This is a genomic window from Microcoleus sp. BR0-C5, from assembly GCF_036705045.1.
GTDB lineage: Bacteria > Cyanobacteriota > Cyanobacteriia > Cyanobacteriales > Microcoleaceae > Microcoleus.
In genome coordinates this window covers 3,946-52,058 of the sequence record NZ_JAUBTR010000039.1, presented here as the reverse complement: position 1 = coordinate 52,058, position 48,113 = coordinate 3,946, and the positions used below count along the sequence as shown (strand labels likewise).

At 45.5% G+C, this 48,113-nt stretch carries 36 protein-coding genes, 1 other RNA gene and 3 pseudogenes; 23 read left to right on the top strand and 17 right to left on the bottom strand.

What is annotated here, in order from left to right:
- Nucleotides 1–630 precede the first annotated feature (630 nt).
- Together QUB08_RS19100 and QUB08_RS19095 are read left to right on the top strand one after the other, a co-directional pair.
- A complete protein-coding gene (locus QUB08_RS19100; RefSeq protein WP_333226181.1) occupies nt 631–1,377 on the top strand; it encodes a dienelactone hydrolase family protein in 747 nt (248 codons plus the stop codon).
- A gap of 99 nt (nt 1,378–1,476) precedes the next feature.
- On the top strand, nt 1,477–2,376 hold the full coding sequence (locus QUB08_RS19095) for a S1 RNA-binding domain-containing protein (protein ID WP_333063140.1): 900 nt from the start codon (nt 1,477–1,479) through the stop codon (nt 2,374–2,376).
- Between the two features lie 491 nt (nt 2,377–2,867).
- Here QUB08_RS19095 and QUB08_RS19090 read toward each other — a convergent pair whose 3' ends face one another.
- Complete coding sequence (locus QUB08_RS19090) at nt 2,868–4,898, bottom strand: polysaccharide biosynthesis tyrosine autokinase (protein ID WP_333226180.1); 2,031 nt, start codon at nt 4,896–4,898, stop codon at nt 2,868–2,870.
- A 222-nt stretch (nt 4,899–5,120) separates the two neighbouring features.
- Nucleotides 5,121–6,551, bottom strand: a complete 1,431-nt coding sequence (locus QUB08_RS19085) for an SLBB domain-containing protein (protein ID WP_333226179.1) — start codon at nt 6,549–6,551, stop codon at nt 5,121–5,123.
- Nucleotides 6,552–6,585: 34 nt separating this feature from the next.
- Here QUB08_RS19085 and QUB08_RS19080 point away from each other — a divergent pair, with 34 nt between their 5' ends.
- A complete protein-coding gene (locus QUB08_RS19080; RefSeq protein WP_333226178.1) occupies nt 6,586–7,944 on the top strand; it encodes an O-antigen ligase family protein in 1,359 nt (452 codons plus the stop codon).
- A 117-nt stretch (nt 7,945–8,061) separates the two neighbouring features.
- Here QUB08_RS19080 and QUB08_RS19075 read toward each other — a convergent pair whose 3' ends face one another.
- Both QUB08_RS19075 and purD read right to left on the bottom strand, forming a co-directional pair.
- Nucleotides 8,062–10,227, bottom strand: coding sequence for an ATP-binding protein (locus QUB08_RS19075; protein ID WP_333226177.1), 2,166 nt, complete (start codon nt 10,225–10,227; stop codon nt 8,062–8,064).
- 170 nt (nt 10,228–10,397) lie between these two features.
- Nucleotides 10,398–11,678 carry a phosphoribosylamine--glycine ligase gene (gene purD / locus QUB08_RS19070; RefSeq protein WP_333226176.1) on the bottom strand — a complete coding sequence of 427 codons (1,281 nt, stop codon included), beginning with the start codon at nt 11,676–11,678 and terminating at the stop codon, nt 10,398–10,400.
- A 338-nt stretch (nt 11,679–12,016) separates the two neighbouring features.
- Here purD and QUB08_RS19065 point away from each other — a divergent pair, with 338 nt between their 5' ends.
- Together QUB08_RS19065 and ssrS are read left to right on the top strand one after the other, a co-directional pair.
- Complete coding sequence (locus QUB08_RS19065) at nt 12,017–13,279, top strand: 5-(carboxyamino)imidazole ribonucleotide synthase (protein WP_333226175.1); 1,263 nt, start codon at nt 12,017–12,019, stop codon at nt 13,277–13,279.
- A gap of 50 nt (nt 13,280–13,329) precedes the next feature.
- A non-coding RNA gene (gene ssrS / locus QUB08_RS19060) (6S RNA) lies at nt 13,330–13,517 on the top strand.
- 190 nt (nt 13,518–13,707) lie between these two features.
- On the opposite strand, the pseudogene QUB08_RS19055 reads toward ssrS, so the two are convergent.
- Nucleotides 13,708–13,821 (bottom strand): annotated as a pseudogene (locus QUB08_RS19055) (IS1 family transposase); the annotation flags it as partial.
- 71 nt (nt 13,822–13,892) lie between these two features.
- Between QUB08_RS19055 and QUB08_RS19050 the strand changes: the two are divergent.
- Nucleotides 13,893–14,613, top strand: a pseudogene (locus QUB08_RS19050) (IS1 family transposase).
- A 206-nt stretch (nt 14,614–14,819) separates the two neighbouring features.
- On the top strand, nt 14,820–15,275 hold the full coding sequence (locus tag QUB08_RS19045; RefSeq protein WP_333226174.1) for an HD domain-containing protein: 456 nt from the start codon (nt 14,820–14,822) through the stop codon (nt 15,273–15,275).
- Between the two features lie 105 nt (nt 15,276–15,380).
- On the opposite strand, the gene fabG is transcribed toward QUB08_RS19045, so the two are convergent.
- Nucleotides 15,381–16,145, bottom strand: coding sequence for a 3-oxoacyl-[acyl-carrier-protein] reductase (gene fabG / locus QUB08_RS19040; RefSeq protein ID WP_333226173.1), 765 nt, complete (start codon nt 16,143–16,145; stop codon nt 15,381–15,383).
- A gap of 73 nt (nt 16,146–16,218) precedes the next feature.
- Between fabG and trxA the strand changes: the two genes are divergently transcribed.
- Both trxA and QUB08_RS19030 read left to right on the top strand, forming a co-directional pair.
- Complete coding sequence (gene trxA, locus QUB08_RS19035; protein WP_333226172.1) at nt 16,219–16,536, top strand: thioredoxin; 318 nt, start codon at nt 16,219–16,221, stop codon at nt 16,534–16,536.
- Between the two features lie 159 nt (nt 16,537–16,695).
- Nucleotides 16,696–17,274, top strand: coding sequence for a hypothetical protein (locus QUB08_RS19030; protein ID WP_333226171.1), 579 nt, complete (start codon nt 16,696–16,698; stop codon nt 17,272–17,274).
- A gap of 73 nt (nt 17,275–17,347) precedes the next feature.
- Here the strand turns inward: QUB08_RS19030 and prmA are convergent, their stop codons facing one another.
- Together prmA and serA are read right to left on the bottom strand one after the other, a co-directional pair.
- Nucleotides 17,348–18,238, bottom strand: coding sequence for a 50S ribosomal protein L11 methyltransferase (prmA, locus tag QUB08_RS19025; protein ID WP_333226170.1), 891 nt, complete (start codon nt 18,236–18,238; stop codon nt 17,348–17,350).
- A 184-nt stretch (nt 18,239–18,422) separates the two neighbouring features.
- Nucleotides 18,423–20,006: a phosphoglycerate dehydrogenase gene (gene serA / locus QUB08_RS19020; RefSeq protein WP_333226169.1), complete on the bottom strand. Its 1,584-nt coding sequence runs from the start codon at nt 20,004–20,006 to the stop codon at nt 18,423–18,425.
- 290 nt (nt 20,007–20,296) lie between these two features.
- Here serA and QUB08_RS19015 point away from each other — a divergent pair, with 290 nt between their 5' ends.
- The 5 genes and pseudogenes from QUB08_RS19015 (at nt 20,297) to QUB08_RS18995 (ending at nt 26,447) form a co-directional block, all read left to right on the top strand.
- On the top strand, nt 20,297–20,803 hold the full coding sequence (locus tag QUB08_RS19015) for a hypothetical protein (RefSeq protein ID WP_333226168.1): 507 nt from the start codon (nt 20,297–20,299) through the stop codon (nt 20,801–20,803).
- 63 nt (nt 20,804–20,866) lie between these two features.
- Nucleotides 20,867–21,001, top strand: a pseudogene (locus QUB08_RS19010) (Uma2 family endonuclease); the annotation flags it as partial.
- A 213-nt stretch (nt 21,002–21,214) separates the two neighbouring features.
- The gene (locus QUB08_RS19005; protein WP_333226167.1) at nt 21,215–24,493 is read left to right on the top strand and encodes a DEAD/DEAH box helicase; all 3,279 of its coding nucleotides are present in this window, start codon (nt 21,215–21,217) and stop codon (nt 24,491–24,493) included.
- A gap of 96 nt (nt 24,494–24,589) precedes the next feature.
- Entirely contained in the window at nt 24,590–25,420 is an 831-nt protein-coding gene (locus tag QUB08_RS19000) for an SWIM zinc finger family protein (protein ID WP_333226166.1), read from the top strand.
- A gap of 247 nt (nt 25,421–25,667) precedes the next feature.
- Nucleotides 25,668–26,447, top strand: coding sequence for a photosystem II S4 domain protein (locus tag QUB08_RS18995; protein WP_333226165.1), 780 nt, complete (start codon nt 25,668–25,670; stop codon nt 26,445–26,447).
- Nucleotides 26,448–26,719: 272 nt separating this feature from the next.
- Here QUB08_RS18995 and QUB08_RS18990 read toward each other — a convergent pair whose 3' ends face one another.
- Nucleotides 26,720–27,499, bottom strand: coding sequence for an SDR family oxidoreductase (locus QUB08_RS18990; RefSeq protein ID WP_333226164.1), 780 nt, complete (start codon nt 27,497–27,499; stop codon nt 26,720–26,722).
- 97 nt (nt 27,500–27,596) lie between these two features.
- Here QUB08_RS18990 and QUB08_RS18985 point away from each other — a divergent pair, with 97 nt between their 5' ends.
- A complete protein-coding gene (locus QUB08_RS18985; RefSeq protein WP_333226163.1) occupies nt 27,597–28,937 on the top strand; it encodes a hypothetical protein in 1,341 nt (446 codons plus the stop codon).
- 130 nt (nt 28,938–29,067) lie between these two features.
- On the opposite strand, the gene QUB08_RS18980 is transcribed toward QUB08_RS18985, so the two are convergent.
- The 3 genes from QUB08_RS18980 to QUB08_RS18970 form a co-directional block, all read right to left on the bottom strand.
- Nucleotides 29,068–29,304: a 2Fe-2S iron-sulfur cluster-binding protein gene (locus QUB08_RS18980; RefSeq protein WP_006634188.1), complete on the bottom strand. Its 237-nt coding sequence runs from the start codon at nt 29,302–29,304 to the stop codon at nt 29,068–29,070.
- A 75-nt stretch (nt 29,305–29,379) separates the two neighbouring features.
- Nucleotides 29,380–30,846, bottom strand: a complete 1,467-nt coding sequence (gene cobQ, locus QUB08_RS18975; protein ID WP_333226162.1) for a cobyric acid synthase CobQ — start codon at nt 30,844–30,846, stop codon at nt 29,380–29,382.
- A 150-nt stretch (nt 30,847–30,996) separates the two neighbouring features.
- Entirely contained in the window at nt 30,997–32,616 is a 1,620-nt protein-coding gene (locus QUB08_RS18970; protein WP_333226161.1) for a Ycf66 family protein, read from the bottom strand.
- A gap of 371 nt (nt 32,617–32,987) precedes the next feature.
- On the opposite strand from QUB08_RS18970, the gene QUB08_RS18965 reads away from it, so the two are divergent.
- Nucleotides 32,988–33,170: a hypothetical protein gene (locus QUB08_RS18965; protein ID WP_333155111.1), complete on the top strand. Its 183-nt coding sequence runs from the start codon at nt 32,988–32,990 to the stop codon at nt 33,168–33,170.
- A gap of 541 nt (nt 33,171–33,711) precedes the next feature.
- Nucleotides 33,712–34,149: a DUF6918 family protein gene (locus tag QUB08_RS18960; RefSeq protein ID WP_333226160.1), complete on the top strand. Its 438-nt coding sequence runs from the start codon at nt 33,712–33,714 to the stop codon at nt 34,147–34,149.
- A 141-nt stretch (nt 34,150–34,290) separates the two neighbouring features.
- Here QUB08_RS18960 and QUB08_RS18955 read toward each other — a convergent pair whose 3' ends face one another.
- The 3 genes from QUB08_RS18955 to QUB08_RS18945 all read right to left on the bottom strand — a co-directional run bounded on the left by QUB08_RS18955 (nt 34,291) and on the right by QUB08_RS18945 (nt 38,837).
- The gene (locus QUB08_RS18955) at nt 34,291–35,772 is read right to left on the bottom strand and encodes a HoxN/HupN/NixA family nickel/cobalt transporter (protein ID WP_333226159.1); all 1,482 of its coding nucleotides are present in this window, start codon (nt 35,770–35,772) and stop codon (nt 34,291–34,293) included.
- A gap of 245 nt (nt 35,773–36,017) precedes the next feature.
- Nucleotides 36,018–37,424, bottom strand: coding sequence for a tetratricopeptide repeat protein (locus QUB08_RS18950; protein ID WP_333226158.1), 1,407 nt, complete (start codon nt 37,422–37,424; stop codon nt 36,018–36,020).
- 198 nt (nt 37,425–37,622) lie between these two features.
- The gene (locus QUB08_RS18945; protein ID WP_333226157.1) at nt 37,623–38,837 is read right to left on the bottom strand and encodes a DUF4331 domain-containing protein; all 1,215 of its coding nucleotides are present in this window, start codon (nt 38,835–38,837) and stop codon (nt 37,623–37,625) included.
- 620 nt (nt 38,838–39,457) lie between these two features.
- Here QUB08_RS18945 and QUB08_RS18940 point away from each other — a divergent pair.
- The 4 genes from QUB08_RS18940 to QUB08_RS18925 all read left to right on the top strand — a co-directional run bounded on the left by QUB08_RS18940 (nt 39,458) and on the right by QUB08_RS18925 (nt 42,643).
- Nucleotides 39,458–40,024, top strand: coding sequence for a sigma-70 family RNA polymerase sigma factor (locus QUB08_RS18940; RefSeq protein ID WP_333226156.1), 567 nt, complete (start codon nt 39,458–39,460; stop codon nt 40,022–40,024).
- A gap of 150 nt (nt 40,025–40,174) precedes the next feature.
- Nucleotides 40,175–40,789 carry a cupin domain-containing protein gene (locus tag QUB08_RS18935; protein ID WP_333226155.1) on the top strand — a complete coding sequence of 205 codons (615 nt, stop codon included), beginning with the start codon at nt 40,175–40,177 and terminating at the stop codon, nt 40,787–40,789.
- A 227-nt stretch (nt 40,790–41,016) separates the two neighbouring features.
- The gene (locus QUB08_RS18930; RefSeq protein ID WP_333226154.1) at nt 41,017–41,460 is read left to right on the top strand and encodes a DUF732 domain-containing protein; all 444 of its coding nucleotides are present in this window, start codon (nt 41,017–41,019) and stop codon (nt 41,458–41,460) included.
- Nucleotides 41,461–41,824: 364 nt separating this feature from the next.
- The gene (locus QUB08_RS18925; RefSeq protein ID WP_333226153.1) at nt 41,825–42,643 is read left to right on the top strand and encodes a hypothetical protein; all 819 of its coding nucleotides are present in this window, start codon (nt 41,825–41,827) and stop codon (nt 42,641–42,643) included.
- A 92-nt stretch (nt 42,644–42,735) separates the two neighbouring features.
- On the opposite strand, the gene QUB08_RS18920 is transcribed toward QUB08_RS18925, so the two are convergent.
- Together QUB08_RS18920 and QUB08_RS18915 are read right to left on the bottom strand one after the other, a co-directional pair.
- Complete coding sequence (locus QUB08_RS18920; RefSeq protein ID WP_333226152.1) at nt 42,736–43,323, bottom strand: acireductone dioxygenase; 588 nt, start codon at nt 43,321–43,323, stop codon at nt 42,736–42,738.
- Nucleotides 43,324–43,544: 221 nt separating this feature from the next.
- Nucleotides 43,545–44,753 carry a NupC/NupG family nucleoside CNT transporter gene (locus QUB08_RS18915; RefSeq protein ID WP_333226151.1) on the bottom strand — a complete coding sequence of 403 codons (1,209 nt, stop codon included), beginning with the start codon at nt 44,751–44,753 and terminating at the stop codon, nt 43,545–43,547.
- 245 nt (nt 44,754–44,998) lie between these two features.
- On the opposite strand from QUB08_RS18915, the gene der reads away from it, so the two are divergent.
- Nucleotides 44,999–46,360 carry a ribosome biogenesis GTPase Der gene (gene der / locus QUB08_RS18910; protein ID WP_333226150.1) on the top strand — a complete coding sequence of 454 codons (1,362 nt, stop codon included), beginning with the start codon at nt 44,999–45,001 and terminating at the stop codon, nt 46,358–46,360.
- Nucleotides 46,361–46,751: 391 nt separating this feature from the next.
- The gene (locus tag QUB08_RS18905) at nt 46,752–47,747 is read left to right on the top strand and encodes an energy-coupling factor transporter transmembrane protein EcfT (RefSeq protein ID WP_333226149.1); all 996 of its coding nucleotides are present in this window, start codon (nt 46,752–46,754) and stop codon (nt 47,745–47,747) included.
- Nucleotides 47,748–48,113: the final 366 nt, after the last annotated feature.

The window sequence follows — 48,113 nt, the reverse complement described above, 5'->3', positions numbered from 1 at the left end:
GATCGTAACTTACCATACTCAGTCTCACTCAATTCAGCACACTCTTACGTATCGTCAAGTCAGAATCTCAATCCTAAAGATCGTAACTTACCATACTCAGTCTCACTCAATTGAGCACACTCAAACACACTATACTACATCCACTGCCCTAAAGGGAAGCTCAAGGAAAAACCAACAACCTAGGGCAATATAGCCCTAAAAGAATACTTAAAATTACCAAAAAAACACAAGGATTCCGCCCAGCAAAAAACAAATGGATTTAAAAACCACTCCGATATCTTTAAAAAAAAAACTTAGCTCATGTTTAATCGCTAATCGAGTTATACACTTATCTAAAAAATTTTACTAAAAAGCCAGATAAAATGTTCCAAAATCTAGGTTTATCAAAATCCATGTTTGAGCAAATCACAGATTAAAATTTAATTTTGCTGAAATGTGATTTTAATTGCTAGGAGTTATCCATCCCGACTTATTCAGCCAAAGCTAAACCTTCAATAAATAGCAAATTCTTACCTACCATATTTGCGGTATTTATGCTTCTATTTTGCAAAAAATATTATTGGCTACTTGCCGAAAAATTCCCCAAATTAACTTAAAATTAGTAGAGTGGCATTTACCTTAAAACTACCTATGACAAAAGCCGAAATTAGCACCAAAAATATCACAGTTCCTAATGGAGATTTGCAAATAGCTGCATACCTAGCCCAGCCAGTCTCCCCAGGACAATTTCCCGCAGTTATCGTAATTCAAGAAATCTTTGGCGTCAACTCGCACATCCGCGAAGTTACTGAAAGAATAGCAAAAGAAGGATATGTGGCGATCGCCCCAGCCATTTACCAGCGTCAAGCCCCCGGCTTTGAAACAGGCTACACCCTCGAAGCCATCCAAATCGGCAGAGAATACAAAGAAAAAACTACAGCTTCCGAACTTCTCGGCGATATCCAAGCCACCATCGATTACCTCAAAACTCTACCCTCTGTCAAACCAGAAGGTTTTGGCTGCATCGGTTTCTGCTTTGGAGGACACGTCGCCTACCTCGCCGCTACTTTGCCCGAAATCAAGGCTACAGCGTCGTTCTACGGCGCCGGTATCGCCACTCTAACCCCCGGCGGCGGAAGCCCCACGATCGCCCGCACAGCAGACATTAAAGGCACTCTCTACGCCTTTTTTGGCACTCAAGACGCCAGCATTCCCTTAGAACAAGTTGACCAAATCGCCGCAGAATTACAAAAACACAGTATTTCTCACCAAATTTTCCGCTACAATGCCGATCACGGCTTCTTCTGCGACCACCGCGGCAGTTACGACGCTACCGCAGCAGCCGACTCGTGGGTGCAGGTGAAGCAGCTATTTCATCAGCAACTTCAACCAGCCTAGAGAGTGGGAGATGGGGAGATAGGGAGATGGGGAGAGTGGGAAAATTTTTTCTACTGACGACTGCCAACTAAATTACTGACAACTGACAACTAAACTGACATGAATTCCAAATCTACAGGTTCTCAAAGCGCAAAAGCATCCTTTTCAATGGATGATTTTGCTAAAGCCCTCGAACAGCACAATTATGAGTTCCAGAAGGGACAAGTAGTGCGCGGCAAAGTGTTCGAGTACGACTCAAACGGCGCGTATGTTGATATCGGCGGCAAGTCTTCGGCTTTTTTGCCGATCGAAGAGGCTGCTTTGAGAACAGTAACGGATTTGTCGGAAGTGGTTCCGCTGGACGAGGAACGGGACTTTTTGATTATCCGCGAACAAGATGCAGATGGCCAAGTTACCTTGTCTCTGCGGCAGTTACAAATTCAGCAAGCTTGGGAAGATTTAATTGAATTGCAGGAAACCGGTAAAGTTCTTCAGGTGCGGGTTTCTGGGGCGAATAAGGGCGGCGTGACTGTAGATGTTCAGGGAATGCGCGGTTTTATTCCCCGATCGCACTTAGTGGAACGCGATAACCTAGAATCGCTGATCGGTCAATCTTTGAGCGTTAATTTTTTGGAGGTCGATCGCGAACGGGAAAAACTCGTACTTTCCCAGCGGATGGCCACTCAATCGAATGCCTTCAAGGATTTGCAAATTGGTCAGTTGGTCGAAGGAAAAGTCAGCAGCATCAAGCCTTTTGGCGTGTTTGTGGACTTGGAAGGAGTTAGCGGTTTGCTGCACATCAAGCAAGTTAGCCAAAAATATATTGATAACCTTGGAAAGGTGTTTGCTCCCGGTCAACCCCTGAAAGCGATCGTGGTTGACCTCGATGAAAGTCGCGGCCGAATTTCACTTTCTACTCGAGTACTAGAAAATTACCCAGGGGAAATGGTGGATAAAATGGCGGATGTTATGGATACGGCAGAAGAGCGATCGGAACGTGCTAGAAAGACTCTTTCTTAAGTCTTGATCTAATTACAACCCCGACTTCTTTAATAAGTCGGGGTTGTAAGAGTGCGATCGTTTTACGTTTAATTAAGTTGATTTACTTATTTGGGATTTTACATCGACTTCTTATACCAGTTTCCCAAAAAAATCCCACTCTAGCAATCCTCCCATCATTTGTAAAATTCTTACTCCCTCCCCGAACCCGCTCTGAGGGTTGGGGTGGGGTAAAAAATTTACGACTCCTCCAAGGATTGCTATATAGGCTAACTCCAAACCCCTATCCAGTAAGTTAATACTTATCGCCAACTAAAAATCAAAAATCAAAAATTGTCTTACTTCTTCCTTTGACTATCTATAGCGGTTCTCAAAAAAGTGAGGTATGCCCTATGCCCACGGAGGCCTATGCCCTATGCCCACGGAGGCCTATGCTCTATGCCCACGGAGGCCTATGCCCATGAGTACCTCATATGAGAGTTCAAAAGGCTATAACTCCCTTTTAGCGTTCCTTATTTAACCCCATTAGCTACTACTCCCAATACTTTAAAATCGGCTACATTTAGTTGATCTAAAGCTTTGTTGACCAGACCGCGATCGGTTTTTTCTATTTTCACTATCAGCACTGTACCATCAGTTTGAGAGGCTAGTAAATGACCGTCTGCTAAACCAATTAAAGGTGGCGTATCGTAAATTACTAAATCAAATAAGGCTAGGAATTGTTCCATTAAATAGTGCATCTTTCTCGAAGAAAGTAATTTAATTGGATCAGAGGGAATAGTACCTGCAGTGAGGACAAAAAGATTGTCATCGTCGGGTAATCGCTGAATAGCCTCATTTAAGCTTAAATCCGAACTTAAAACATTACTTAAACCTTTCATGTTTGATAAGCCAATGTATGTGTGCAGTTGAGGCACACGCATATTAGCATCCACTAATAATACTCGTTTACCAACAGCAGAAGCAGTTTTAGCTAAATAAAGTGCTACAGTGGACTTACCCTCACCTTTAATAGTCGAAGTGATGGTTAAAGAACTTATTGGGTGTTCCGCATTTAATAATTGAATATTTGTGTATAAGTAGTGAAATGCCTCTACCACAGGAAAATCTTTGTAATTTGAAACTATTATTCGTTTTAAGCTTGCACTGTTAGTATTTGAACTTACGCTAGTGAATTTAGCGGGAACACTTTCACCTCTACGAGATTTAATTTTCATCGCTTTGGCGATCGGAATGACTCCCAAAAGAGGGCGTTTAGTTGCTGATTTAATTTCTTCGGGAGTATGGAAAACAGTATTTAAAACTTCTACTAGGAAACCTATAGCAATGCCTAGTAAAGTGCTAATAACGAGCGCGATTGCTAAGTGGCGACGGGTTGGTTTTTCTGTTACTGGGTAAAGATCACCATTTTCGTTTGTGATTAACTGTGGTTTAGATATAATTTGCCAAGAGCCATCAATTTGACCAGCATCTAGTTGTAAAGCTTTTTGTTTTTCTAGGAATAGTTTGAGAGTATCTTTAGCTAGTTCTAGTTTTAATTGTAGGTCATCGTAGCGACGTTGAGCTTGGGGCATTTGAGTGATTTTTGCTTGCAGTAAATTTTGGCTATTAGTTATCAATCGCTCGCGAGCTTCCAACTGTTTTAGTTGTGATTGCATCTGCAAGAGGACAGTATCAGCTTCTTTTTTGATTAAATCACGCAAACTTTGCTGCTTTTCCCGCAAAGATTGAATGGGAAGGCTATTTTCATAAAATTGAGTAGAGCTTAAAGCTAATTGCGACTCTATTTCATTTACTTTGCTAATTAAATTTTCATAGGATTTGGGGCTAATATCAACAATCCAACGATTATCGCCCGTTAACGCTCTTTTTTTGTAGCTTTCATATTGAAGCCTACTTTCTGCCAGTTGTCCTTGCACTTCTAAGCGACGATTAGTTAAATTATCGAGCTGATCTGATAGGCTGCGGCTGCGTAGTTCGGGTTGATTAAAGTTATACTGAAGCCTTAACATTTGTAATTCTTGTTGCAATTTATCGACTCTCTGCTGGAGTGGTGGCATTTGTCGGTCAATAAAATCACTACTTTGTTTGCTAACTTTTAAACGCTCTTGGTCCATATATTCTAGGTAATATTTTGCAGTTTCATCCAGCACATATTGGATGCGCTTGGGATCTCGATCGCGGTAGCTAATATCTACGAGCTTAGTACCCCCCTGCTTCCCATCTCGCAAGAAAGTAACACGTTGGATCGTCAAGCGGTTGTTGAGATTTTTATAGTCAAACTTGGGATATTTTTTCTGCAACTTATTAACTAATGGTAGTAACACTTCGGGGCTTTTTAAAACCCGCGATAAACTTTGATAATCCACCGAGGAACCTTCTTCCGCTGAGGATTTAATTTTGTTTAAGTCTGTGATGCCTAAACTGTTATTTTGAGCTTGAACCAAGAGCTTTGATAGGCGATTGTCAGCCGTAATGGGTTCTGCTAAAACTGTAAATTTTCCTTCATACTCGGTAATAGATTTTTGGGAAGCCTTGAGCACGAAACTACCGCTTAAAGTAGCTATGCTGGCAGCTACTATGCCCATCACCAGAAGGCGACGTTTGACGACAGCTAGTACCCAATTCATATCAAGAACTTGGTCATCCTCTGCTGGGGTACTAGCTAGGTAATTAGCGGAGGGAGCAGACAAATATTGACCATTAAGGTCATTCTTGAGGGAAGACAACTGTTTTTTATCCATAGCAAAAATGTTATTTAATTCCTAATTTCCGAATAGTCTGAGTAGCTCTATGAGTCGGGTGGGAACGAGAATTCCACCAATAATATTATTAACTGGTGAGAGAACAGTGTTAATGTTGTCTACCAAGATAGCATTCCTCGATCGTGCCACTATAATTATGTCATTATCTTGAATCAGTGGATTGCTTTGAGCGTCGATTCCTTGATTCAAATTAATGGGTACTTCCGATCGGGATATAGTGCCATTAGGATTCAGCCTGATCAGTTCCACATATCTAGAGTTAGCGCGATTTTGTCTGAAACCCCCCGCACTCATAATGGCTTGATTTAAGGTAGTATTAGGAGGTAATTTGAGTCCACCCGGAGTATTGACTTCTCCGATAACGCTCACTTGCACAGTCGCCGGAGCAAAGCTAGCAGTAGCTAGAACAGAAACTTCTCCGGGGTCGATCGCCGTCGCTGTCGGGACAAAGATGATATCCCCTTCTTGTAGTATAGTATCTTGAGAGGTATCTTGTTCTTGCAAATATTGCCAGAGGTTAATAGTTCTAATTTGTTGTTGGCCACTTCTAGTATAACGTTGGAGTTGGATTTGCCGAATATCAGCGATTGATGTGATTCCACCAGCTAGTTGTAGAGCTCGAATGATGGTCGGTTGTCCGCTGGTTCTTTCACCATTTCGGGTATCACCACCAATGGCTACATATCTACCCGGACGCTTCACCTCTCCGAATACTGAGACATTACGGGGTTGCTCTGCTGGTATAGAAAAATTAGATTCACTAAGTTGATTTGTTTCTGCTAAATTAATAGTTTCTTGAGGGGGAACCAAGATTTGATCTCCATCTCGCAACGTGATATCTTGGCTGCTCTGACCAGTTTGTAAATAATCCCACAGATTATAAGTGATAGTTATTTCTTTGTTAGCCGTGAGCCGACGCCGCACAATTACTCGTCGAATATCAGCGCTAGCTCGAACACCCCCAGCTTTTTCTAAAGCTTGAGGAAGCGTGGGAAACTGAACTGATGGTGTATTTCCACCTCCATTAGCTAGGGGCAATGAGTAGGATCCGGGACGACTTATTTCACCAGACAACCAAATATTGAGCGGGCGGGCAGCTTGTAAGCTGATGGTAACTAAAGGTCTTTTTACGACCCGGCCATAAGCTCTAGTGATAACTTGGGCTGCCTGGTCTAAAGTTAATCCTTGAAGGGAAATACTACCAATAACCGGGATTTGAATAGCTCCCCCAGCGGGAATTTGATACACCCCACTAAGCTGAGGCAGATCGTAGATATCAATTCTAATATTGTCTCCACCACCTAGATAGTAGTCAGTATTAATGCTTATTGTGGGGGCTGGGGACTGAGCGAGGTTGGTTTGAGGGTAGGAGAGAGTGAGTACCAGCGCCAGTAGTGGCACTTGTAAGGCAGGAACGGTAAGCCATTTCATAGGTAGTAACAAATTTGATGATAGAGGTAAAGCCATGAAAGAGATTTTAAGAGTGCCGATGTTTGCGTTGATGCTTTTTTGTTTAGCGGTTGTCCTCTGTGTGACTATTTATATTTTAGTCGCACGTCATCCCAAATTGGGTCTCACATTAGAAAAGATTTTTGTGGGGATACTTTTTTTTACCATCACTGGTGGTTCGGGGCTCATAGCGATGCCCTTTACCAAACTCCATCCTAAAGTTTTATACAATTTAGAAAGTACACCCCCAACGATTATTGGTCAAATTGCCATTTATGGGACCATGATATTAATATTATTTCCCCGATTAACTAAAACTACTAAAAAAGCAGTTTATGTAGTAATTAAATGGATAGCAGGAGACATTTTTTTAGGTTTGTTTTTGTTGATTATGACTTTGTCTGGCTTGTGGTCAGAAACTCCTGAAATTACTTTTCGGGCTATTTTTGCTATGTGGGGAGTAACACTGGTTTCTATTTATGTAGGGAAAGTGTATAGTTGGTTAGAAATTTATGGATTATTGAGATGGCTAACAGGTTTATTAGCTTTATGGGGAGTTGTGAAACCAAGTCCAGCACTGGACGGTTGTTGGACAGGAGTTTTTGGCCATAAAAACCCTTTTTCTTTTCAAATGGCTAATACAGCTTCTTTATGGATTTTATATGCTGTTAAAGAGCGTAAATATCGATATTTATCATTATTTATAACTTTAATAGCGTTAGTAGGATTGCAAAAAGGTTGTAGTGGTGCTAGTCGGATTTTGACAATAGTATTAATCAGTTTGTGGAGTTATTTAGCACTATTAAAAAAATTACCTGTTAAATGGGCTTTTCTCTGCTTTATCTTATTTTTGGTGGGGAGTATAGGTATAAGTATTTTGGTGTTAAATAATTTAGAGGCTATTATTGTGGATGGTTTGAACAAAGATATGACTTTAACGGGTAGAACCGATTTTTGGCCTTTAATTATTGATCGAGTTAATCAAAATCATCCCCTATTTGGTTATGGAATGGCAGGATTTTGGCAGCCTTGGCGTGGCTTGGAAAACCCAGCCTACGGAATTATGGTAGTTAAATCGGGTTTTGTGCCACCCCACTCTCACAATGGTTTTCTTGATATACTTTGCGAACTGGGTTGGGCAGGATTATTGTTGTTTATTGGGTCATTTTTTAATAATATATTTAGAGGTATAAAGTACCTAGTTAAAGAAAGTTTTCCAGAGTCAGGTTTGCCTTTGTATTTATTAACATTTATGCTAATGACCAATTTGACAGAGGGGGGACTATTGGGGGTTGGTACTTATTGGTGTTGGTATGTAGTTTTATCGGTAAAATTGAGCTTAGATAGGACAGCTAAGGATAATCCACAGGGATGATGTCAGCGTTTTGTCAGGCCTATTAGGAGAATCTTTAAACAGAATAGGCATATCCCCGACTTCTTAAAGAAGTCGGGGCTTTAACACCGATCGCATTTTACGTTTAATTAAGTGGGATCACTGAATATGACTCGCAATTGTTTCACTCTCCACCGTTGCTTCCACTGGCCAAGAATTTTCTATCTCTACTGTTTGTTTCGGCTGATAAACTGCCAAGTCGAACCAGAAAGTCGTACCCACATTAACTTCGCTAACTAAATTAATTTTAGTGTGGTGCTTGTCAATAATGTTTCTGACAATAGAAAGACCTAATCCCGTTCCTTCTAAAGTGTGTACTCGGTTTTCTACCCGGAAAAAGCGATCGAAGATTGCTTGTTGGTCTTCAGGATCTATGCCAATTCCAGTATCAGAAATTTCGATCCGCACTACCGGAAAATGTTTGGCATCCGGTGACAAGTTTTGCTTCCCGGATTGACCGTCTTTGTGGGTGGGCGCCTCCGACTCTAGCAAATACGCTCGAATTGCCACCTTGCCGCCGGACTGAGTAAATTTTAAGGCATTTCCTACTAAATTTGCAAATACTTGCAGTAACAAATCGTAATGACCTAAAGCAGGGGGCAAATAGGGGTCAACTTCTTGCTCTAATTCAATGCCTTTATCCTTAGCATTTAACTGATAAGTCCGCAGGGTTTGTTCCACAGCTTGCGGGAGGTCAACAGCTTCCAAGTGATAAACTCGGCAGGATTCCAGTCGCGACAAGTCTAACACGTCGTTAACTAAACGAGTTAGTCGATCGGTTTCTCGATTGGCAATTTCTAGGAATTCCCGGCGCTCACTTTCTAGAAGGTCTTCTCCGTACTCGTGGAGAGTCTCGATAAAAGATTTGATATTAAATAAAGGTGTTCTCAATTCGTGAGAAACATTGCTGATAAAATTGCTTTTAGCCTCATTGAGTTCTACTTCGCGAGTAATGTCCTGCACTGTCATTGCAATGCCTTTGAGACTTTCCCGGTAATTTCCAGAACCTTGATGCTTGGAGGTTTGCTCGTAGAAAGTACACTCTACAGCTACCGGGCGTTGTGGTTCGGTACAGGTATCTTCCTCATGGCGGATACAGCTTCTGCACAGCGGTTCGGCACCGGGCGCTTTGTGCAGAATGACTGTAGTTAAAACAATCCGAATTGTACGGTTAACTGGTTCGCTCATCGAGATGCGAAATTCGCCGCCTTCGCGATCGCCTGCAGCTATTTCCTGCAAAGGTCTAGCCAAGTCCTGCTGCACTTCCGAAGGCAAAATGTTCAGAACATTTACTCCGAGCGCATTTTTGCCTTCCCATCCAAAAATCCGCATCCCCGTCGGATTAACTAAAATCACCTGCAAATTTGCGTCTAATAAAAGCGCGCCATCAGCAATCGTTGATACCAAAGTTTCTAACTTAGCTTTTTCCGCTGTCAGCTCTTCAATATTTTGTTCTTCATAACTTTCGAGTTTCTGGGCCATTTCATTAAAACTGCCGATCAACTCACCCAATTCTCCCCCTAAAGGCAGGTCAACTCGCTGCTTAAAATTCCCGCTGGCAATGTTTTTGACCCCGAAAACTAATTGTTTGATCGGCTGAGTAATTGTCAGGGCATTAAATACAGCTCCCAAAATTACCATCACCCAAATAGTGACAAATACTGCTAAAGTGACATCCCTTGTCAGATTTGAAGAGATAACTGCTGCGGGATTTGGGTTAATGCCGATCGCCAAAACTCCCAAATATTTGTCTTCATGAATTAACGGCACAAATACATCGGTAACTTCTCCATCTGGCGTCAAATGCTGCCGCACCAAAGGCAAAGAAGTTAAATTTCTCGCCTCAATATCGGCGAGAAAATTATCGGGAAGTTTGATCTGGCGGCGCAGTGTCAGGGAAGTCTCCACCTCGGATTCCGAAAAGGGTATCCCCAGGAAAATATCTCCCGCTTCGTCTGCGTAAAGCATATAGCGAACGCTGGAGGTGCTGCTGTAAAATTGGCGGGAAAAGCGGGCGACTTCGGAGCGATCGTTTTTGGCAATCAGCGGCGCCACATTTGCCGCCAACAGCAGGCCGAGGTCTCGGCCGTAACGAGTATCGTTAAGTCGGGCGTCTTGCTGGATAGTATTCACGGCCCAGAATGTCAGGCCGCTCATAATTAACGACACTACGAGGGTAGCACCGGCCATCAGGCGGGTCTGGAGGGTAAAATCCGACCACCAGCGGGCAATAATTTCTCCGATTTTGTTTAGTATGGCCAGCATTTCACCAGTTCACCAGTTCAATATTAAAAGCAAGATCAATTCAGTTGGCTCCCGATCGAATTTTCTGCTGCGACTTGTCCGCTACCGCCACCGCAGAGATACCAAACTTCATTGTTACATTTCTACTTTGAGATTGCTTGGCTTTCGGATGGCGGCCGATGTCGCCATTCCTAATTTTTATCGCCCAGAGCTCGGCGGCCGATGTCCCGACGGCAGTAGACCCCTTCAAATTGGATACAATCAACTGCTGCATAAGCTTTAGAGATAGCTTGTTCCAAAGTTTCTCCCGTCGCAGTGACGCCCAAAACCCGGCCACCGTCGCTCACCAACTGCTGGTTCTTCAACTGGGTGCCGGCGTGAAACACTTCTGCTCCTTTGGCTTCAGCTTCCTCGATACCTGTGATAACTTTGCCTTTTTGATAACTTCCAGGATAGCCCCCAGAAGCCAAAACTACGCAAACAGAGGCCCCCGACTTCCAGCTAATAGAATATTCACCGAGACGCTGCTGACAGCAGGCGAGCACCAAATCCTCTAAAGGAGTTTCCAGCAGTGACAAAACCGCTTGAGTTTCGGGATCTCCGAAACGGCAGTTGAATTCTAAGACTTTGGGTTCTCCGTCGGGGGTAATCATTAAACCTGCGTAGAGTACACCCCGGTAGTCAATTTTGCGTTTTTGCAGTGCTGCGAGGGTGGGTTCGAGAATTTCTTCTTGAATTCTTTCCATGAGTTCCGGGGTGACAATGGGGGCTGGGGCGTAGGCTCCCATACCGCCGGTGTTGGCTCCCTTGTCGCCTTCGCCGATAGCTTTGTGGTCTTGGGCCGGCAGCAACGGTTCCACTGTGATGCCGTCGGTGAGGGCGAGAATCGAGACTTCTTGACCTGTTAAGAATTCTTCGACGACGACTCGGATGTTGTCGGTGCCGAATTCGCCTCGGAAAATGGTGTTGATGGCGCTGTGAGCCATTTTGACGGTGGTGGCAACGGTGACTCCTTTGCCTGATGCGAGTCCGTCTGCTTTAATGACTATTGGGGTTCCTTGTTCCAGAACGTATGCTTTGGCTGCTTCTGCGTCTGTAAATACGGCAGCTTTGGGTGTGGGGATGCCTGCTTCGAGCATCAATTCTTTAGCCCAGGATTTGCTCGATTCAATTTGGGCGCCGGCTTTGGTGGGGCCGAAAATCATCATTTTTCGCTGTTGGAAATAGTCGGCGATGCCTAGCGATAGTGGCAATTCGGGGCCGACGATGACTAATCCGATGTTGTTGACCATCACAAAGCGTTCGATGCCTTGGAAGTCGTCGATGTTGAGCGACAGATTCTGACAGCCTGGGGTGGTAGCTGTGCCGCCGTTGCCCGGTACGCAGAATACTTGTTTAATCCGCGTAGATTCTAGCAGTTTTTTTGCGATCGCGTGTTCGCGACCTCCGTTTCCCACAACTAAAACTTTCACAGTATCCTCACCTATAAATTTTGTTCCCTGAATGTCTGATTTTCAGTGTTGGCATCTGTCTATCTGCTTTTTGCAGTGCTGTCAATTATGCCATGCTTGGCGCTAGGGAATTGCTAGATGTGGCACTTTTCTGGAGGAGTGGGGTTCGACGGCTGTTTCTCAATGGCTGAGAGCGTGCAATAATTAAAGACTTTAGCTGCCCAATTTTTCGGGGTTCTGCCTCGATTTAATCATGCAATTAAAACTATTTTCGGGCTTTTAACTCTGCAATTACTGTAATTGAGCCAGGGCCAAATAGCGATAAGATAGGCTGGTTAACTTTGCGGAATTTTACTCACATGAAATCAAATCCAACCGCTGCGAGTTCGTTTGTCAAATTTAAGCGGGTGGGCGTTGTCGGCGGCGGCCAGCTAGCTTCGATGATGGGGGAGGCTGCTAGGGCGCTCGGTATTGAATTGGTAGTACAAACTCCCCATGCTACCGATCCGGCAGTTTCTGTTGCTGCTGGTGCTGTTTTGGCTGCTGTTGATGATGTTTTGGCTACGGCTCAATTGGCGGCTGGTTGCGATGTTATTACTTTTGAAAATGAGTTTGTGGATTTGGATGGTTTGCGACCGCTAGAAGAGCAAGGTGTGTTATTTCAGCCGAGTTTGTCGTCGCTTTCTCCTTTGTTGGATAAGTACGTTCAGCGCTGTTATTTACAAGGTTTGGGTTTGCCAACTCCGAGGTTTTGGGAATGGGATTGCAGCGCGGATTTGCCCCCGGAATTGTTTAAGGCGGTGGCGATCAACTTTCAGGAAATTTTTGTTTCCGACAGCGTGCAGATTGTAGGAGACTCGGAGGCAGGATCGATCGACTTTCCCTTTGTGGTCAAAGTTCGCCGCCACGGTTATGACGGCCAAGGTACTTTTATTGTTAAGGATCGGGGGAGTTTGGAGTCAATTCGTGCTAAACTCCAAGGTCAGTCTTTGCTAGTGGAAGAGTTTGTGCCGTTCGATCGCGAGTTGGCTGTGATTGCAGCTCGATCGGCAAATGGGGAAATTGCGATTTATCCGATCGTGGAAACTCAGCAGGAAAATCAGGTTTGTCATCTGGTGATTGCGCCCGCTGATATTTGTTTAGAGGTGAAAACTGAAGCTTGTGCGATCGCCCGCACTCTCCTCAACAGTTTGCAAGCTGTCGGCGTCTTCGGCATTGAATTATTTTTAACCACCGATAATAAGCTGTTAGTCAATGAAATTGCACCCCGCACCCACAACTCGGGACATTTTACCATCGATGCCTGTGAAACTTCACAATTTGAACAGCATTTGCGCGCAGTTTGTCAACTGCCTTTAGGTAATTCGGCTCTGAAATGTGCAGGCGCTGTCATGGTAAATTTGCTAGGCTACGAGTCGGCCCAGTCCGATTATTTAGCAAAAAGAAAACAACTGGCACAAATTAGCGGTGCTTTTGTCCATTGGTATGGTAAGAAAGAATCGCGTCCAGGCCGCAAACTCGGTCACGTTACAGTTGTGTTCGACGCGGACAAGGTGGCTCAGGGGCGATCGCAAGCACTGGCGATCGCTCAAACCGTTGAATCTATCTGGTATGCAAGTTAAATTGCTCGAAGCTTGCCAAAATCAGGTTAGTTGGTATATATTAAATAAAGGTTCTACTGCGACGTTGGTGACTGCCAATAATGTTTTTTTGATCTATAACTCTTAACTCTCGGGAATCAAGATGTTTGGACAGCAGTAAACTGGGCTTGTACCCAGAAACTTTAAGTCCGAGCCAACGGTACCCACCTGGTAAAATACCAGGTCAAAAGCTGAGGTAAGACGGCGTTGCGGGGAGCCATTAAAAATTTGATTGAGATAGGCGCTGTGAAATATAGCTAGTAGAGGTAGGCGGGAGTTAACCTACCATTGACTATTGCTTCAATGCTTGGCCCGAATAAGCCCATTTGAAGGGTTTAGCCATTGTGTAATTGAAGTAATAGATGAATTCAAGGAGAGGTAGTCCTGCATAGCAATGAAAATCCAGCGTTTTAATTGATAGATAAACTGGCGTTATACTCATGAATAAAATACCAAATAGCCCCAATATGATTGGAGAGTTTTTTGGAGAATGAAAGAGTTTTTCTCACCAATCTAGATATTCTGGTAGTGCCCTGAAGGAAAGGATGGAGTAAACTTAAGCTACTATTAGAGAGAAGTGTTTGCCATTGGTGATATGACAGTAGAAATTAATTCTTGCCCCAATTGTGACGAGCGAAGAAGTTAGTCGTAATGGTCAGACTCGGCATGGTAAACTTTCACTACAAATGTCGAGAATGTGGTCGTCAATTTGTTCTAAATCCCGCGTGGAAAGCTATGGAGAAAGAACAACAAGATTTAATGCAGCGGATGCTACTTGAACGTATTTCTCAAGCCGGAATTGCTCAGGTATTACAAGTGTCAGAAGATACAGTGCAGCGGTACGTAAATGCCCGAGCTGTTGTTGAAGAGAAGCAAGTGTCGCGGAGTACCAAGCCAAAAAAGCGCCTGAATGTTCAGATGGATGAGTTATGGTCGTTTGTGGACAATAAAGGCAATCAGCAGTGGGTCTGGCTTGCATTGGATGCCCAGACTAGGGAAATTGTTGGTGTACATATTGGAGATCGTAGCGCAGTATCAGAAGAGTGCCTTATGGAATTCCATGCCACCTGTTTACCGTCAATGTGCTGTAATTTATACTGACCATTGGAGTGCTTATGATTCTGTATTGCCCAGTAAACGTCATTATAGTGTAGACAAAGATAGTGGTTGTACCAGCTATATCGAGCGATTTAACTGCACCATTCGACAACGAGTATCAAGGGTTGGTGAGAAAGAGCTTATCCAACTCTTAGAAATTGGAAAATCATCGGGCTGCAATTTGGAGTTTTGTGCATCATTATAATGCTAGTTTATAACTCGCTAATGCCTACTTTTTTTTGAATTCGGTTTTGTTTTATCGTCTTGATCCTTTCCTTCAGGGCACTACCGATTTCGAGAAAGTCAACGCAGGGGAAGGTACTCAGATGGCTGGGAAATGGTTGCAGGAATATTTAAAATAAAAACTCCCCTACTACGTTTTCCCCGCGAGGGGACTGAAACTTTAATAGAGAAATTCTTTAGGATGTTATCAAATACGAATTCAGATTACGAATCATTACTACAGCGGGCGATCGCGATCGCAGCAAAAGCTCATGAGGGGCAGGTTGATAAGGCAGGCAATCCCTATCTAGATCATCCGCTATTTGTGATGGAAAATGTACATTCTCTAGAGCAGAAAATCGTAGCGGTTCTACACGATGCTGTCGAAGATTCTGAACTTACACTTGAGCAACTTAGAAGCGAAGGTTTTCCTGAAGTGTTAGTCTCGGCGATCGCGGCGATTACCAAAATAGAAGGAGAACCTTATGCAGCTTATTTAGAACGTGTGATTGCCAACCCGATCGCATTGCGAGTCAAAATCGCTGATGTTACTCATAACCTTGATATTCGTCGCATCGCCAATCCAACAGAGGCAGATTTTCAACGCATTGCCAAATACAAAAAAGTCCTCAGTCAGTTGCGTGCCCCCTTAAAGTAATTATTAACCGCAGATATCCGCCTTCATCGTGGCACAGGCATCTTGCCTGTGCGATATCTGGGCATCTTACCTGTGCGATATCTGCGGTTAAAAAAATCCCCAAATCTAAGCCATCACCATCCCCCCATCCACATTAAAAACCTGCCCGGTTATATAAGCCGCCGCCGCATCTGCCGCCAAAAACTTGACCATCCCGGCAACTTCCTCAACTTCCCCATATCTCCCCAGGGGAATATACTTCAAAATCTCATCAGACTTCACATCCTTAGTCATATCTGTAGTGATAAAACCCGGTGCGACTGCATTCACAGTAATCCCGCGACTCGCCAACTCCTTCGCCACAGTTTTAGTAAACCCAATTACCCCAGCCTTCGCCGCACTGTAATTAGCTTGTCCCGGATTGCCCATTTGCCCAGCAACCGAAGCAATATTAATAATTCGGCCGCTTCGCTGTTTCAGCATGATTTTACTGGCAGCTTTCGCACACAAAAACACGCCGGTTAAATTCAAATCAATTACCGCTTGCCAATCTTCCAACTTCATCCGCAATAGTAAAGTATCGCGAGTAATGCCGGCATTGTTCACCAAAATGTCAATCCGTCCCCATTTTTCCATGACATTACTGGTGAGTAAATCTACTTCCTCAGTTTTCGAGACATCTGCTGCAAGTGCCACAGCTTCTCCTCCAGCAGCGACTATTTCTGCTACCACCTCATCAGCAGCAGCACTCGAACTCGCATAGTTTACGGCGACTTTAGCGCCCTCTGCTGCTAGGGTTAAAGCAACGGCGCGGCCGATTCCCCGCGACGCACCGGTCACGACAGCAACTTGACCCCGCAATCTCTGAAAAGTCTCTGGTAATAATTCCATAATTGTATCCTCGCAATCTACCAGAGAATTTTGCACTAAAATCGAGCCAGAACCCAAAAAATTATTTTGTCTTATGGCAGTTCAAAAACAGTTCAGCAGTTTTGAGGAGTTACTATCGGGCTCTGACTTGCCCGTGTTGGTAGATTTTTACGCTACTTGGTGCGGGCCTTGTCAGATGATGGCACCGATTTTGGAACAAGTGAGTGGTCAGATGAAAGACAAGCTGATGGTTGTCAAAATTGACACCGATAAGTACGAACAGTTGGCGTCGCAGCATCACATTTATGCTTTGCCGACTTTGGTGTTGTTCAAAAATGGCGCTGAGGTCGATCGCATTGAGGGAGTGGTGCAAGCGGCGCAGTTGATCGATCGAGTGCAACCTTACTTGTAACCGGAGTCAATTATCTCACACGTAGGGTGCGTCAGCCAATAGACATTTCCCAAAAAGATATTCAAGAACAGGCAGGATGCCTGTTTTACAACAATTATGGGAGATGTCTAATATCTGATCAATTATGAATAAGATAATCCTAGTTGACGCACCCTACTGATGAAGACTCCCAGCCACGCTATTATCAATCTGGCAATTCTCGGCAAACCGCAACTGCCGCAAGCTAATCTCATTATTGCGATCGGCGGAATTTTGCCGGATATTCCGATATTTTTATTTTACGTTTGGGCGAAATACATTGCTCGCTTGCCCGCAGCTACAATTTGGTCAAAAGCATATTATGAGCCTTTTGTGCAAGATATTGTGGCTCTGTTTCATTCAATTCCCCTTGCGGTTATTGGTTTGCTAATTGCTTATTACTTTGGCTGGCACAGTGTGCAAATTTTGTTTATCAGCATGATACTGCACTCTCTGGGAGATTTGCCTGTCCACAATGACGACGCTCACCGACACTTTTTTCCGTTCAGCAATTACCGTTTTATCAGTCCGTTTTCTTATTGGGATAGGAAGCACTACGGGTCAATTGTTTCTGTGGTGGAAATGTTGTTAGTGCTGCTGTCAACTTACCGCGTTTTTGGTTTTGTTAATTCTTATGTTGGAAAAACGTTGTTGATTTTGGTGAATGGTTTTTACTGGGCTGGCGCGGTTTATTTTCAGGTGCGACATTTATTTAAATAAATTCACTTCCCAAAGATGAAACATGAATTCAAAATTACCAATTAGCAATTAGGAATTAGCAATTACCATATTGTTAACTACGCCGAATATTAAAACAACACCAATCTTGGCGCTTCCACAGAGTAGCGACAATCCAGCCATGCTGTTCGAGAGTGTCAGCAATTGGCTTAGCTTGTTCTAGCAAAATGCCGCTGAGCACGGCCCAAGTAGTCGGTTTGCTAATTGCAGTGAATTGCGGAATTAAATCAATGATTACTTCTGCTAAAATGTTGCATATCAAACCGTCGATCGGCTCATCTACCATTTCTTTCAAGCGATCGATACTTCCGAGCTCTGCAACCAACTGCTGAGAATTAACGCGGTTGAGTAGTCTGTTGCTAATGGTCGATCGCACTGCCAAAGGATCAGTATCCAAAGCATAAACTTTTGTAGCGCCCAACAACACCGCGCCGATCGACAAAATACCCGATCCGCAGCCGATATCAGCAACTACGCACTCTTTGTCATCAAAACCGAGCCGCATTTCCAGCGACTCCAGACAAAGTTGAGTAGTAGCGTGAGCACCGGTACCGAAGGCCACACCGGGATCTAAACGCAAAATGACGCGATCGGTATCAGTCGGTGGGGGCAGCCAGGCCGGATTAATTAAAAAGCGATCGCCCACTTCTTGAGGCTGCCAGTGCTCCTTCCAAGTGCTGCCCCAGTCTTCGTCTTCAATCAAATCCCACTGCATCGCAGGTAGGGGCAAACCTGCACACAGAGCATCTTGACGCAGCCACAGAGACAAAGCGGCCAAATCCAGCAATCCTGCCTGTTCTTCGGGCAAATAAGCCGACATCAGGCAGGAATTGCTTTTGATCTCAGTAGCAGTTCCCCGACAGTTAAATCGTTCCAGACGCCAAAAGATGATATCTTCCAGCGCCGGATCGCAAAGAATTCTAATTTCCCACCAGCTATGTGCCATAACGATTTTAGATTTTAGATTTTAGATTTTAGATGGGGCCAGGGGAACTGGAGACTGGGAAGTGGGGAGTGAGGAAGGAGGATTGGCTAATAGAAAAATTCCCGCTTTCAGGCCAATTACCAATGACCAATTACCCATTACCAATTATCAGCCCTGGCATCCAAAATCTAAACTCCAAAATCCGTCAAAGATTTACCGTGTAAGCATCCCGAATTCCCGGAACTTTTAGGATCTCCGCCAGTATCCCTTCTGGTAGAGGGTCATCGAGGCTCAAAACCATCACCGCATCGCCTCGCACGATTTTACGGCCTACCTGCATACTGGCAATATTGACATTAAAACTGCCCAATTGGGAACCAATTTTGCCAATAATCCCCGGCATATCGCGGTGCAGGGTAAACAGCATATGGTGAGTGGGGGAAACGTTGACTGGGAAATCGTCAACACTGGTAATCCGAATTTCGCTTTCGCCGAGCACTGCACCTGTCACGGTGTGTTCGCCGAGAGTTCCCTTGGCGGAGAGGCGCAGAGAGCCTGTGTAGTCGCGAATTGAGGCGTCTCTGGTTTCGACGACGCGAATTCCGCGTTCTTTGGCTTCAATGCTGGCGTTGACGTAGTTAACGCGCTCTCGCAGGGCTTGGGAGAGCAGGCCTTTGAGGGAGGCGACGACTACGGGCTGGCTTTGGTTGCTGGCCAATTCGCCTTGGAGTTGGACGTTGAGGTAATCGACTCGGCCTCCGGCTAGCTGGCTGACGAGGTTGCCGAGGGTTTCGGCGAGTTGCAGGTAGGGTTTGAGTTTTTCGATCGAGTCTGGGTAAATTCCTGGTATGTTAACAGCCGATCGCGCCGGCAATCCCAACAGTACATCGCGAATTTGTTCGGCAACGTCGATCGCCACATTCACCTGAGCTTCCGCTGTGGATGCTCCCAAGTGGGGCGTTAGCACGATGTTTTGGCCGACATTCCGCAGCGGAGAATCAGCTTCAAGCGGTTCGTGTTCGTAAACATCGATCGCTGCACCGGCAATCTGGCCTGATTTTATCGCTTCTGCCAGGGCTGCTTCATCGATGATGCCGCCTCTAGCGCAATTAATAATCCGGGCCGTGGGCTTCATTTTCGACAGCACCTCAGCGTTAATTAAGTGCAGGGTTTCCGGCGTTTTGGGGATGTGCAGGGTGATGTAGTCGGATTCGCGCATCAGCAGTTCGAGTTCTACCAAGCGGCAGCCCAACTGGTCGGCTCTTTCGGTCGAAATGAAGGGATCGTAGGCCAGCAGTTTCATGCCCATTGCTTTGGCTGCGGCGGCGAGGTGGGAGCCGATTTTACCCAAACCGACGATGCCGAGGGTTTTTTTGTAAACTTCTACCCCGATAAAGCGGTTGCGTTCCCATTTACCACCTTTGACAGATGCGTTGGCTTCCGGGATATGGCGGGACATCGAGAGCATCATGGCGATCGCGTGTTCGGCGGCGGCGATCGTGTTGCCTTCGGGGGAATTGACGACTACAATTCCTTTGCGGGTAGCGGCGGGTACATCGACATTATCTACGCCGACGCCGGCTCTGCCGATGATTTTGAGTAGATTGCCAGCTTCTATGATTTCTTTGGTAACTTGGGTGCCAGAACGGATCATTAAAGCGTCGTAATCTGGAATAATTTTTACCAGTTGTTCGGCTGAGAGTCCTGTGTTTACGTCAACTTGCGCGACTTGGGAGAGGATGTCAATTCCGGCTTGGTCGATCGGATCGGATACTAGAACTTTAGGCATAGCAAGCAATTGAGTGCAATAGTAAAAATAGACTGAGCGTTGGCGAGCTCAAAGTTGAGACTTATGACTTAGAGCAGTATCTAACAGCTCAGCTCAAGCTTGCCTTTGTGCAGTTTGAATTGTATCTGTATTCGGTCAAGGTCGGCCGTTTTTTGCATGAAATATTTTAGCTTTGCGGGCGATCGGACTCTCTGACCGTCTGAAAATCCCCCAAGTGCTTAGCTAGTATGTCTTTTCGGGCTATAATAGACTTTGGCTATTCCAGCCTAACTATCAGGAATTGTTTTCTAATGAATTATCTTATCGCCGTACTGCCCGATCGAATGCAAGCCGAAGCTGCCTACTGTGCTCTGGAGAAAGAAGGCTTGCCTATGAAGCAAGTGAGTATTTTGGGCCGCGGCTACAAAACTGCTGATGAATTTGGCTTGATCGACCCGAACCAGCAAGCGAAGAAACAAGCTAAACTCATGGCTATTTGGCTGATTCCCTTTGGCTTTATTGCTGGGGTTACTTTCAGCTTGATTACTGAGTTGAAGACTTTTGCCTGGGCGGGGGAAATTGGCGATCACGCGATCGGTGGTGTACTCGGTGCGATCGCCGCTGCGATGGGCAGTGTTTTTGTTGGAGGCGCGGGCGGTATGGCTTTTGGTAGTGGCGATGCTTTGCCCTACCGCAACCGTTTGAATGCGGGTAAATATTTGATTGCGGTTAAGGGTACTGATGATTTGACTGGGAAAGCTGCGAAGATTTTGCAGCAGTTTAAACCGGAAAATATCCAAGGTTATACAGAGACTTAGTTGTTTGTTAACAGTTGACTGTTGACTGTTGACTGTTGACTCGTGTAATATTTGGAGGCAGTTATGGAATCACAAACTATCGCCCTACATTCTCCCCTAGAATTAACGCTGGAATTAACCGACGAGCAGTTTTTTCAGTTGTGTATAGACAACCGGGATTTGAGATTTGAGCGGACTGCTAGTGGAGGATTAATTATTAGAGACTGTTGGCGAATCAATAAATGGCTTCACCCCTCACCCCTAAAAATAGTGGTTCTAGACTAAATGTCAAATTGACCATATAGCCATAAACTACCAATAGTGAACGGAAATACTGCCTCCCAGAGGTGATGGGTAACACCCCCTGCGAATTCGCCAACAGTCTCTTTCAACCGCCGTCTTATCTTTTCCCGCTAATTGATGGTATAACCTATGAAAATCCTCCACGGGACTTGGATTCCTCAAGCAGAAGAGAATTTTATTCAACCTGGAACTTTTTGTCTTTGGGTTGAAACCACTCAAAAGAAAAAACAGCCTGCTAAGGTTCATCCCCGACAATTGGAGACGGCACAGTTAAGAGAGTTTCTAACGAAAGAAGCCGGGATTCAACTGTCAGCAGTCAGCAATACAAGTGCGATGGGGCGAGAATACGCGATCGTCCCTCGGTATTTTTTACTGCCCACTGCAGACAACCAGCCGTTGCCCTCTTTAGAACTAGCGCGATATTTAGAGACAGAGTTACCCGAAACATTTGAGTTGGAGTATTGGGAAGTTAATTGTGTGTCCATTGCCACCCACACTTTGACTAAAGTATTGAATGATTTACATTTTATTGCCATCTACGATTTAGCAGAAGTTCAGTTTGGTTCAGACTTGCTATTTTGGTATCACTACACCCAAAATTTTAAGCAAATTGTTCTGAAAGATCATTATATTCCGGCGTTGCGCTATCGAGAAACTGCTCCGATCGCGATCGCACCCATCGAAACATCCGAACCCGCTGAGAAAGCCACGCGCGGGCGTAAGAAAGCGGGCGAGACAAAAACCAAAACAACTGCAAAAACTCCAAAAACACCTGCCAAAATTGCACCCAGCTTTGAGATTTATCCGGGATGGGAAATTGTTTCAACACAGTACGAAACTGATTTACAACGCTATGTTGAATGGATGCCTTTAGTTTGTGTGTCCGGTTTTCGGAAGATCCAGCTAAAAGATACACCAAAGTTCTACGATCGCGAACGGTTGCTGCGGCATTTTTCCGAGTGTGCGATCGCGGAAATTGTCACTCAAACCCCCATCCCAGCATCGTTTGAAAATAAGATTGCGGATTCTTTACTCCAAATCTGCCTCAACCAAACACGAAAAATCGCGCCAGTAAGCCTTGAACAATACCGGCAATGGCAAACCTGGCGCGATCGCATTACGCGCAATCAATCTGCTGACTCATTCTCCCTCTGCTTTCAACTACAATCGCCCGAACAACCTGAAGAGGCTTGGGTTTTAGAGTTTCAGGTGGCTGCGAAAAAAGACCCATCTCTGCGGATGCCGTTGCAGGATTATTGGCGATCGCGATCGACTCAACAAAAACAGTTGCAAACACAATTCGGAGACAACTTTGAGCAACATTTGCTGACAAATCTCGGCTACGCTGCCCGCATTTATCCCCAACTTTGGCAAGGGTTAGAAACCGACGAACCTGCTAACATTTCCCTCAGCTTAGATGATGCCTTCACCTTCCTCAGCGAGTCCGCTTGGGTATTAGAAGATGCCGGATACAAAGTGATTGTCCCCGCTTGGTGGACGCCGAAGGGACGGCAGCGGGCGAAGATTCGCCTGCAAGTCAAAGGGAAGGGCAGCAAGAGCGCTGCAATCAAGGGCAAGGGATTGTTTTCGGCAGACTCCTTGGTGGAATATCAGTATGAATTGGCGATCGGGGGTGAACGGGTTAGCGAACAAGAATGGCAGGCGTTAGTAAATAGCAAAACACCGCTGGTGCAGTTCCGAGGACAATGGATGGAACTGGACAAAGACAAGATGCAGGAGATGTTGGAGTTTTGGAAAAAACATCGCCAAGAAAACCCCGATTTAAGCCTGATTGACTTTATGAAGTTGACGGCAGAAGGAGAAGCGAGCGAACAGTTGGAGGTTGAGCGCGATCGGGCTTTGTCGGATATGTTGGAGAAGCTGAACGATAAAAGTAGGCTAGAGTTAATTGCAGATCCAGCAAAGTTTCAGGGCAAGTTACGGGATTACCAAAAGCGCGGCGTTTCTTGGTTGAGTTATTTGGAAAGTTTGGGATTAAATGGCTGCCTTGCCGATGATATGGGTTTGGGTAAATCGGCGCAGGTAATTGCTAGATTATTGCAAGAGCGGGAAGTTTTATCTACTACAAAAGAGACAGAAAAAGCGACAAAAAATGCGGTTTTACCCACGCTACTAATTGCGCCCACATCCGTAGTTGGTAACTGGCAAAAGGAAATGGAAAAATTTGCTCCAGAATTGCGATCACTGATTCACCACGGCCCTCAACGTTTGCAAGATGCCAAAGCATTTAAAGCCGCCGTCCAAGGTTGCGATATGTTGATTACTTCCTTTACCTTGGTGCGAAAAGATGAGAAGCTGTTGAGCAGCGTAGCGTGGCATCGCGTGGTAATTGATGAAGCGCAGAATATTAAAAATCCGAAAGCGGCGCAAACAAAGGCGATCTTAAAGTTGCCTGCTACCCATCGGTTGGCGCTGACTGGAACACCCGTGGAAAATCGATTGCTGGATTTATGGTCAATTTTTAATTTCCTCAATCCGGGCTATCTGGGTAAAGAGACGCAGTTTCGGAAGTTGTTTGAATTACCGATTCAAAAACATGGGAGTCGCACGCAATCGGCAGCGCTCAAAAAATTAGTAGAACCTTTTATCCTGCGCCGTCTGAAAACCGATAAGTCGATTATTCAGGATCTCCCCGACAAAGTTGAGCAAAAGCTCTACTGCAATCTTACCCGCGAGCAAGCTTCGCTTTATGAAGCGATCGTGAAAGAGGTAGAACAAGAAATTGACGCGACGGAAGGGATGAAGCGCAAGGGGATGATTTTGGCGACACTGCTGAAGCTGAAGCAAATTTGTAACCATCCGCGCCAGTTTTTGCAAGATGAAAGTGAGTTTACACCAGAGCGATCGCACAAATTGGAACGGCTGATCGAGATGATTGAGGAAGTCAAAGCAGAAGGCGAAAGTTTATTGGTATTTACGCAGTTTACAGAACTGGGAAGCGCGTTGGAAAAATATATTAAACAAACGCTACATTACAACACTTACTACATCCACGGGGGAACCAGTCGCGAAAAACGGGAACGGATGATTTCAGAGTTTCAAGATCCAGAGTCTGAACCTTCGGTATTTATTCTGTCACTGAAGGCGGGCGGCGTGGGAATTACGCTGACAAAAGCCAATCATGTGTTCCATTTCGATCGCTGGTGGAATCCGGCAGTGGAAGATCAGGCAACGGATCGGGCGTTTCGGATCGGACAGCAAAAAAATGTGTTTGTGCATAAGTTTGTGGCAATTGGCACTTTGGAAGAAAAGATTGACCAAATGATTGAGGACAAAAAGAAATTGGCAGGGTCAATTATTGGTGCGGATGAGTCGTGGTTAACTGAGTTGGATAATGAGGCATTTAAGAAATTAATTAGGCTCAATAAAAATGCGGTTCTAGATTAGGAGAAACAACATAAGAGTGGGAGAGGGGGAGAGGGGGAGAGAGGGAGAGGATTTTTGATTGTCATCGAAATATACAATTTAAATGCAGAACAGCTTATGTCACAATTTACTCGGACTTGGTGGGGCAATAAATTTATCGATGGGCTGGAAAAATTTACCGATTCGGGGCGACTCGGACGGGGACGTTCCTATGCACGAAACGGCAAGGTAAAAAGCTTTGGCATGAATGATGGGTTAGTGATGGCAGAAGTGAGAGGCTCGGTTAATCCTTATTTTGGGGTTTATAAGGAGCCTCTGTACAAAACTAAAATTGAGTTTGAGCCGATTAGTCAGGCAAAGTGGAAAGTGGCGATCGCCCAAATGGCATCAAAAGCCAGCTTCATTTCTCGGCTGCTGCTCAACGAAATGCCCGACAATATTGAAAAGGCTTTTTCACCCCTCGGATTGCACCTTTTACCCAGCAGCCGTGAGGACTTTAAAACCACTTGCTCTTGCCCAGACTATAGCAATCCCTGCAAACATATTGCCGGAGTTTATTATTTGGTGGCAGCAGAATTGGACAAAGATCCATTTTTACTGTTTGAACTGCGCGGACTTTCTAAGGAAGTGCTGCACCGCGAATTAGCAAAAACGCCTTTGGGAATGGCGCTGGCGGCGGAGTTGACGGCTGATGCAGCGGCCCCTGTGGCGGTGGATTCCTATTACACGCAGGCGATCGCCAGTGAGGCGCAAACGGTGAGCCTGAAAGAGTTTTGGCATGGTGCGAAGCGGTTGCCGCAGACGATTGAGGTGGGGGTGCAAAGTGGGGTAAGTGCGATCGTGGTGAAGAAACAGGGAGATTTTCCACCGTTTTGGCACAAGGATGGTTCGTTTATTGAGGCGATGGAAGAGCTGTATTTGCGGGTGAAAACTAAGAATAAACTGTAAAATTTGACAATGCGCGATTGCTGATTAATCTGATATCCGGTAGATTGAACGCAATCAGCCAAGTCCGCACTACAAACAATTTGCTACAACGATCGTGTTAATCAAATCAGCTTTACCAGCAACAAAATTTATCATATCCTGATTTGAGGATTTTAGACTATAATTAAAGTAGTGCGACTGTTAAAAAAGTAGACTTTTTAGTTACAGCAAGCTTGGGCAATTTCAAATTAGAATCTAAAATTGACTGATGTTACAAAGAGAAGAACTGTTAAAAGGCATTGAAAATCGCGAATGTGTGGCGCGGGCGATCGACCAAGCGGAACAAGCAATTAAAACTTGGGAAGTTACTCTGACTGATTTTCTGTCGCCGCCGGAATTGGCGGACACTCTGACGGTATTTAAGCGCTTAACAGACGTGGAATTAGTGGCTTGGGGCGGCTACCCGCAAGCTGAAAGACAAAGAATTGCGATCGCCCGATCGGAAATCCCGATCGACTCTACTAACGTTAACGTTGCTGCGGTAGAGATAGCTGGCAATTTCCTCTTCGATACAGCTTCTCACCGCGACTTTTTGGGGGCGATGTTGGGTACGGGAATTGTCCGCGAGAAAACTGGCGATGTGATTGTTTTGGGAGAACGCGGCGCGCAAGCCATTGTCATGCCGGAGATGGTAGAGTATTTGGAGATGAGTTTGCAGCAAGTGCGATCGGTTCCTGTACAAACGCGCCGCATTGAGTTGAGCGAACTCAAAATTAGAGAACCCAAAAAGAAAGAAATGACCACCGTTGAAGCATCGATGAGATTGGATGCTGTCGCCTCGGCTGGATTCGCAATGTCTCGCAGCAAAATGGCGGATTTAATTAATAGTGGCGACGTGCGAGTTAACTGGAAAGACGTTACTCAAGCTAGTTATAATGTCAAGTCTGGAGATTTAATTGCTGTTACGGGCAAGGGAAGATTGGAAATTGGGGAAGTTGCTGTTACTAAGAAGGAACGCTATCGAGTGCAGTTAACTCGATATTTGTAATTCCGGGAATTGGTATAACTCACATTTTGCACCACTGCCAATAAGTTTTCAAAGGCGGGCGGGACGCCCACCCCACAATACCTAATTTTTTTAGTGGCACAGGCATCTTGCCTGTGCTCAAACGCCCACCCCACAATACCTAATTTTTTTAGTGGCACAGGCATCTTGCCTGTGCTCAAACAGGTTCTTGAGAATGGTGCAATATCTCAATTTCAACGGACTTTTGCTATTAGCCCGGAACTTGAGTTCCGGGCGGGCTTTCCTGCAAAAAATTAACGCCGAAACACCTTCTCTACCGACTTCACCAAAAGTTCTCGCGGCATCAATCGAGGCATATTTGCAATGATTTGATTGAGAATTCCCCCTGTCACAACATTAGACTCATTTTTGTCTAAAGCTTTCAAAGCATCTCGCACTACTTCCGCTGCGGGAACGAGTTTTTGTCCGCTGCTAGATGCCATTGATTTCGGAAATTCAGCTACTGCAAAAAAGTCCGATTCTGTCGGCCCTGGACAAAGGCACAAAACGCCAATTCCTAAATCTTTGTTTTCCGCCCAAAGCGCCTCACTGAAACTCAAAACAAACGCTTTAGTAGCTGCATACATTGACAAGTACGGCATCGGTTGAAAAGCTGCGATGGAGGCAACATTGATGATACTTCCTGATTTTCGCTGCCGCATTCCCTGCAAAAATAAGTGGGATAGTTCAACTAATGCTACAATATTTAGTTGCACCATTTTTAGTTGTTTGTCAAGCGGGCGATCGGCAAAAGCACCGTAATCTCCAAAACCCGCATTATTCACCAACAAATCAACCGTCCAACCTTTTTGAACAACGGTATCAAATACAGTAGTTCCAGCGGCTGGTGCGGTCAAATCTTGAACGATAATTTCGACTAAAATATTGAATTCCTGTTGCAGTTTAGCAGCTAGCTGTTGCAATTTGTCTTCGGAACGAGCTACCAAGATTAGATTGTGCTGGCGTTTGGCTAATTCGGCGGCAAAGGCTGCACCAATTCCGCCAGAAGCACCAGTGATTAAAGCTGTTGGCATGAAATTAATTCTGATTATTTGATATAAACTTTATATATTTTAACAATTATTGTGACGGAGAACCTGTAAAGTAATTAAAAGGGAATAGGTGAGTTTTATGGCGCGTCTTACCGATCGAGCTTTTGAAATTTTGCGGGCCGAAGTTGACAAGTGCGCGGCGGCTGATAGTCTAGCGGGTGATGTCTACCGACGGATGGTAATCAAGCGGTTGGAGAAGTTACGCTCGCAAAACGGCACTTTCGCCTCAAGAGAAGAAATCCGCGATACCTTCAAAGACGAATTTCCCAACTTCAGCGAACAAGCTCTCAAAGCTGCCGTTAAAGCCAACCGCCCGCCCGGATTATTCGGTAAAATCATCTTTGCTGGGAGTTTGCTGGGAAGTGCTGCGGGGATAATTTGGCTGATTAACCTACCTTTTCCGATGATTCGCTGGCCCGTGGCGAAAACAATGCCGATATTATTGCTGCCGAGTTTTATCAGTATGGATCACAATTACCGGCAGGCGATCGCCCTTGTGGAACAATCCGATCAACTGGTGAATAAAGCCACGGCTGTCGCTGATTTCGACTTGGGCGAAATTAAAGCAAAAGAGGCTCAAAAACACCTCGACGCCTTGCCAGTGTGGTTCCTAGGCTATTACCCAAAGAGGTACTGCTCTTTTTTTAGCTGCAGTTGGCGGTTTACACTCGATGAATTTCAAGCCGCCCGCAAAAATGTCGGGCGGATGGAGGCTCAGATTTTCCAGCAAAAAAATGCTTTTACTGAGTTAGATCGAGCCGAACAAATTCTCAACGCGGCGAAACAGCAGTACCAGCAAGCAAAAACTGCCGCTGACAGACAAAAAGCCACGGTAAATTGGCAAAGTGCGATCGACCAACTCAATCAAATTCCCGCAGAAACCCTCGCCGGAGAAACAGCTAAGAAAAAACTCCAAGCAGCAGAAAGAGACTTTCAAGCAATGGGAGGCGTCGCCACCGGTTCCGTGCGCGCCGACAACTTAATCGAAGCAGCAAAAGAATTTGCCTTAACTGCCGCCGTCGCATCCCAGAAACCGCCCCATTCAGCAGAAAGTTGGCAAAAAATAGCAGATTTGTGGCAAGCTGCCATTGAGAGACTCAGCCAAATTACATTTGATAATCCGGGCTATCTTGACGCTCAAACAAAACTAGCTGAATATCAAAATAATTTAGGCACTACAAAAATTCGACTGACAGCAGAGAGAGAGTCAGTGGAAGCTTTGAACCAGGCTAAGAGCTTGTTTGCTTCCTTGCAAAATAATGTAAATTCTCCACGTCAAAATCCCGGTTACGCCCTCGGCCAATTGCAAGAAATTATCAATCAATTAGAATCCGTCAAACCCGGCACAACTGTTTATCCCGAATCCCAAAAATGGCTGCAATCTGCTCGCAAAAAACAGCAAGAATGGCAAAAAAATTAGCTGTTGACTGTTGACTGTTGACTGTTGACTGTTGACTAATGACTAATGACTAATGACTAATGACTAATGACTAATGACTAATGACTAATGACTAATGACTAATGCCAACAGTCAACCGTCAACTAACAAATTACCAAGTCGGGTCAACATACAGATTAATAGTCACTTGCTTTTTCCCCGAAGGGATGCCGGAAATACAAGCACAAATCGTATCTCCGCCATCAATTTCTACTTCGCAAGCGTGACAAGAACCCATGAGACAGCCGGTAGGAATAGAAACCCCTGCACGTTTGGCTACATCTAGCAAAAGCTCTCCTGGTTCAGCTTCAACTGTCACGTTATCAGGTAAAAAACAAACTTTTGTCATTGAATTTGAACCTCAACTCTAATAAACAATAATCAACAGTTAACAGTCAACAGTCAACTGTCAACAGTTAACTAATTAACCTAAAATATGCTTTATATCTAAATGCTTTTCCACTGTATCTGCTAGAGAGTCTAACAGAGTTTCTCGGTGTTCTCGGTAATTAGGAATACCTGTAGGCAACGCGCGGAGTCCCCGCTGCTGCCGCAAGTGATTTAACCAAGCTCGCCGCCAAGCTCCGTTGTCAAAGATGCCGTGCAGGTATGTACCCCAAATTGATTGAGAAGTATTGACAATGCCTAAACTAGCATCGTCAAATAGCGGTTGAGTCAAATCTGACTCTAGGATTTGCGTTTTTCCTTGATGAATTTCGTAACCGGAAACTGGCAAACCCGGTTGAGGATAGTTAGATGTTACGATTCGTTGGCGCGCAATTTTGTTCGGTGCCATCGCAGTTTTCAAAGGCAGCAATCCCAATCCTGGAAATTCTCCCTTTTCTCCCTCAACCCCTTCTTTATCGGTAATACTTTGTCCCAGCATCTGAAAGCCACCACAAACTCCCAAGACTGTACCGCCCGCTACTAAATAATTTTGAATAGCTTTTGCCATACCTGTTTGGCGCAGCACCTGCAAATCGGAAATTGTAGTTTTAGAGCCTGGTAAAATTACGGCGTCTGGATGGCCTAACTGGTCTTTTGGGCTGACATATTTGACTGTGACGGTAGTTTCCGACTCTAAGGGGTCAAAGTCGGTGAAATTGGAAATTCGAGGGAGGCGGATGACCGAAATATTTATGTCGGTTTGAGAAGTGGGAGAACGCCGATCGAGCAAATCGAGAGAATCTTCTGAGGGAAACACTTCGTCTATCCAAGGAATCACCCCAACTACCGGGATTCCCGTCCTTTCTTCTAGCCAAGTCAGGCCCGGATCTAAGATCGATTTTTGCCCTCGGAACTTATTAATAATGAATCCTTTAATTAAAGCTCGTTCGTCGGGATCGAGCAATTCCAAAGTACCGATGATGTGAGCAAAAGCACCGCCGCGATCGATGTCAACTACTAGCAAAGTTCGAGCCTTTAAATATTTAGCTACCCGCATATTTGTTAAATCGCGGTGTTTGAGATTAATCTCAGCAGGGCTACCGGCTCCCTCACACACAATCATGTCAAATTCTTGCTTTAGAAATTCTAAAGATTCCCGAATAGCTTGCCAGCCGATATCGAAATACTGTTCATAATATTGAGATGCTCGCACATTTGCGATCGCCCGGCCCTTGACAATCAATTGAGAAGTCATGTCTCCTTGTGGCTTGAGCAAAATCGGATTCATTTCTACCCAAGGTGCGACGCCCGCAGCCCAAGCTTGCACTGCTTGAGCGTAACCAATCTCTCCGCCGGCGGCTGTGACATAGGAATTCAGTGCCATATTCTGACCTTTAAACGGAGTTACCCGCCAGCCTCGCCGAGAAAAGATTCGGCACAAAGCTGCCACGAGTAAAGATTTCCCTGCGTGAGATGTTGTTCCCACGACCATAATTGCTTTCATAATATTAACGAAGAAGGAAGAAGGCAGAAGGCAGAAGGCAGAAGGCAGAAGTAAAAAGTAAGAAGTAATAAGTAAAAAGTAATAAGTAAAAAGTAAGAAGGCAGAAGGCAGAATCAAAAAAATTCTGGTTTCTACCTTTTACTTTCTACCTCAAGATGACGGGTTATCTTTGCCGGATACATTCTCAGGCTTGGATTCAGCGGCCGGTTTAGCAGTTTCGACTAGATTCGGATCGGGGTGATTCGGGGGACTCAATTCAGTTTGTTCTGCCTCAGAAGAGAGTTCTTCACCTGTTGATTCGATCGAGATCACTGATACTGAAACCGTTTCCACCTGCACGCTCAACCCAGGTTCTCCCGGTAGTTCTATCTCTACAGGCGGTGCGATTTCCACCACAGTCATTTCCAGAGATACAGCAGGGGCTTCTGCTTCTGGTACGCCTGCTGCTGCTTCCGGTTCACCAACCGCAGCCAGCGGTGTCTGGGTTTCCAGAGATAAAGCAGGGGCTGCTGCTTCCGGTTCACCAACTGCAGCCAGCGGTGTCTGAATTTCAGCGGACGATCGATCTTCGATCGGAGTTTCCCCTATTTTGTCAGAACTCGCGGTTTCTGTGGCCATCAACACGGCCATTGCTTCAACATTGGTGGGAAAAGGCACTCCAAGGCTTGTTTCAACAGCAGTGTTGCTGCTTTCGGCTGCCACTTCCGCAGCCGCCTGGGCTAATTCGGATTCGAGAATTTGGTCGATACCCGGTGCAGGAGTTGCCGTTATTTTAGATTCAGGTGCGATCGATTCTGGAGTCGCTGAAGGTTTTGGCGTCTGGGGAGTTGCATCAGACTTGTTTTTAGCCGCACCCCGTCCCAACATACCGCCGAGACTATTTTTGATATTGTCAAACAGACTACCGAAACCGCCGGCTTTTTTAGCTGGTTTAGGAGGAGTAGGAGGATTTGGGGCCGCCGTTGGGGCCGCCGTTGGGGCCGCCTGCGACTCTTTAACGGCTGTCCTCCATTCTGTTTCCTCGTCAAAATCATCGACTTCTGGCTGCTGTTGAGGCTCTGGCTGAGCCTCTGCTGGCTCCACACTTGGTGCAACGGCTATTTCTGAAATTTCTAGAGGTAGAGGTAGAGGAGTGAAGTTGCTGGCTAATTCTGCTGGAGGTTGTGAAGTCTCAGCAGCAGGAGTTTCGACTGAAAACACTGGTATTTCTGCAATTGCAGGTGTTTTCGAGTCGGGAATTTTCAAGTCAGGGGCGATCGCACTTTCTGCCGTTGCCTCGTCGATCGCACTTTCAGCAATACTTTCAGCTATGGGGGGAATCGCTGGCTGTTCCTCTAGCTTTACCTCGCCCTTATCCAGAGTCGGTGCTGGAACCGCATCAGTTTTCGGTTTGGGCGATCGAACAAACTTAGGTTTTTTCGCTGCTGCGGGTTCTTTTTTCTTGGCAAACAAGCCAGCAAACGGCACGCCTGCTGCAGCCAAATTCGCCGACTGAGGAATCGGCGTTTGCTCAGCAACGGGCGTCACCTGCCGGCGCAAAGTCAGAGTTTCCCAGGCAAACCAGCCCAACATCGCCACGCCCGCCATTTGACCAAGCAGGAGAGCACCAGTAATTCGTCCCGCACAAGCCCATAAAATTAACGCATAAAAAAGCCCTACCCCGCTCCAGGTAAAATCACTTTTGCGGTGCACTTCTGGAAAAAAGAAGGCCGCCATGTAAATACTGAAGCTGCCTAGACCGACCGCTAACGCCAGAAAGTATGCAAGCATATTGTCGGTACCTCCGCTGTGTCAAATAACTTCTACGCGCTAATTCTACCTTTGAGAGAGACTCAACGGCTTCTTTCTCTAGGACAATTCTTGATTTGTAGGGAAGTTTGGCAAGGAAGTAGTGTAAGGAATTTAACACGTTCAACGGATGTTGACGCCTCAAGTGCGAGTCAAGATTTCCCACTCTCCCCAACATCCCTAATGCCCATTACCCCCTAGGCCCACACCCCCTATTCCCATCACCCCCTCCTCAGTGGTGATATATGTCACTTAACTATGCCCATGCGATCGCACCAAGCGACTGAGGATGTTTATATGTTGTAGGTGTAAGAGGAATTATGCCCTAGGGCATATGTAGTGGAGAGAGTGCCATGTTAGAAAAATTATTATTAGCGGCCGGCTTAACCTTATCGCTTCAAATATTTCCCGGACTAAGCACTTCCGCGAAATTACCGAAAAATTTGGTATTGCGATCGAGCGATCGCCCGGCTCAAACCGTGAAACTTCCCCTCGTTTCAGTACCTGCAGGCATCAAGCCGAATGTCCAATCCTAATGATACGTGCCAGCTCATACGTGCAAGTGCGATCGGACTTAGACAGAGCCTTTCTAATATTTTTTTCGATCAGTCCTCTTTTCTATGTGGCTGTTCACAACTCATCAGTTTGTAGTCAGGGCTTTAGTCCTCATTAATCTCACCTAATAAGGACTAAAGCCCTTACTACAAACCGTAGGCTAATAATGAGTAGCAGATAGAACATTAATTCCCATAAAATACTAAACAAATCTCAACATCAGCTTGTCAAGTAAAGACTTTCAAACCTTAAAAAACTTGGGAAACCTTGAGTAATGGCTCAAAATAGATATATGATGTCAGATTGAGATCGAAGCTAATAATACCAATTTATTGTAAAGTTGCACATATCTCGATCCCCCTCGCATACCCCCTACTCCCCCTGATTGTTGGGGAGTAGGGGTTGACTTTGATAAGAATCTTGTTCCCCCCTTATTAAGGGGGGCTAGGGGGGATCGGATTCTATGCAGCCGCATAAAAAATTGGTATAAGCACATTGACTATTAAATTAAGGAAAGCGAAAATGGGACTTAGCGATATTCTCTTGAATGAAAACAACAGAGAAACTTTTGTAGATGACTGTGTAAAGTTGATAGACCAACAAGTTGCAGCAGCGCCGGGATTGGGTGGTTTGGCTCTTAAAGCTGCCTACTCTACTGTCAAAGGGATACGGGCTGACTATTGCGCCCAAGTCGTCGATCAACTTCTGCCAGAAATCTCGATCGCACTCGATCCGATGTGGACTGAAGGGGTAAACAATGGCAACCCAGTAGAATATCTAGCCCAAAGAAAAGGTGAAGTAGCAGACGAATTGCTCCAAATCAGCGACAAAAGGGTCGAGAAAAGCACAAGAGCGATGGTTAAAGGCGCCTATGCCAAACTCCGCCCCTCAGCTAAGAATTACGTGGAAAACGGAGTACCGGGTTTAGCCGAAATTATTAATAAACATAGTGCGGCCTGATAAGTGAGCAACGGCTAAAAAACAGAATACCCAGATACCCGGCTTCTTCCAGAAATCGGGTATCTAAAATCAGACTTATTCGTAAGTTTGTAGTTAGGAGGGAGAGTCCTAATTTTAGGCTGATTCATTGCCAATTACCCATTAATTTGCAGCCAATATTTTCAACATCGCCTGTCCGGTAATTCCCAACCCCAAAAACATTACAAACATCGCACTAATCGCAGGCAGAAATTTGACTGCTGTTATCTGTTTTGGCAGTTTATTAAAACTACGTTTGGCATAAACTAAAATTAATCCGATCGCACTTAGCACCAAAGCCAATCCCAAACTAAAGGCTACCACTAACGTCATTCCCAAACCAACATTGCCCAAAGCCGACGCACTCAACAGCATCACCAAAGCGGAAGGACAAGGCAACAAACCGCCGGAAATCCCCAACGCTAATAAGCTTTTCCAAGTAATAGCAGAACCGTCAGCACCGGGCGGCAAATGCGAGTGAATCCGGCCGTCTCCGTGATGGTGGTAGTGGTGAGATATCTCTGGTTTTACAGGTTTAAATTCTCTCTCCCAACTTCCCCTACTCAAAAGATTCACTGGTTCTTCACATTCCGCAGTAAGGACTTTACTCCTTAAAAACCAGTTTTTATTAAAAATTTTAGTTGGGATTTTTTGGAGAACTTCAGTCCTCACTACCAACCTAGTCTTAATTTTTGATAAGAGTAAGTTAAGGCCGATGAAGGCTACTAATAAACCAGAGATTAAACTCAGCCAAGGATCTAATTTTTCTGGGTCAATTAAGTTAGAAGCAAACAAAGTAATTCCGCCCACAGCAAACACGCCGGCAGTGTGAGTAATTGTAGTCGTCGCTGCTAGAAATAAAGCGTGTAGCGGAGTAGCCCGCGAACCCACTAAATAAGCGCCGACTATCGTTTTTCCGTGTCCGGGCGACATCGCGTGCACGCATCCCCAAGCAAATGCTCCCGCTACTGCTAGCAGCAAACTCCAACCTGAATCCCAGATAGATTCCTTTCCGGCTAACAAAAAGTCCCGGTTTTGCGGCGTAAACACAAAGCTTTTTACAGCACCCGCTTGTACAATCGTAGCTTGGCAGCTAGCTGTCGGAACTTCGGGCAAAAACAGATTGTAATTAATCCGCAATTTCTCTGGTTTGGAGATGGAAACTGAGTCAGGTAAAGCGGGGCTTTTATCTTGAGAAAGTGCGGGCCAGGTGTAGTCTAAAATTAAGGTGCTGTGGGTATTGGGCTGCTGTATTAAGCTGGCGGTTTTAGCTGCTATTTCTAGCGGGTGTACTGTTAGGGAGCCTTGAATGTTGCTACTGTTGGTGAGGCGGATTTGTTGGCTAAAAAACTTTTCTAGCTGTGTTTGGTGGCTGCGAACTTCAGCAGGTTGTAGCTGGCTGTCTCGATTGTCGTCGGCGAAGTTTGTTAAGCCGGTTGGGAAAGTTAATGTTATTTCGGTTTGCAAATCGTTGACTACTATTTCTGCTACGGATAAGTCTGACCAGTGCGAGTAAACGGGTCGGGTTGAGGTTGTTAGTAACAAGGAAAGTGTCAGGAAAAAGAGGATAAATAATTGGAAAATTCGGTTCAGTTTGTACTGCATAAATCCCTGTTTCTTTAGTGATTTTAGGATGAATTATTTGTTTTTGTTGTGATTCTTCCAGCGCGCTTACCCGCAAGCCCGCCGGGGATTGAAATCCCCGTCTCATAGCGAAAGTCGGTTAAAACCGACTGAATAGCTAATCAAATTTAACAATTGTGCATTTCAGTCCTCTTTAGAGGACTTAAGCTTTTAGCCAGGGGTTTCAACCCCTGGCGGATTGACGGAGTTGCAGCTATTAGCTAATCTCAAAATTCATAACTTCCCAAACCCAGTGCTTGGCGGGATCGATCGTCAAAATTAGGGTCAATTTCCTTGGACTTTTGAAAATAAGCGCGAGATTCGGTATCTTTACCTAAAGTCCGGGCGATCGCACCAGCCCGGTAAAACATCCCCGCATCCCGAATGCCCGATCGCACTATTTCGGCCATCACTCGATCGGCCTTTTGCCATTCCCCAGCACTCGAAAGCGCCCAAGCCAAAGTATCCAGCGTGACAGCATCCCGGCGAATTTTCACCTCCTCCTGCATTAACGCCAGCGCTTCCGTCACATCCTGCGATCGACCTTTTTCCAGCAGCAAACTCGCCAAATCCCTGCGGTGCCCGAAACCAGTAGATCCAGAAACCTGTTCCTGTCGCAGCCCAGCTTCAGCTTTGTCGCGAAGTCGCCGGGATTCGATCGCATCTCCCTCTAACTCTTTCACTCTGGCCATACCGCGATCGACAATGCGATCGAACACAGTCGCAACCGGGCCAGAATACGCAGAAACCTTCCTGTAATAGCCTTCCGCTTCCCGATAATTGCCCTGCCGCGTCTCCAAATCCGCCAAATAAATCAGCGCCAGCGGGTATCGCGGCACCAACCGCAGCGCCTCCAAAAACAGCGCTTTCGCCTGCACAAACTGCCCGCGACGCGCGTAAAATCGACCCAAGAGCGATCGGGCCCGCGCCGAACCAGCAACCTCTCCCGGTTCCTCCGCCGCCATTGCTTGGCGGTAATCCTGCAAAACCTCAGCATCTCGCCCCTGAGACTCTCTCACTAAAGCTCTCAAAGTGAGAGAACCCAAGTTCGGAATCCGGTTAACTAAGGCTTCTGCGGCTGCATTTGCCTCGCTCACTTTACCCATCGCTAAGTTAGATGTAACTGAAAGGGCGATCGCATCTTCATTGTCAGAACCCACCTGCTTAGCAAAGCGCAAAGCAGTAGCAAAATCGTGTCTGGCCTCGGCAATTCGAGCTAAAACTAACAGCGCACCTTTGTTGTCAAAAGGCAAATCGGCGATCGACCTTTGAGCCGCCTGTTCTGCCAATAAAAACCAACCGCCCTCCCCAGTAGCGCGAGCCATTTTCAAATAAGATCCCCCCAGTGCGGCCCGGTTCAAACCGCTGCGGGAATCAACAGCCAACCGCTGCTGGTAAAAAGCAATCTCTTGCTGAATTGCTTCCTTTTGATTGGGATTATTTCTCAAAGTTTCCGAAAAATGATAGCGGTAATTAGTATCTAGATTTTCGGGGATTTTGTTAGAAAAATTATCGGAAATAAAACGCAAATTAGGAGGTAAATTCACTACTACCATCCCAACTAAAGGAACCACTCCCAGCAGCCACCACGACAAAATATCCGATTTTATTTCCTGTTTAGTTTTAGTTTTCATACATCCGCGTTCATCTGCGTTAATCCGCCTTCATCTGCGGTCTAAAAAAGCCTTTTCTATTGTGGTAAGGTGCGTCGCCATCTATAATCTGCAAGTTTCATTAAAAATCTCATAGCGACGCACCCTACATTCATAGAGCTGACTACCATCAACTGTCAACTGTCAACTGTCAACTGTCAACTGTCAACTGTCAACTGACTAATTAGGCAAAGCCAAATAAGGAAAAGTCGGTTCTAAAGGTTTGTGTCCCTGAGCCGGATTTCCCGGAGTTCCGTTATATGAAACGTTATCGCCAACCGGAGAACCCACCAAAGCTCCCAGAGTGATATCAATAACGTCGTCCATCAGCATACGACCTCCGATCAAGCTTCCTTGAGCATTTGTAGCGCTAGCGTAGCCGCTGGTTTTTGTGGTATCGATCCGCATGACATCGGGTAAGAAAGCTCCGGCGATCGCATTTGGATCGACATTATCCCGACCGTCCAAAAGATCCACAGCATTCAAAGTAGCAACAGCTTCCTGCCGCACCGGAGCAGCAGCAGCGCTCAAATCCAATCTCGGAGGAATATTATTAAATGCCTCCAGATAAGCGGGACTAACTATCAAACCCTCATTAATTGCCGGTCTCGCCAAACGCTCGAATTGTTTAAAACCGCCAGCTCCATCCCGGATCGAAACTGTTGACCAAACATCAAAACTATTTGCCCCAGTTCCTGCTTGCAAAAACGCTTTCGGAACGCGGACAGCAATTGTATTGACGTTGTAACCTTTAGTAAAGTCGATCGCTTGACTCGGTTCTTTAAAAGCAGTGCGCGGCCCCGTTCCCAAAGCTGCGGCGCGAACTCTAAAAAATTGTTCCACATCAAAGAAAAACGGGTCTTCGCGTAAACCCGCAAATACAGTCAAGTTAGAACCGCCCACAGGTACTGTATTCAAAACAGCATTAGAATTCAGCGGAGTTGTAGCAATTAGCCCGTCGTTAACAGTAGTCTTAGCAACAGTCTCCGAGCCACCGCGAACAACAGTTACAGCTACCGCTTGCATACCTCTATTGTTAGGCGGACTGAAGGCAAACCGCAAGATAATATCCGAACGTCCAGTAGGTGTAGAATTCACGTCACCTACCTGGGTGATGTGAAATTGGTAGAGGGCTGTAGTGCTGAAATAATATTGATAGCGAGCTACAGACCTGGGATTTGAATTCATGGTAAATACTAAATCCCCGTCTGCAGCACCGGAGTTTTGGTCTTTTTCGCGATATACGTACAGGTCAGTTAAATTTACAGCGCGACCTTTGATATCTACTTCGCCGTCGTCGTGGTCAGAAGCGACAATTATCCCTGGAGTTAATAGAGCAATTAGAGCTACTTCAATAGCTAGTATGGTTCGGCGAATTTTTTTTGTGAGCTTCACAGTTAGCACCTTTATTTCGATGATATTTTTGCACAAATCAATGGTAAATAACCCGCCTTCGCGGGTTTTACTTTTGTAGCAACAGGTTGCAATCTGTCAACCTGTCGGGCTTTTGCGCTGTTGCTGAGCCTTCTCCTATTGGTGGTATACGAAGGTTTGGCAATTTTGGATCTGTGCTCCCAGACTAATTTATGTAAAAAAGTGTGTTATTGAGGATTTACTCGTTCCCGCACTATGCTTGGGAATGCCTGCTCCCAGACACGGCTTCCCTCGATAGAGTGGAGCCAGAGCCTCGCTTATAGGGGTTCCCAGGCTCTTCTTGGGAGCGAGCCGACAGAGATTGGGAACGAGTGAAGGGCGCGGTTTTGACTCTTCACGCTCAGGGATTTTTTCGTTCTGCATAAAGCGGATTGCTAAGTCTAAAAAAAATCACTAATTAGGTGGTAAAATTCCAGATGACTTGGGAATTTTACAATTCAAAGCACGACAAAATTAGCCTAAAAAGGCATACTCCAGTTTGTACCCCAACTTCAAACTTACAATTATGTTCTGTAGTGATATACGCCGAATTTTTAATTTTGGATCTGTGCAGTCAAAACAAAAATTTTCGGTACACTGAGATGACAGGCCAGAAGTCAGGCGATGAATCGCTGCTTTTAGTGCAGATTGCCCGGAAGGACCAAACGGCATTAGCTAAACTTTACGATCGCTACGGTCGCCCAAGTTATGCTCTCGCTTACAAAATCCTGGGTTCGGTAGAAGAAGCTGAAGAAGTGGTAATCGATGTTTTTTCCCAAATTTGGCACAAAGCAGCAACTTACGATCCTTCTCGCAGTCGAGCAGATACCTGGTTGTTCATGCTTACCCGCAGTCGTTCCCTTGATCGCCTGCGAGCGATGCAGCGAACAGTCCGGGCTGCTGAAGCTTGTCTGGAAGAGGCTAAAGTACCCATCTCTAGCGTTGCAGAACCGATGGAAGATGCAATGTTTAAAGAACGCCGCGAACAAGTCAAAGCGGCCTTAGAAAAACTGCCAAAGGAACAGCAACAGGCGATCGAACTCGCCTACTACCAAGGATTGACTTGCGCGGCGATCGCGGCTAAAACGGGTATCCCGACAGGTACAATCAAAACCCGAATTCGGTTGGGTATTTCCAAATTGCGTCAAGCTTTGAGCGAACAATTTTAGATTTTCAAAAAACAAAATTTAAGTTGTTTAACATCAATCTAAAATTCTGGCATCTCTAATCCTCCATCTTGAGTGCGAGGGCAGCCGAGCAATCTCAAATTTAAAATCAACTTAGGCTGAATAACAATTAATGGGGGAAAACAGATGGAAATGATGCCAGACGAGGAGTCTATCATCCTTGCAGCCCTTCAAGCTCTCGATACCCTCGACGAGTCAGAACGCGGCGCATTTGCAGAGAAATTGAAAGAGTCCGCAGAACTTAAAAGTGAATTAGTGGCTTTTGAAGCCACAATTGCGGCGATCGCCTACACAGTTCCCCCAATTCCCGTCGCCCCCGACCTCACAAACCGCCTGTTCCAGCGCATAGCCGAACTGCCACAAACCCCTGACGAATTAGTCAATATTAAGCCAAGTGTTACCTCCCCAACAGAGAACAATACTCCATCTTTAATCGTGCGATCGCACGATGTCAAATGGAAATCTTATGGAGTTCCGGGAATCTCATTGGGCAAGCTTTACATTGACAAAACAAAGCGCGAAATTACCTGCTTGATGCGACTAGAACCAGGAGTAACATTTCCCATGCACCGACACGCGGCCTCGGAGGAAGTGCTTGTATTAGAAGGAGACTTAATTGTAGAAGGGGAAATTTGCCATCAAGGCGACTACATTCGATCGGTTCCCGGTTCCACACATTCGCCCCTCACACAAGGGGGATGTTTGCTGTTAATGAAAACTTCCCTAGACAACGAAATGTTCGTCTGATATTATTTTGGTTTAATTGCCGACAGCTTGGAGCTTGGAGGGCGGGTTTATGTAAATTTTTAGTTATAAGTATAGATGGTTGGTGAAACCCGCCCCTACAATTATTTCGGTTAATTTACCGGACAAGCTCTAACTCAAAAACGCCATATTGCTCCGCATTCTGCGGTTAAAAATCCCAAATATATCACGTAATTACCATGCTAAAATACTCGCGTTTAACTGCTGTTATGTCCGCCGTTATTATACAATTTGTACCCAGCAACCAAAGCGCGATCGCCCAAGAACGCGAAGGATGTTTTCTGGTTAATTCAGTGGGAGAAGTAATTAACTTAAATTTGTTGTGTTCGCCTCAAGAATCGGATATTAAGCTGACAGGAAACGATGGGAAATTTGTCGAAGACTACAAACGCTTAGCAAAAAGCTACTCTTCCGAAGCAACGGACAATTTACTGCAAGCAATCCGAAGGGCCCCTGGTCAAAAAATTGCGGCCGCTAAAAGAATGTGTGCGGAAGCAAAATCGGGACTTTCTCTGCCGGAAGTTAAATTAAGGGCGATCGGGCAAGCTGTCAGTATCGAAAATCCAAGTCTCAAAGAAAGTTTTCTCGCCGATGCCGATATTATTACCACCCTTGCCGCCAATCATTATTGCCCGGAATTAGCGAGTAAATAATATCATGAAATCTGTCAGTCCTCCCGCTCACCTGCAGTCCGCCAGGGAATGAATTCCCTGTCTCATAGCTAAAGTCCTCTCAAAGAGGACTGAAGAACTCATTAGTCCTCATAGCGATGACTTTCGCTTTGAGCCAGGGGTTTCAACAAGAGCCGGACTGAGGGTTTAACGTTAAGTTGACACCAATGGGTAAGGCAGCATCTCAGTTTTGATTTTACAGGGGTGCAAGGGGGAGGTTCGCACTCCTAAAAAACGCTTTTTACAAAACTGAGATTGTGCTAGGGTAAGGCGGCGTCTTTACTTGCAGTTAAAATATGAATTGTCATTTTGTCAGGCAACAATCCATGAAATTACCGCACATGAAATGAAACATTTAAAATCTAGTTCCGCCGACTTGCGGGATTTATTCAAAGACAGCATTACAGTTAAATACCTCGCGGAACCGCTGAAAGCTGTCCCCGCTTGCGAAGATGCAGCCAACTTGCGATCGTGGATGGAGGCCCGCGATTTTGACGTACTCGGTATCGAAGAAAATGGCACGGTTTGTGGCTATGTAGAACGATCGCACTTAATGACAGGCAAGTGCAGCGACTACCAGCAAATTTTTCACCCCTCACAATTAATTGCCGCTTCGACTCCTTTGATGGAATTGCTGCCGCTGCTGCGAGAAAAACCCAGATTATTTGTATTAGAAAGCAACAGGATCAACGGGATCGTTACCTGTGGCGATTTGCAAAAAGCACCGGTGCGGATGCTGCTGTTTGGATTGGTGACGCTTCTGGAAATGAATTTATTGCGGATCGTGCGGATCTACTTTCCCCAAGATTCTTGGCAAAAATTGCTTAAGGGCGATCGCATTTTAGCCGCAAAACACCTGTGGGAATTGGGGCGATCGCGAAATGAAGCAATTGACTTGATCGATTACCTGCAATTCTGCGACAAGCGAGATTTAATCCTGAGTTCGGCTGAAATAGTCGATCGGCTGGGGCTCAAATCCAAACGCTACGGGGAGCGTTTTTTAAAGTCAGCAGAGGCATTGAGAAACAAATTAGCTCACGCTCAAGATTTAATTAACGGTTCTTCTTGGCCGGAAGTTATTTTTTTAGCTCAGGAAATAGAAGCGCTTTTGCAGCGTTGCGAAGAAATTGAAATGGCCGCACCTAATGAAGTAGAGAGCATTTAATCCTCGTCTTTTATAGAGAGAATTTGTTTCTAGAGTTTCCCTTTCACTCCCCTATTTTAATAGAGGAAGGTGCGCCGAAGCGCACCCTACGTTTAGTTTTTAATTTTTAGTTTCCTGTTAGTATACTGAGGAACCCAGCCTTGAGCAGTGGTGTAATACTGCAAGGCTTTCAAGTACAGCGAGGGAGTGAGATAAAACCAATGTTCGGTATTGGCAGGCACTTTAATGTATTCTTCAGCTTCCAGCATTAATTGTACCTGAGAGCCGTTAGAATACACAAACCCAAAAACGCATTCCCCAGCTAAAATGTGAAGAACTTCTGCATCTGTGTGGGTGTGAGTGCGATCGCTTTGAGTCATCAGCGCGTAAATCTGCTGCGAACCTGGATGCAGCACTTTTAAGTCGCACCACCGATATCCGCTGGCGCGCTTAAACTGTTCAAACTCGCTATTATATGCTGCGAGAATCTGCTGTTTTTCTGTTACATTGAGAATGTCTTGAACTAGCAGTTCTTGAAACGCCGGATTTTCGTTTGCGGGCAGGGAATCGATCTCAATATTTAAAACTGCCAGTTGACTCGCGATCGCCCGGATATCCGTATATGTTCTACCGTCTTCTAGTTGCAGAACAGCCATATTACCACCTAATGTGTTGAGCTTTGAGGGAAATTTAGTTTCCATTTTTAAGCTGCTGTTTTAAGCTTTCGTCAAAAACTAAACTCCTGCTTATTTTCAATAATAGCCGATCGCTAAAATTCCATCTCCTGCCTCGCCAATCATCAAAGCAATACCACCCATCAAAGAATTTTGTGGGTTTTTTAACTTTTATTTAATAAGATTTACTGGAGTTAATGTAAGGTGCACCATAAGCACCGCACAGCTTAACTAAAAACTCAAAACTTTCAAATCAGCATCCCCGCGATACAAGCAGTCATAAAACAAGCCAAAGACCCAGCAATCATCGCCCTCACGCCCAACCTCGCCAAATCGCCTTGCCGCTGCGGGGCCATCGCGCCAATTCCCCCAATCTGAATCCCGATCGAACCAATGTTAGAAAACCCGCACAAAGCATAAGTCGAGATAATTTGCGATCGTTCAGAAATCGCCTGTTGTTTCACCAATTCCATCAAATCTAAATAAGCAATAAACTCATTCAAAATCGTTTTTTTTCCCAAAACAATCCCCACCTCTGCACAATCAGCCCAAGGCACCCCCATCAGCCAAGCAACCGGAGCCATCAAATAAGCAAAAATTAATTCTAGCGACAACTGAGGGAAACTAATTAGCCCTCCAAACCACCCCAAAAGCGCATTAAAAAAAGCCAACAAACCCAAAAAAGCAATCAGCATCGCGGCCACATTCGCCGCCAACTTCAACCCGTCGCTAGCACCAGAAGCCGCCGCATCCACCGCATTAGCATAAACCTGTTCTACCTTCACCTCCACCTCCCCAGCAGTCAGCGACTTTTCAGTTTCTGGGTACAGCAATTTAGAAATAGCCAAAGCTGCTGGTGCAGACATCACCGACGCCGCAATTAAATGTTGAGCCGGTACTCCAAAAGAAATATAAGCTGCCATGACTCCGCCGGCAATTGTGGCAAATCCTCCCGTCATGACAGCATGAAGTTCCGAGAGCGTCATCGCCGCCAAATAAGGTTTAATTAACAAAGGAGCTTCCGTTTGCCCGATAAAGATATTCGCAGCACAAGAAAGCGTTTCTGCGCCCGAAGTTTTCATGGTTTTAATCATCAACCATGCCACTGCTTGCACAACTCGCTGTAAAATGCCGTAGTGATAAAGTATGGTGATAAACGAAGAGAAAAAAATGATAGTCGGCAGCACTTTAAAAGCGATAAAATGTTCAGCAAAATTATCTCCAAATATAAACTTTGCCCCCGCATCAGAAAAATTGAGAAACTGCGTCACCATATCTCCCAAAAATTTAAAGACAGCCAAACCCGGAGCAGTTTTGAGAATCAAAATAGCAAAAATTAGCTGTAAAGCAATTCCCCACAAGACGGGCGGCCATTTGACAGCGCGCCGATCGACTGAAAAGGCGTAGGACAAACCGACAAAAACAGCTAACCCGAATACAGAAATAAGTCGTTCCATTTAGTAATTTTTAGAGAAGGTGCAGCAAGCATTTATCGTTACCAGGCTCTGGTAATCCAGATTAACAGTCCGATCGTACTTTATCTCGTTTCCGGAGGTCGCCATGAGTTCGCGGTGCGGGCCACACAGCCCCGGAGGGCGTATAATACACGATGCCGCCCGATCGCATACAATCTCAGCCAGTTTCGCTTACAATACAAGACTAAACCTCAAAATTACGGCGCAGCCTAATTGCTGCTACTTTTATGTCTCTACCTATAGTTGCTATTATTGGACGCCCCAATGTAGGCAAATCGACGCTCGTCAACCGTTTAGCCAACACCCAAGACGCGATCGTCCACGACGAACCAGGAATCACGCGCGATCGTACTTACAGACCAGCATACTGGGGCGATCGGGAATATCAAGTCGTAGACACCGGCGGCCTAGTATTCGACGACGAGACAGAATTTCTGCCTTTAATTCGCGAACAAGCAATGGCGGCCCTCGCAGAAGCCAGCGCAGCCATTTTCGTGGTTGACGGAAAAACCGGGCTCACCGGCGGCGACGAATCGATCGCATCTTGGCTGAGACTGCAAAAAGTCCCAGTCATTCTCGCCGTCAACAAGTGCGAATCGGAAAATACAGGACTCACCCAAGCAGCCGACTTTTGGCAATTGGGACTCGGAGAACCTTTCCCTGTTTCCGGCATTCACGGCAACGGCACCGGCGAATTGCTTGACAAATTAATTACTTATCTTCCCACCGAAGTATTACCAGAAGTTGAGGAAATTAAAGTAGCAATTATCGGTCGTCCCAACGTCGGCAAATCGAGTTTGTTAAACGCATTTCTCGGAGAAAATCGCGCCATAGTCAGCCCGATTTCCGGCACAACCCGCGACGCGATCGACACCTTAGTAGAACGCAACGGTAAAACCTACCGCCTGATCGACACAGCGGGAATTCGCAAAAAGAAAAACGTCGAATACGGCGCAGAATTTTTCGGCATCAACCGCGCTTTCAAAGCCATCCGTCGCGCCAACGTCATACTGTTAGTAATTGACGCAATAGACGGCGTTACGGATCAAGACCAAAAATTAGCCGATCGCATCAGCCAAGAAGGTCGAGCCTGCATCATAGTCGTCAACAAATGGGATGCCATAGAAAAGGACAACGACACCATATACGAGTACGAAAAAGAAGTAAGAACCCGACTTTATTTCCTCGACTGGGCAGAAATGATTTTTGTTAGCGCCATGAGTGGACAGCGAGTTGAAAAAATCATTGAATTAGTAGACAAAGCCTCCGACGAACACAAACGTCGCGTCCCTACCGCCGTCATTAACGAAGTCATAGAAGAAGCCACAACCTGGCACTCAGCCCCAGTTACCCGCCAAGGAAAACAAGGCAAAATCTATTACGGTACTCAAGTGCGATCGCAGCCACCGACAATCGCCCTATTTGTCAACGATCCCAAACGCTTCACAGAAAATTACCGCCGCTACATGGAAAGCCAATTCCGCAAACACCTCGGCTTTACCGGTACACCAATGCGGCTACTTTGGAGAGGCAAAAAAGTTCGTGCCACCGAAATGAGCACAACCAACAGAGCACTGCGCGTCAAGTAATTTTCGATTTTCGATTCAATAAAAAAGGCTCTTCCGTACTTAGTGTGCCCAACTATTAGTTTAAGTAGTTAAAACCCAAGCTATGTATGAATCGAAGGAAAAAATGGCTACAAATTAACTAAAGTAAGACCGTAAATCCTTGCTGTGTAAAAATTTAGGCTATTAATTTCAGATAAATTAGTACACTAAGTACGGAAGACCCATAAAAAACGCAATTTAACGATCAAAGCAAATTGCGTTTTTTTCTATTCTCTTCTCTTCCTTCTCTTGTCTTGCTTCGCGTCCTACCCTACGGGAACGGCTTCGCCGAACGCGTCTTCGCGGTTCAATAAATTAGTATTATTAATAATCGACAATCTAAAATCTAAAATCTAAAATCTAAAATCGCAAGATGGACTTACTTCGATCGCTCCCCATAGGACTTTACCTAGAACAACCCGTAACCTGGCTGCACAGGCTAGACTCCCGCGTCAAACTAGCGTGGTTGATGACATTTCTGATTGCACCAATACTCGCCAATCCCATCTGGCGGTTGATGCTAGTAGGAATGTTAATCGTACTGACACTAACAGCAGCAATTCCTTGGCGCGTGTGGAAACAGCAAATGGGACTGCTGCTGCTATTCTGCTTATTAGTATTTTGCCTCAGCGCGATCGCCCCCGACGGACTCCCCGCAGAACACCAGCCCCGCATCCCCGCCGACGAATTAACCTTTTCCCAACAGCCGGCAACCCTTCCACCCCCTCAAAAGCCCAAACCCTGGTACCAATCTTTTAACTTAGGCTCAAACTCCCCAATCCCCAATCCCAAAGCCCAAAGCCCAAATCAACTCCCCCAACCCACAAACTACCGTTACGTTTTATTAAAACAAGGCCCGATTAAAATCACTCGCAAATCCCTAGATTTAGCTATCAACGTCAGCACCCTATTTTTCACAGTAATTTACAGCACCAACCTCTACCTTCTCACCACCGCCAGCGAAGAAATTACCGCCGCCCTTGAAAACTTAATGCAGCCCCTGCGTCGCTTGAACTGGCCTATTACCGAAATAGCGCTAACCTTAACGCTATCTTTGCGCTTCATTCCCCTAGTATTGGAAGAAATACAAAATTTAGTGCGATCGGTCAGAACCAGAGCGATAAACTGGAAAAAACTCGGATTTCGCAGCGCCGCTCAAGTGTGGTTGATGATAGCGGAGCGGCTGTTAGAAAACTTGCTCCTGCGAGCTGAACAAATAGCCAGCGCCATGAAAGTTCGCGGCTTCACCAGTCCCGATCGACACCGTGTAGAATGGCACCAGTTGCAATTGAAAATCCGAGACTGGATCGCCCTCGGCTGCTTGCTCGTCCTCTGGAGCGCCCGCTTTGTTTGGGGTTGGGACAGTTAAGATTTTAGATTTTAGATTTTAGATTTTAGATTGATTGATTGATTGATTGATTAGATTTGAGATTGAAGAATTGGGAAGGACTGATGAAGCTCGTCGTTTCGAGCACTGGTCTACATTTGAGTAAGTTTTGTCTGGTGCGCGACAGTCCTGCTAAAGTAATGGAGACAAATATTTAGAGAACCAAGACCTTGAACATCTATCTTGGGACAGATGTTGAGATTTTAGATTTTAGATTTTAGATTTTAGATTGAATAATTTTGAAGAATTGGGAATGACTGATTCTAGCGGGGTTTCGAGCACTGGTCTACATTTGAGTAAGTTTTGTCTGGTGCGCGACAGTCCTGCTAAAGTAATGGAGACAAATAT

What these genes read in the sequence shown, in the direction of transcription:
- QUB08_RS19100 (WP_333226181.1), top strand. Translation starts at nt 631, where the DNA reads ATGACAAAAGCCGAAATTAGCACCAAAAATATCACAGTTCCTAATGGA.
- QUB08_RS19095 (WP_333063140.1), top strand. Translation starts at nt 1,477, where the DNA reads ATGAATTCCAAATCTACAGGTTCTCAAAGCGCAAAAGCATCCTTTTCA.
- QUB08_RS19085 (WP_333226179.1), bottom strand. Translation starts at nt 6,551, where the DNA reads ATGAAATGGCTTACCGTTCCTGCCTTACAAGTGCCACTACTGGCGCTG.
- QUB08_RS19080 (WP_333226178.1), top strand. Translation starts at nt 6,586, where the DNA reads ATGAAAGAGATTTTAAGAGTGCCGATGTTTGCGTTGATGCTTTTTTGT.
- QUB08_RS19075 (WP_333226177.1), bottom strand. Translation starts at nt 10,227, where the DNA reads ATGCTGGCCATACTAAACAAAATCGGAGAAATTATTGCCCGCTGGTGG.
- QUB08_RS19065 (WP_333226175.1), top strand. Translation starts at nt 12,017, where the DNA reads ATGAAATCAAATCCAACCGCTGCGAGTTCGTTTGTCAAATTTAAGCGG.
- QUB08_RS19045 (WP_333226174.1), top strand. Translation starts at nt 14,820, where the DNA reads ATGTTATCAAATACGAATTCAGATTACGAATCATTACTACAGCGGGCG.
- fabG (WP_333226173.1), bottom strand. Translation starts at nt 16,145, where the DNA reads ATGGAATTATTACCAGAGACTTTTCAGAGATTGCGGGGTCAAGTTGCT.
- trxA (WP_333226172.1), top strand. Translation starts at nt 16,219, where the DNA reads ATGGCAGTTCAAAAACAGTTCAGCAGTTTTGAGGAGTTACTATCGGGC.
- QUB08_RS19030 (WP_333226171.1), top strand. Translation starts at nt 16,696, where the DNA reads ATGAAGACTCCCAGCCACGCTATTATCAATCTGGCAATTCTCGGCAAA.
- prmA (WP_333226170.1), bottom strand. Translation starts at nt 18,238, where the DNA reads ATGGCACATAGCTGGTGGGAAATTAGAATTCTTTGCGATCCGGCGCTG.
- serA (WP_333226169.1), bottom strand. Translation starts at nt 20,006, where the DNA reads ATGCCTAAAGTTCTAGTATCCGATCCGATCGACCAAGCCGGAATTGAC.
- QUB08_RS19015 (WP_333226168.1), top strand. Translation starts at nt 20,297, where the DNA reads ATGAATTATCTTATCGCCGTACTGCCCGATCGAATGCAAGCCGAAGCT.
- QUB08_RS19005 (WP_333226167.1), top strand. Translation starts at nt 21,215, where the DNA reads ATGAAAATCCTCCACGGGACTTGGATTCCTCAAGCAGAAGAGAATTTT.
- QUB08_RS19000 (WP_333226166.1), top strand. Translation starts at nt 24,590, where the DNA reads ATGTCACAATTTACTCGGACTTGGTGGGGCAATAAATTTATCGATGGG.
- QUB08_RS18995 (WP_333226165.1), top strand. Translation starts at nt 25,668, where the DNA reads ATGTTACAAAGAGAAGAACTGTTAAAAGGCATTGAAAATCGCGAATGT.
- QUB08_RS18990 (WP_333226164.1), bottom strand. Translation starts at nt 27,499, where the DNA reads ATGCCAACAGCTTTAATCACTGGTGCTTCTGGCGGAATTGGTGCAGCC.
- QUB08_RS18985 (WP_333226163.1), top strand. Translation starts at nt 27,597, where the DNA reads ATGGCGCGTCTTACCGATCGAGCTTTTGAAATTTTGCGGGCCGAAGTT.
- QUB08_RS18980 (WP_006634188.1), bottom strand. Translation starts at nt 29,304, where the DNA reads ATGACAAAAGTTTGTTTTTTACCTGATAACGTGACAGTTGAAGCTGAA.
- cobQ (WP_333226162.1), bottom strand. Translation starts at nt 30,846, where the DNA reads ATGAAAGCAATTATGGTCGTGGGAACAACATCTCACGCAGGGAAATCT.
- QUB08_RS18970 (WP_333226161.1), bottom strand. Translation starts at nt 32,616, where the DNA reads ATGCTTGCATACTTTCTGGCGTTAGCGGTCGGTCTAGGCAGCTTCAGT.
- QUB08_RS18965 (WP_333155111.1), top strand. Translation starts at nt 32,988, where the DNA reads ATGTTAGAAAAATTATTATTAGCGGCCGGCTTAACCTTATCGCTTCAA.
- QUB08_RS18960 (WP_333226160.1), top strand. Translation starts at nt 33,712, where the DNA reads ATGGGACTTAGCGATATTCTCTTGAATGAAAACAACAGAGAAACTTTT.
- QUB08_RS18955 (WP_333226159.1), bottom strand. Translation starts at nt 35,772, where the DNA reads ATGCAGTACAAACTGAACCGAATTTTCCAATTATTTATCCTCTTTTTC.
- QUB08_RS18950 (WP_333226158.1), bottom strand. Translation starts at nt 37,424, where the DNA reads ATGAAAACTAAAACTAAACAGGAAATAAAATCGGATATTTTGTCGTGG.
- QUB08_RS18940 (WP_333226156.1), top strand. Translation starts at nt 39,458, where the DNA reads ATGACAGGCCAGAAGTCAGGCGATGAATCGCTGCTTTTAGTGCAGATT.
- QUB08_RS18935 (WP_333226155.1), top strand. Translation starts at nt 40,175, where the DNA reads ATGATGCCAGACGAGGAGTCTATCATCCTTGCAGCCCTTCAAGCTCTC.
- QUB08_RS18930 (WP_333226154.1), top strand. Translation starts at nt 41,017, where the DNA reads ATGTCCGCCGTTATTATACAATTTGTACCCAGCAACCAAAGCGCGATC.
- QUB08_RS18925 (WP_333226153.1), top strand. Translation starts at nt 41,825, where the DNA reads ATGAAACATTTAAAATCTAGTTCCGCCGACTTGCGGGATTTATTCAAA.
- QUB08_RS18920 (WP_333226152.1), bottom strand. Translation starts at nt 43,323, where the DNA reads ATGGAAACTAAATTTCCCTCAAAGCTCAACACATTAGGTGGTAATATG.
- QUB08_RS18915 (WP_333226151.1), bottom strand. Translation starts at nt 44,753, where the DNA reads ATGGAACGACTTATTTCTGTATTCGGGTTAGCTGTTTTTGTCGGTTTG.
- der (WP_333226150.1), top strand. Translation starts at nt 44,999, where the DNA reads ATGTCTCTACCTATAGTTGCTATTATTGGACGCCCCAATGTAGGCAAA.
- QUB08_RS18905 (WP_333226149.1), top strand. Translation starts at nt 46,752, where the DNA reads ATGGACTTACTTCGATCGCTCCCCATAGGACTTTACCTAGAACAACCC.